Genomic DNA, 57671 nt, shown 5'->3' with positions numbered 1-57671 from the left:
CGGCCTCCGCCAGCTCGTCGAACATCGCCTGACGGATGGTCATGGTGACGGACTCCCGCAGGAGGGCGGCGCCGGTGCGGGGGCGACCGAGATCGCTGTCGCTGCTCGTGTCCATGATCGAAGATTAACACGGAACGGAACGGTTGCGTTCCGTCATGGCCAGGTGTACGTTCCGGCCAACGAGACGGAACGGCTCCGTTCCGTTCTAGGGAGAGGGGGGTCCGTGGTGAAGTTCCTTTTCGACGACAAGGCGTTCTCCTTCCAGGCCCTGCGGACGGCGGGTCATGCCGCATACGGGGGCGCCGATCTCGGCGAGGTGCTGGTCACATGCCAGAACATCGCGGAGGGGGACGAGGCGGCCTGGTGCCGTGAGTGGGCGGCCACCGCGGAACGGCTGCACCGGATCGGCGTCGAAGCCCTCAATGCCGGCCACCGGGTGAGTGCGCGGGAAGCCCTGCTGCGTGCCTCGAACTACTACCGGACCGCCGACTTCTTCCGCGTGGCGGACCGGGACAACGATCCCGAGTCGGCTCGCCTCGCCCGTCAGTCACGCACGACCTTCGCCCGGGCCGCCGAGCTGCTCGACATCCCGGCGCAGCGCCAGGAGATCCCGTACGAGGGCACCACCCTGCCGGGGTATCTGTTCCTCTCCGGGCCTTCGGGCGAGCCCCGTCCGACCCTGATCCACCACGGCGGGTACGACTCCACGCTGGAGGAGCTCTACTTCATGGTCGGCGCGGGCGCACTGCGCCGGGGGTACAACGTGCTCGCCTTCGAAGGGCCCGGCCAGCAGTCGGTACGGCGCGAACAGGGACTGATCTTCCGGCCCGACTGGGAGAAGGTGGTCACGCCGGTGGTGGACCACGCGCTGACCCTGCCCGAGGTGGATCCCGCGCAGCTGGTGCTCTTCGGCACGAGCCTGGGCGGACTTCTCGCCGCCCGGGCCGCCGCCTTCGAACAGCGCTTCACCGCCTGCGTTCTGCACAACGGGATCTACGACTTCTACGAACTCCTCGTGAAGGCCTTGCCACCGTTCCTCGGCGAATGGATCGCGGACGGCCGCGACGACGTGGCCGGGCCCCCTCTCCAGCTCACCATGGCCCAGAACACCCAGACCCGGTGGTTCCTGCAGCACGGCATGTGGGTCTTCGGCGCCAAGTCGCCGGCCGAAGCCCTGCGCGCCTGCGCCCCGTACCAACTCGACGGTGTCGCCGAGCGCATCGCCTGCCCGACGCTCGTGCTCGACGCCGAGAACGACCTCGTCTTCCAGGGCGAAGCCGAACGAGTCCACGGCGCACTGCGCTCGCAGAAGGAGCTCATACGCTTCTCCGCGGCCGAGGGCGCCGGGGAGCACTGCCAGGAAGGCGCGGCCCTGCGCTTCCATCAACAGGTCTTCGACTGGCTGGACGAGCGGCTGGGCGCCGGATGACACTCGACGCCGATGCCCGCCCCGACGCCGCGGCCGTCGCCACCCGTCGGCGCGCCCGTACCGTCCTGGTCGTCCTGGCGCTCTTCATCGTGATCAACGCGGCGGACAAGGCAGTCCTCGGCCTCACCGCGGATCCGGTCAGGGACGATCTCGGCCTCACCGCCACCGAGTTCGGGGCCGTCGCCAGTAGCTTCTACCTGCTGTTCAGCCTCTCGGCCGTCGCGGTCGGCTTCCTCGGCGACCGGATCCGCACCCGGCCGCTGCTTGCCGCGCTCGCGCTGGTCTGGGCCGCGGCGCAGCTGCCGATTCTGCTACCCGCGGCGGGCTTCGGAGCGCTCATCGCCACCCGAGTGGTGCTCGGCGCGGGCGAGGGGCCGGGATATCCGCTGGCCAACTACACGGCGTTCACCTGGTTTCCGGAGAAAGAGCGATCGCTGCCCTCCGCCGTGGTCGTCGCCGGGGGCGCGGGCGGCACCGTGGTGGCAGCCCCGCTCGTCATCCTGGTCAGCAACACCCTGGGGTGGCGCGCCGCGTTCGGTCTGCTCGGCGGGATCGGGATCGTGTGGGTGATCGTCTGGCTGCGGCTCGGCGGAAGCGGGCCCTACGCCGCTCGCCTCGACGGCCCCGCCCCGGTCGAGGATGCCCCTGCCGACCATGCCCCGTTCGGGGCCGCGCCGCGCGCGCCCGCCGGTGAGACGCCGTTCCGGCGCATCGTCACCAGCGGGACCTGGCTCGGGGCCACGTTCTCCGCCTTCACCGTGATGTGGACCCTGGCCCTCGGCTTCGCCTGGCTGCCGCTGTTCCTGGAGGAACAGGCGGGGTTCAGCGATGCGGAGATCAGCGGGATCGTCGGGTTGCCCGCCCTGTCGATGGCTGTGCTCGTCCTCGCGGCCGGGGCCTTCGCCCAGCGGCTGCTGCGCCGAGGCAGCACCGCCCGCGTCGCCCAGGGCCTGGTGGGCGCGGTGCTGCCGCTGCTCGCCGGGGCCTGTCTGCTGCTGACCACCCGGGTGGGGCCTGCCGTGCTCCTGCTGCCGCTGCTGGTAGTGGCGTTCTCCGCCGGCAACGGGCAGACGCCGCTGACCAACTCGGCCATCGCGGACATCTGTCCGCCCGGACGACGCAGCGCCGCCCTGGGCCTGTCCTACGCACTGGCCGCCCTTTCGAGTCTGCTCGCGCCGTACGTCACCGGCCGGATCATCGATGCGGCGCCGACCGAGGCGCTCGGCTACGGGCGGGCATTCGACGTCGCGGCCCTGCTGCTGATCGCCGGCGGTGTGGTGTCGATGCTGCTCATCCGGCCCGACCGGGACGCCCTCTTGATACGTGCAACAGCGAAGGAGTGAGATCTGATGCTGCCCGACATCGCCGTCGTCCAGGGAGCTCGTACGCCCGTGGGGCGGTACAAGGGCGCGCTGCGTTCCGTCCCCGCCCACCAGCTCGGCGCCCTGGTGATCCAGGAAGCGCTCCTTCGCGCGCGCGTCGAGCTGCACGCCGTTGACGAAGTGGTCATGGGCTGTGTGGGACAGGTGGGGCCGGACGCGTTCAACGCCCGGCGTGCCGCGCTCGCGGCCGGGCTGCCGGTCCAGGTCCGTGCCTACAACGTCAACCGGCTGTGCGGATCCGGCCTTCAGGCCGTCTGGTCGGCCGCGCAGACGCTCGCCCTCGGTGAGGCCGAGACCATGGTGGCCGGCGGCAACGAGTCGATGACCCGCCAGCCGCTGCTCGACTACAGCGAGCGGGCGGCCGACGAACTCCTCGGGCAGCCCCGGATCGATGGCACTATCTCGCTCGTCACCGACCCGTTCGGGCACGGACCGATGGGCCTGACCGGGGAATGCGTGGCCGGGCGGTTCGCCATCTCCCGGCACCGCCAGGACCGATGGGCCGCCGAAAGTCAGCGCCGGGCCGCCGTGGCTCTCGCGGAGGGGCGGTTCGCCGGCCAGATCGTGCCCATCATCACTCCGGACGGCGCGGTCGAGCAGGACGAACACCCGCGCCCCGGCACGACGGCAGTGACCCTCGCGGCGCTCGCTCCCGCGTTCGTCGAGGACGGCACGGTCACCGCGGGGAACTCGGCCGGGCTCAACGACGGTGCCGCCGCCGTGGTCCTGATGCGCGGTGCCGATCTCGCCCCCGGCGCAGTCCCCTTGTGCTGGCTGCGCGACACGGTCGTCACGGCCCTGGAACCGGAGATCATGGGATTCGCGCCTGCCGGAGCCATCGGAAAGCTGCTGCAGCGCGCCGGTCTCACCCTCGACGACATCTCGGTGATCGAGCTCAACGAGGCTTTCGCCGCCCAGGTCCTCGCCGTGATGGACGACCTCAAACTCGACCCCGACCGGGTGAACCCGAACGGCGGGGCGATCGCGCTCGGTCATCCGATCGGCGCCACGGGCACCATCCTGCTGCTCAAGGCAGCGCATGAACTGCGCCGAAACGGCGGGCAGTTCGGGGTGATCGCCCTGTGCATAGGCGGCGGTCAGGGCATCGCCGCACTGATCGAGAACCCGGCAGGTGCCTGATGGGCGAGTATGTCTGGTCCCCGAGCCGTGAGTTGACCGAACACAGCAACGTCGCCACGTTCTGCCGCGCCCACGGCATCGACGGCTATCGCGAACTGCACGCCCGTTCTGTCGCCGATCCGGAGTGGTACTGGTCGCGGGCCGCCCGTGACATCGGCATCGTCTGGCACACCCGCCCCCAGCGCACCTGCGACGACCGCGGCGGCATCGCCACCACGCGCTGGTTCCCGGGCGGGCGCACCAACCTCGTCGACTCCTGCCTCGAACGCCATGTGCGGCAAGGGCGGGCCGACGCCGTCGCACTGCGCTGGGAGCGCGAGGACGGGACCGGGGGCCGGCTCGGCTACGGCGAGGTGGCGCAGCTCAGCGCCCGGATCGCCGCCGGACTGCGCGGCCTCGGGGTGGGGGAAGGGGACCGGGTGGCAGGCTTTCTGCCACCCGGTCCCGAAGCCTTTGTGCTGCTCTTCGCCTGCGCCCGGATCGGAGCCGTACTGGTGCCGATGTTCTCCGGCTTCGGCTCCGAGGCGCTTGCCGTACGGCTCGCCGACGCAGAGGCGCGGGTGCTGGTCACGGCTGCCGCCACGACACGGCGCGGCACCCGGTACGACATGGCGGCCGTCGCCCGTACCGCGGCGGAGAAGGTACCGGCCGTACGCCATCTCGTCGTCACAGGAGAGTTGGCCGACGATTCGATCGAAGGGATGTCTTCGGCGCGTCCGGCGACCACGACCTGGAACCGGCTGGCCGCCTCGGAGCCCGCCGAGATGCTCTCGCTCCCCGGCAGCGCCCCCTTCCTCCTCATGCACACGTCCGGCACCACGGGACGGCCCAAGGGCGCGATCCACACCCACGGCGGCTTTCCGTTACAGGTGGGCTCGGAGGTCCGCTACAACCTCGACGTCCGGCCGGACGATGTGGCCTTCTGGGTCACCGACCCCGGCTGGATCATGTTTCCGCTCGTCGCCATCGGCTGCACCCTGGCGGGCGCATCCGTCCTGACGTACGAAGGCGCGATCGACCATCCCGACCCCGCCCGGCTGTGGCGGCTGCTCGACGACCAGCGGGTCACGGTCTTCGGCAGTTCGCCCAGTCTGTCGCGGACGATGATGGCGCGCGGCGTGGTCCCGGCAGCCACCTCCCGGCTGAGGATCCTGGGCTCCACGGGGGAGCCCTGGACCGAGGACGCGTGGCACTGGTACTTCGCCGAACTCGGCGGCAGGCGCTGCCCCGTGATCAACATCAGCGGAGGCACGGAGGTCGGCGGCTCACTGCTCGGCTCCTCGCCCACGGTGCCCCAGTCGCCCTGCAGCTTCGCCGGCCCCTGCCTGGGCATCGATGCCGCCGTCGTGGACGCGGACGGAGAGGAGGTCGCCGGGGGAGAGCTGGGGGAGCTCGTGGTCCGGCACTCCTGGCCGGGGATGACCCGCGGGTTGTGGCGGGCGCCGGAGCGTTTCGCCCGTACGTACTTCAGCCGCCGGCCGGGCCGGTGGTCCCACGGTGATCTCGCCTCCCGCGTCGGCGACGAGTGGTTCCTGCACGGCCGGTTGGACGACATCATCAAGGTGGCGGGCAAGCGGCTCGGGCCTGCCGAGGTCGAAGAGGCCGTCCTCGGGGACCCGGCAGTGGCCGAGGCCGCGGCCGTCGGGGTCCCGCACCACATCAAGGGGGAAGTCGTCTGGTGCTTCGTGGTGCCCGCGCACGGGGCGCTGGATGCGGCTGACGCCGAACGGATCCGCGAGCGCGTGGCCGACGCGCTCGGGCACGCCTTCCGGCCCGGCCGCGTGGTCGCGCTGCCCGAACTGCCCAGGACCCGCACCGGAAAGGTGATGCGGCGGCTGATCCGCGACTGCGTCACCGGCCTCCCGCCCGGAGATCTGTCCACTCTCGTGAACCCCGGGAGCCTCGAAGCACTCCGCGCTGCCGTCCCCGGCGTGGAAGACCACTGACCTCGCCACCGACACAGCGGGCGCACCCCCGACACCAGCCAGCGACAAGGGAGTTCCATGCCGACGATCGACATTCTCCTGCCCGGCTTCGCCATCGACACCGATCAGGGCTATCCCGCCTTCTGCGGAGTGTTCCTGGTCCGGGGAAGCGACGCCGCGGGACAGGTCCGCAACATCCTCGTCGACGCCGCGCACGTCGGGCGGCGTCCCCACCTCTGGGACGCGCTCGCCGCCCGGCAGCTCACGGCAGCGGACATCGACACCGTGGTGCTCACACACGCCCACTGGGACCACGTACAGAACATCGATCTGTTCCCGCACGCGACCCTGCTGATCCACGCCGACGAACGCCGGTACGCACACACGCCGCACACCAACGACTGGGCAACCCCCGCATGGACCGGACTGCTGCTCGAACAGCTCCCCGTCCGCGAGATCGCGGACGGGGAGGAGATCATCCCCGGCGTCACCGCCATCGGTCTGCCGGGGCATTCACCCGGGAGCATCGGGGTGCTCGTGGACACCGACGCAGGACGCAGTGCCATCACCGGCGACGCGCTGCACTTCGCCTATGTCGCCCAGACCCGCCACAACCCCCTGGTCTTCTGGGACGCCGAGCTGGCAACGCGCAGCATCGAACGGGTCGTCGATCTGGCCGATGTCATCTATCCCGGCCACGACCGCCCCTTCCGGCTCACCTCCGGTAATGAGATCGACTACCTCGAACCGTTCGCGCTGACCCTGACGGGGCTGCGGCCCGACACCGACGGCCTCGCCTTCGCCGACGGTTCGGCACGCCCGCTGTGGGTCATGCCCGGCATCCGGGACCAGCGCACGATGTACGAGAAGAACGCCGAGGAGATCACCCGCCGGATCACGCGGGTTCCGCGCGTTGTCGGCCCGGCTCGTTGATCAGTTCCGCCAGGGAGCGGTTGAGTACGTCGAAGAACGGCGCGGGCTGTTCGCGCGGGAAGAAATGGCCGCCCGGCACCGTGGACATCCGAAAGCGCCGGGCGTACCGCTCCCAGGACCGCACGGACCCCGGGTCAACCAGCGGATCGTCCTGACCCGCGAAGGCATGGATGTCGAGCGGCAGCCGCGCCCCCTCGTCGTCCGGATCCGGCAGCCCCGCCCGCCGGTGGCTGGCGCAGATGCGCAAGTCGTCCCGGATGATGGGCAGCAGGGCTCCCAGCCAGTCGTCCCGGCCGAGGAACAGCGGGTTCAGCCCTCCGACGTCCACCAGGAAACGGGCGAGGTCCGCGTCCGCGTACCGGTCGGCCGGCGGCAGCGGGGGAGTCAGATGCGGGGCGCCGTAGGCGCCGACGTACAGCGTCCGTGGTGCCCGGCCGCCGCCCCGCATCCGGGCCGCCACCACTGCGAAGGCCACCAGGGCGCCCATGCTGTGGCCGTAGACGGCGTACGGCTGGTCGAGCCACGGGGAGAGTTCGCGTTCAAGGGACTCGGCCAGCCGCCCGGCATCGCGGAAACGGCGTTCGCGGAAGCGGGACTCGCGACCGGGCAACTGCACTGGTACTACGTCCACTTCGGGTGGCACCCGGTCGCGCCACGAGGCGAAGAACGAGGCGCCCCCGCCCGCGTGGTGGAAGCAGAACAGCCGCAGCGGGACGCCCTCACGGGGTGCCCGGACGAGGCAGCTCGGCATCGCGGTGACCGTTGTCATGTGCGGGCCACCACGTCGTACATCTGCCGGAAGGTGGTGGACTCCAGCAGTTCTGCCACCGGGATGCGCCGGCCGGTGACGCTCTCCAGGACAGTGACCAGGCGCAGCAGATGCACCGAGTCCCACTCGAGTACATCGTCCAACGGAAGGTCGAGATCCTCGGGCGTGACGTGGAAGCCGAGTTCCTCCCCCAGGAGCGTGCAGAACTGAACGGGGTCGGCGATAGCGGTGGTCATGTGTGATCTCCTACGAGGGCGGTGTGCAGCCGCAGATGGGCGGGGGCGGGGGCGACGTCGCGCAGGTCGTGCCGGAAGAACGCGCCCTCGGGGTCCTGCGGGTCGGGACCGGCGGGGACGAAGCCGTGATCGGTGTAGAAGGAGGCGAAGGCGGCGTTCCTGGGCGTGGGCAGATAGCGGCCGGCCGCGCTGCGGGCGCCGGTGGAACGGGCGTGTGCGAGCACCGCGCTCAGGCACGCGCTCTCGATGCCCCGCGAGAAGACCCGACAGCTCAGCACGTAGTTGTCGATGCGCAGTTCCTCGCCCTCGCGGCGCAGAAACACCGCCCCGACCAGGCCGTGGTCGCCGAACCGGTCGCGGGCGGACACCACGAGCACGTCGGCGCCCGGCTGTTCGGCCAACGCGTGCACCTGCGGCACCTGCAGGCGCTCGGTGGCGAGGTGGAACTGATTGGTGCGCAGGGTGAGTTGGGAGACGCGCGGTATCTCCGCCGGGGAAACCGGCCGTACGGTGACCTCGATGCCGAGGCCGTCCAGATAGTCCTGGTAGGAGCCGACGTCCTCGCGGAACTCCTGCCGCCGGGTTTCCGTACGGTAGCGGCCCGCCCGCTCCCGGTCCTCCTCGGTGAGCCGGTGCAGATTGAACCAGCCGTCGGCGAGCAGCGCGGTCGGGTGCAGGGCGGGCTCCTCGTCGACGCGGATCACCGCGACCTCCGGCAGCTGCTCCCTGACCAGGCCGCATTCGAAGAGGCTGTCGTCGACGAAGACGAAACTGTCCAGGCCGAGGCCCAGCCGCTCGGCGATGTCGCGCAGATTGTCGTGCTTGGCCGACCAGTTGGCGTTCACGCAGACGAACTCGTCCTCGCGCAGCCGCATCGCGGGGTGGTCGCGCAGCGCCTCGCGCACCGCACCCGCGTCGTTCTTGCTGCTGACGGCGAGCAGCACGCCCTGCGAGCCGAGCTGGGCAAGCACTCGCTGGAACTCCAGGAACGCCTCCCCGCGGAACCCGCCGCCGAGCTCGATGCCGTCCGGGCCCTCCTCGCCGAGCACTCCGCCCCACAGCGTGCCGTCCAGATCCAGCACCAGGCACTTGCGGGTTCTGCCCAGGCGGCCCAGGACGAGATGGCCGACCTCGCGTGCGTAGTCGGCGAGCAGGCCCTCGGCCAGCCTGGCCTTGGCGTACAGGCCGGTGCGCGGCTCGTACGCAGGTGTGCCCAGGCTCACCAGGGGGTCGAGGTCGATGACGGCCAGCCCGGGATGCTCGTGGGCGAGGGCGAGCAACCCGCTGTTGAAATCGCGCCACACGGCGCCGAGCCGGGCCCGCGAGCGCAGGTCGACCAGCTGGTGCGCATGGCGGTGCAGCAACGGCACGGTGTTGAGTACCAAGGGCCCCCGGCCGCTGTCCTGGTGGGTGCGTACGGCCTCGGAAAGGAGCGCCAGTCTGCGTCGGGCCGCGGCCTCGACGTCATCGACCGTCCAGGGAACGGACACCTCCTCGAAGACCGTGTGCGGGTCGAGGATGCACAGCGTGAGCGCGGGCTGCCCGGCACTGTCGGCGGGTGCCGCGGGACTCAGCAGGTCGTGCAGATACGAGCCGTAGGGCGATACCACCGGGTCCAGCACCAGTCCGTGCCGGGCGAGTTCGGCGGTGAGCGGGGCGACGAGCGGGGAGACGGTGGACTGGCCGGTGACGGCGACGGTGACGACCGGCAGATCGGGGCCGTGCCGGCGGATCGCGTCGAGGTCGAGGCGGGCCAGCAGCTGGCCCGCCGCCGGCAGATCGCTCTGCGGCATACGGGCGAGCAGGGTGCGGACGGATCCGTACTCCGCCTCCAGCCTGCCCCTGGCGTACAGGCCGCGCAACGTGCGCAGCGCCGCGGGATCCTGCCAGGCACCGCTGCCGCCCGCGGTGGCGACAGCGGTGGTCGTGGCGGCATCGGTGTGTTGCGTCGTGGTCATGTGCGCTCCAAGGCGATGCCGGACTTGATCCACTTGCTCGATTCGACGGCGACCGTGACGGCGCGCCCTGGCCCCTGCCATTGCTCGGTGAGCTCGGCGAGCTGGAGGAACGGGAGGGCGTTGCCGTTGTTGCCGACGGTGCGCACGACGTTGATGCGCCGGGCGCCGGGGGCAGGCATCCCCTCGGAGATCCGGTCGCTCATCCGGCCGGACAGCTGGGGCGGCAGCAGATAGTCCACCTGGTCGGGCGTCCAGCCCAGGTCGGCGAGGAGCTCCCAGAACATCTGCGAGGCCAGGGCGGGCACCGCCGCTTCGATGGCCTTGTAGTCCTCGGAGACCACCGTCCGGTCCGTGTGCCGGTCGGCGAGGCCGAACCAGTCGATGACCTGTCCCGGCTTCTTGCCGAGTCCCACCAGCCGGTTGAGCACCTGGCGGATCTCGATGCGCTGGCCGAAGGACTCGGTACTGAGCACGGCGGCACCGGCGCCGTCGCCGAAGAGGACATAGTTGACGAGTTCGGCGGAGCTGCGGGAGCCGGGGTCGAAGTCGGTCTCCAGGTGTTTGGCACACACATCGCCGCCGATCACCAGCACCGTCGCACAGCGTCCGGCAAGCAGCAGAGTGCGGGCCACGTCGAGTGCCTGAATGGCCCCCGCGCAGCCGGACTGGAGCTGATAGGTGGGGACGTTGTCGATGCCGAGACGGTCCGCCACGAGGTTCACGGTGGCGGGCATCAGCTGGTCCGGGGTGGCGGTGCCCATGACGATGCAGTCGATGTCGCCGGGGTCCAGCCCGGCCTGCGCAAGGGCCCGGTCCGCGGCGGTCGTGGCGATGTCGGTGAGGCTGTGCCGCACGTGACCGGTCGCCAGATCGACGGCGAAGTACCTGCTGATGTTGCCGATGAGCATCTCGGCCCACTGCTCGTCGATGCCGACGAGCTTGGCCAGTGTCGCGTTGTCGACGGGTTCTCCCGGCAGACAGGTGCCGACCGAAGCGAGGTGCGCCGTGGGTACGGTCATGAGCGCGTTCCTTCCGGTACGGACGGTGTCAGGAGACGGTCGCGCAGATAGCCGGTGAGGTCGCCCACTGTCTCCAGGCTCGCGAGCAGCTCCTCGATCGGGAGAGTGCCGACCTGCGGGAGTTCGTTCTCGATGCGGGTCTTGAGCTCCATCACCTGGATCGAGTCGAAGCCGAGGTCCTCGTGCAGGCGGGAACGGCTGTGTACCTGGGACGGTTCGTGCCCGCCGACCCGGCAGACCAGACGGTGCGTCACCTCAGCCACGAGGTGCGGGGGGTCACCGGGGCGGGCCGGCGGGCACGATTCTCCGCGATCCGCCGTGGGCGGTACCGCGGCTGCCGCGTCCAATGAGAGGGGTGTGGACACGGGCAGTTCGGGGGCGTCGGCGGTGCGCCAGGCGCGGAAGGTGTTGTCGAAGACGTACGGCGGCAGTCGGCGCGGCACCCGGGCTGTCTCCTGGTAGAGCGCGTCCCAGTCGGGGGTGAGTCCGGCGCACCACAGCTCCCCGATGAGCTGGTGCATCGGGTGCTGCGGCGCGCGGTGTCCGCGGTGAGCGGCGTGGCAGCTCACCGGGTGACCGGTGGCCGGCTTCAGCCGGGCGAGCAGCGGGGTGAGGGCGGCGCGCGGACCGATTTCCACGATGTGGGTGGCTCCGGCGGTGAACAACCCGGCTGCCGCGTCGGCGAACCGTACCGGCGCGGTGATCTGCTGCGCCCAGTAGTCCGCGTCCATGACCTCGTCGTCGGCCAGCCGGCGCCCGTGCACGGTCGAGAAGAAGGGCACGGTGGGCCGGTGCACCGGCACATCGGCCTCGTGGCGGAAGTCCTCCACGACGGGCTGCATGAGCGGCGAGTGGAAGGCGTGCGAGACGGTCAGCGGACGCGAGGCGATGCTCCGCTCGGCCAATGTGGCCCGCAGCGCCTCCAGTTCGGTGAGATCGCCGGCGACGACCGTGCTGTCGAGCCCGTTGACCGCGGCAACGCACAGCTGTGCACGCTCAGCCAGCAGCGGCTGCACCTCGGCTGGGCCGAGAGATACGGCGAGCATGCCGCCGCCGTCGGGGAGCGCATCCATCAGGGCACCCCGGCGCGCGACCAGCCTGGCGGCGTCCGAGGCGTCGAGCGCACCGGCCGTGCATGCGGCCGCGAACTCGCCGATGCTGTGGCCGATGACGAACGAGGGTTTGATCCCGGCCTCGACGAGGGTGCCCGCCATCGCGTACTCCACGGCGAACAGAGCCGGCTGAGCCAGACCCGTACGGTCGATGCCCGGGTCGCCGTCCAGCACCGCGTCGCGCACCGAAAGACCGAGGTGGGCGGCGAGCATCTTGTCGATCTCGTCGAACAGCCGTGCGTAGACGGGGGAGGAGGCATACCAGGAAGCGGCCATACGGGGGTGCTGCGCGCCCTGGCCCGTGAAGGCGAACGCCACCGCGGGTGCCCCCCGCCGGGCGCTGCCGGCCGGCCCGCCGTCATCGGCGCGCTCCGCCGCCTCGCGCAGCCCGGCCACCAGCTCGGGCAGGCCCGCGGCGGCGACGGCCACGCGGTGCGGCAGCCGGGACTTGACCCGGTTGCTGGTCCAGCACAGTTGGGCCAGCCGGTCCTCGGGCACGCGCGCCAGGGCTTCGGCCTGGGCCAGCAGGTTGGGGCGCAGCTGTCGTGCGGAGCGGGCGGACACGGTGAACACCCCCGGTGCCCCGCCACCCGAGGGGTGTGCCGAACGAGGCGCGGAGGACAGGACCGCGTGCGCGTTGGTGCCGCCCATGCCGAAGCTGCTGACAGCGGCGTGCACAGTGCCCGACGGAAGCCGCAGCGGGGACTTGAGCAGCGACAGCCGTCGCTCGGCCAGTTGGAGCTTGGGGTTCTCGTTCTCGGCGAATCGGCTGGGCGGCACCGTCCGGTGCTGCAGGGCGAGCACCGACTTGACGACCCCGGCGATCCCGGCCGCTCCCTCCGCATGGCCGAAGTTGCTCTTGACCGAGCCCAGGGCGATGCTCCCGCCGCTGCGGCCGGTGGTCAGGTGACCGAGCGCCTGCGCCTCCATCATGTCGCCGAGGAGGGTGCCGGTGCCGTGCGCCTCGATGAAGTGGATGTCGTCCGCGGTGACCGCGGCCGACTGCCAGACCCTCTCGATGAGTTGCTGCTGGGCCCACCGGTTGGGGGCGGTGATCCCATTGCTGCGGCCGTCCTGGTTGACCCCGCTGCCGCGCAGCACGGCGTACACGGGTTGGCGGTCGGCCAGGGCGTCACTGAGGCGGCGCAGTACGAGGACCGCGACGCCCTCGGCCCGTCCGATGCCGTCGGCCGCGGCGCTGAAGGGTTTGCACCGTCCGTCGGGCGCCGAGAGGCCCGCCTGGGAGTAGAAGATGTTGATGACGGGCGTCATGATCAGGTTGGTGCCCGCCGCCAGCGCGTAGTCGCAGTCGCCCGCGCGCAGCGCGCCGGCCGCGAGATGGACGGCGACGAGTGAGGACGAGCAGGCCGTGTCCACCGCCAGGCTGGGGCCTTTGAGGTCGAGGTGGTACGAGACCCGGTTGGCGCCCATGAAGTAGCCGTTGCCGGAGCCGTAGCGGGCGGTGATCCTGTCGTAGTCCGACAGCTGCAGATACGCCCATTCATTGGCCATGACTCCGACGAACACTCCGGTGTTGGTGCCGGCCAGCTCCTCGGGCGGGACCGTCGCGTCCTCGATGGCGCGCCAGGAGCACTGCAGCAGCAGCCGCTGCTGCGGGTCCATGGCAGCCGCCTCCCGCGGGGCGATGCCGAAGAACTGGGGGTCGAAGGAGTCCGGATCGTCGAGGAAGCCGCCGCGCACGGTATTGCTGCGGCCGGGCGGCCGGGCCTCGGACGTACTGGTGGGAGCTGTCGGGGGCGCCGCGTAGTAACGGTCCGCGTCCCAGCGCTGTTCCGGGATGCGAAGGGTGCCGTCGCGGCCCTCCATGAGGAGTTCCCAGAACTCCTTGGCGTCGCGGGCCCCGGGGAAGCGGCAGTCGAGGCCGACGACCGCGACCGGTTCGCGCTCGGTCATGACGCCGCTCCGGCTTCGCCGTTGAGGCGTTCGGCGAGGTGCGTACTGATCGCCCGGACCGTGGGGAAGTCGTAGGCGATCGTCGCGGAGACCGACAGCTGATGGCGTGCCTCTATCTCACCGCAGATGCCGATGGCCGCGACCGAGTCGATGCCGTAGTCGGCGAGCGGCGTGTCCGGATCGATCTCTTCGGCGGGCCGGTGCAGATGGAAGGCCACGCGATCGGTGAGCCACTGCTCGAGCTCCGAAGCAGTCAGGTCCGGCAGTACGAGGTCCAGATTCTCGGCGCGGGTTTCGGGGGCGATGGGCATGGCGTACCTCTCCCTTGGGACGTTCGGATCTCAGCGGCCGGGGGCGGCAAGCGAGGCGGACTCCGGGCTGTCGTCGGCGCCGCCGTCGATCAGGGCCGCGACCGGTTGTTCCAGGCGTTGGTGCAGGGCGGGCAGAGCGCCGTCGAGGAAGAGCTGCCGCATCAGGGTGCGCTGTGTCTTGCCGCTGGTCGTCTTGCGGATCACACCGGGGCGCACCAGGACCACGTTCGCGGCGGGCAGCTGGAACTGGCGGCTCACCAACTCCCGTACCGACACGGCGAGTCCCGGCAGATCCGGCTCGTCGTAGGCGTGCGGGCGGATTTCCTGCACCACGACCACGTGGTCGCGTTCGGCCTCGCTGCCGGCGACGGTGAACACGGCGCCACCGCCCTTGCGGAAGGCGGGTCCCGAGTCCTGGACGGCATGCTCGATGTCCTGCGGGTAGAGGTTGCGGCCGTGGTGGATGAGCATCTCCTTGATCCGCCCGGTGACATACAACTCCCCGCCGAGCAGGGCGCCGAGGTCGCCGGTGCGGAAGTACCCGGTGCGCCCGTCCGCTGTTGACGCCTGGAAGGACTCGGCGGTCTCCTCGGGTCGGTTCCAGTAGCCGGCGGCCACCGACGTGCCGCGCAGCCATATCTCGCCGACCCGGGCTTCCGGCAGGACCTCCAGGGTCATCGGGTCCACGAGGAGTACTTCGGTGCCCACGGGGCGGCCGCAGCCGATGAGCGTCCTGGTCGCCCGACCGGCCCGTGCGGGCTGCAGCTCGTCCTGCTCCAGGCAGTGGGCGTCCACGGTCAGTTCGACATGCTGCCTGGCGGTGTCGCCTCCGGAGACCAGCAGTGTGTTCTCGGCCAGGCCGTAGCAGGGGAGCATGGCCTCGGGGCGCAGCCCGTTGGCCGCGAAGCGGGCGGTGAAGGCCCGGATCGTGTCGGCGCGAACCGGCTCCGCTCCGTTGAGGGCGACTCGCAGGCTGGACAGATCGAGCCCGGCGGACTGTTCCTCGGTCGTCCGGCGAGTGCACAGCTCGTAGCCGAAGTTGGGCGAAGCGGTGCCTTCGACCCGGTAGTCGTGAATCATGCGCAGCCAGCGGTGCGGCTGTTTGATGAAGGAGATGGGTGACATCTGGACGCTCGTGCCACCCATCCACAGGGGATGCAGGGTCATCCCGATCAGGCCCATGTCGTGGTAGAGCGGCAGCCAGCTGCCGGCGACGACGCCCTGCTGGGTGTCCATCGCCCGCCGGATGGCTTCCTGATTGGCAACCAGATTGGCGTGCGTGACCATGACTCCCTTGGGCGTGCTGGTGGAGCCCGAGCTGTACTGAAGGAAGGCCACCTCCTGGTCGCGGACCTGCGGCGGGAACCAGGCGTCGGGATCCCCGTCGAAGTCACCACCGGCCGCGAGACATGCCACCTCCTGTTCTCCGGCGCCGGCCAGCCATGCGGAGAGAGCCTCACGGTGCTCGGGAAGCGTCAGCACCGCACCCGCCGAGGCATCGCGCAGGATGCCGCTCACGCGCGCGAGCCGCTCGCCCGGCTCATCGGGCAGTGGCGCGGGGATCGCCGTGCGCCCTGCGTAGAAGCAGCCGAGGAACGCGGTGACGAAGTCCAGTGTGGGCGGGTAGAGCAGCAGTACCGGGCTTGTGTCGCCCTTCTTTGACGCCTCGCGCAGACGGGTGGCCACGAGGCGGGCGCGGCGGTCCAGTTCCGCATAGGTGAGCCGCTCGGGCCGCATGATCCGGTCGTCTTCGTGCAGGTACACGAACGCGAGGCGCTCGGGGTACTGCTCCACGCCGGCGCGTACGGCGTCCGTCAAGGTCCTGCGCATCTCATCCCCTGTCGATCGCTGTCGGTTGCTCCGCGGTACGGGATACGAGTCCGCACGGCACCAAGTGCCATCCGTTGCGCCCATCTTTGGAGAGCGGTGAAAAGGAGGCGTAAAGCCGTGCTTGATGCGCACGTCGCAGGTCCGGCGTTTCCCGTACGGCGTCGCTCAAAGGCGCTAGAACAGTGGGTGCGCACTTGAGTGCGCCACGTGTTGGCACGCGGTGCCGCTCTGGTGTGACGCGGTGTAGGCGCAACCCATGGAAGATGAGGGGAGGGTGGCGATGGTGGAACCAGGCGCGGTGTCCATCTCTGCCGGCCCACTCCTGCCCGATTCGGGGGACTGGCCTGCCGTCCGCGAGAGCGTGCGGCGCCATGGATACGTGGTGTGTCACGGCCGACTGGCCGACTGGGCGTCCGTCCCGTGCGCGCCCTCGCCCGAACTACTGGGCGCGGACTGGCCGAGGTATCGGGCGACGCGTGAACCCGTCTCGCGGGCGCGGCTGTTCGGCTCCCGGCTGCTGTTGCGCCACGCCGTCGCCGCCGCGGGTGGCACCGACCCGGCGAACGTGAGGCTGGAGCGTGGCGCACGCGGTCGCCCCGGCGTACGCGAGCCGGCCGGCTTCGACGGGGGCATCAGCCACACAGCCGGTCTGCTGCTGGTGGGAGTCGCCAGAGGGCGCCGGATCGGCGTGGATGTGGAGGAGCGCGACCGGTCGCTGCTCACTCCCGGACTTCCGGAGAAGGTCTGCCACCCGCAGGAGCTCGCCGCGCTGCGCTTGCTCCCGTACGCCGATCGCAATCGCATGCTCGTACGTCTGTGGACGCTCAAGGAGGCGTATGCGAAGGCTCTGGGCATCGGGCTGGGACTGGACTTCTCGGGTGTGTCCTTCCAGCCGCGGTCGGTGGGCCGGGGCACCACCCTCTGGCGCTGTCCGGCCGCACCGGGCTGGCACTTCCAAAGCGGCACCGTCGGGGGGCACTTCGTTGTCGCGTGCGCGGTGGGGCCGAAGTCCGGACCCTGATGGCGAGATACGAGCCAAGGTTGTTTCGATTCAAGGTTGTTTCGATACACCATTGACTCGGTTGTGAACCGGGCCTAGCGTCGAAGTGCACGGCATCAGACGGCAGTTCACGCAGCACCCTCTTCTTCCGAGGAGCGGAATCCGTGACGACGCAACCCCAACTCCGTACCGTCGAGCCGCCCATCGCCTTCGACACCCGCCGCTGGTGGGTACTGGGCGTGCTGCTCGTCAGCCTCCTGCTCGTGGTCCTCGACACCTCCATACTGAGCGTGGCGCTGAAGACGCTCGCTCAGTCCGAACCCGTCGGCCTGGGCGCCTCGCAGAGCGCGCTGCAGTGGTCGGTCGACTCCTACACGCTCGTCTTCGCCGCGCTGCTGTTCACCACCGGTGTGCTCGCCGACCGCTGGGGACGCAAGCGAACGCTGCTCGCCGGGCTCGTCGTCTTCGGTGGCTGCTCGCTGTGGTCCGCCTACGCGGGCAGTGCCGACGAGCTGATCGTCGCCCGCGCCGGTCTCGGGGTCGGCGGCGCGCTGGTGATGCCCGCGACTCTGGCGGTCATCATGGACGTCTTCCCGCCCGCCGAGCACGCCAAGGCCATTGGTATTTGGGCCGGTGCGGCCGGCCTCGCTGTCGCCGTCGGACCCATCGCCGGCGGTGCGCTGCTCGAACACTTCTGGTGGGGCTCCGTCTTCCTGATCAACATCCCGATCGTGGTGGTGGGAACCGTCGCCGCCGTCGCCGTCGTACCGGAGTCCAAAGACCCACGGCGCGGCGGCTTCGACCCGGTCGGCGTCGCCCTGTCCGTCGTCGGCCTGACCCTGCTGGTGTTCGGAGTCATCAAGGGCGGTGAATCGGACGACTGGACGGAAGCCCAGGTGTGGGGACCCTTGCTGGGCGGGCTCACTGTGCTCGCCGCCTTCGTCGCGTGGGAGCGGCGAAGCCGCCGTCCCGCCCTGGACATCGCCCTCTTCCGCATCCCCCGCTTCTCGGCGGCCGTGACCGTCATCGGCCTGGTGTTCTTCGCGCTGCTCGGTGGGACCTTCTTTCTCGTCTTCTATCTGCAGAGCGTGCGCGGATGGACACCGCTGGAGGCCGGATACTGCCTGCTTCCCCTGGCCGTGGCCCAGTTGGCCTTCTCCCCGCCGGCCACTCTCGCGGCCAAACGGATCGGGGTCCGCCCGGTGTGCGTGACCGGCACGCTGCTGACCACGCTCGCGTTTCTCGCCGTGGGCACCGTCGATGAGCACACCGAGGTATGGGTCCTCGAAGCCATCCTGTTCGTCCTGGGCGTCGGCATCGCATGTGTGATGCCACCGGCCACGACCGCCGTCATGTCCGCCCTGCCGCGGGAGAGGGCGGGCACCGGCTCCGCCGTCAACACCACGTTCCGCCAGGTCGGCGGCGCTCTCGGCGTCGCCGTACTGGGCTCGGTCCTGTCCACTGCCTATCGCTCCAACGTGACCGACCAGCTGGCGGCCCTGCCCCGCGGAGTCCGCGACAAGGCCGAGGACTCGGTCGAGAGCACGCTCGCCGTCGCTGCCTCGCTCGGCCCGCGCGGCTCCGGAATGGCTGCCGCGGCCGTCGACTCCTACGTGTCCGCCATGCATGTTGCCGCTCTTGTCGCTGCCGGGGTCACGTTTCTCGGCGCCCTCGTCAGCCTGCTGCTCCTGCCTGCCCGTACGAGCGAAGCCCGTCCGGGCAGGGAGGCAGTGGCAAGAACCAATCACACCACGGAGGTATGAATGCCACCACACGTTGAGCCGGAGGCCGAGGGCAGTTTGCCCGACGGCCTTCGGCCCATGTCCGTATCCGGGGCCGGGTCGTCGTCCCGCTCCGGGGGCCGGGCCGGGACGACGGCCGCTCGGGGGCGCACCGCCCGGGGCGGCCGCCAGCGCGATCCCGCTGCGGACCGGGCGATCCTGGAAAGCACCCTCGGCCTGCTCGGCGACGGGTGCAGCTTCAGCGCCCTGTCCATGGACCTGGTGGCGCAACGGGCCGGGGTCGCCCGCGCCACCATCTACCGCCGCTGGCGCAACAAGGAGGAACTGGTACTTGCTGCCCTGGGCAGTCTCGACCTTCCCGTTCCCCCGCTGGACGAACTCCCGCTGCGGGACAAGCTGGTGACCCTTGTCGACCAGATCCGGCACCGTGGTCAGGACACCAACCTGCACCGCCTGCTCGCCGGACTGCTCGGCGAGGCAGCGCGCCGCCCGCAACTGGTGGAACAGTTCGAGGACTCGGTGGTCGCCGCCCGGCGGGACGCGCTGCGCCAGGCGCTGCTCGCAGGTATCGCCGACGGAGAGCTGCGTCCCGGCCTGGATGTGGACGAGGCCATCGAGCTGCTCACCGGACCGATGCTCTCCCGGCTGATCCTGAGGCAGCGGCCACTGGAGTCGGCCGCGTTCGCCGAGTCGATCGTCGACACCTTCCTCAACGGCACGAGGACGCACCCCGAACCGCGGTAGGCGTCCCGTGCGGCACCGGCCACCGCATCCGCAGCCGCACCAGCCACCGCACCCGCACGTGCACCTGCACCCGCTCAACGTACCGCCCTGTACCACCCCCTCACTCTCAGGAGCCGCAGCCATGAAATTCCTCTTCGACGATCCAGCCTTCGACTACGAGGCGCTGCGCGCCGCCGGATACGCCGACTTCGGCGGCGCACAGCTCGGCGAGGTCATCGCCGTCGCCTCGCGCATCCCGAACGGCGACACCGATGCCTGGCGGCGCGAGTGGACCGCCCTGGCCGAGCGCGTACACCGGATGGGCACGGTGGCACTCGGCGAGAAGCGAACCGTCGACGCCCGTGCCGCGCTGCTGCGCGCGCACAACTACTACCGGACCGCCGAGTTCTTCCTGCGCGACGACCCGGCACACGACCCCGAGGCCGGCCGACTGATACGGCTCTCCCAGGACACCTTCGGGCAGGCCGCCGAACTGATGGAACGCCCGCCGCAGCCCGTCAGGATCCCGTACGAGAACGGCTCCCTTCCGGGCTACTTCTACCGCGCGGACGACTCCGCCGGGCCGCGACCCACCCTCATCCACCACGGCGGGATCGACTCCACACTCGAAGAGGGCTACTTCTTCGTCGCGGCCGCCGCTCTGGCACGGGGCTACAACTGCCTCTGTTTCGAGGGCCCCGGTCAGGGCTCGGTGCTGCGCGAGCAAGGCCTCACCTTCAGGCCCGACTGGGAGAACGTGGTCACGCCGGCGGTGGACTTCGCCCTGGCGCAGCCGGGGGTGGACCCTGAACGCCTCGTGCTGGTCGGTACCAGCCTCGGCGGTCTGCTGGCCGTGCGAGCCGCGGCATTCGAGCACCGGCTGGCCGGATGTGTGGCGCACGATGCCGTGTGGCAGCTCGGTGATGTGGTGGCACTGCCGCCGTTCGTGCTGGAGTGGGTCGAGCAGGGATGCGACGAGTTCGCCAATCCCGTCATGTACGGGATCGCCGTGCAGCAGACCTTCACTCGCTGGCTGTTGCGGCAGGCGCTGTGGACGTTCGGCGTACAAACCCCCGCCGAACTGCTGCGCCGCATGCCCGCTTTCAACCTCTCCGAGGTCGTGGGACATGTGCGCTGTCCCGTGCTCGTGCTCGACGCCGAGGAGGACATGTTCTTCGCCGGTCTTGAACACGCGAAGAAGGTGTACACGGGGCTGAACAGCGCCAAGTCGCTGCACGTCTTCACCGCCGACGAGGGCGGGGGCGCGCACTGCCACTCGGGCGCCATGACCCTGTACCACGAGCGGTTGTTCTCCTGGCTGGCCGAGACACTCGCCCCTGAGCGGGTGTCCGTCGTCTGATGTGACGCACAGGCCCGACGAGAGGCGGCCCGCGAGGGGGGATTCCCCGAGCCGGCCGCCTCTTACCGCTCTGCCGCCAACATTTCAACAATTCAATTCCGGCTGAGTCAATGGCTGGAATAAGACATTCGGACTCCGCTGCGGCTGTTATCTTCCATTTAATGACCACGTAACTACCGCAGGGCTATGGTGTTTATAGAAATAGCGTGCTCCGTCAGGCATCCGAGATTATACGGGGGATTTCGAACTAGTTGAATGCGTCGCGCGCATTCAGGGGGTTTCTGTGTCCCTGCACTTCGCACAATCCGGCCAACCGCTGCGCTATCAGGTGCTCGGCCGGCTGAGGGTGACCCGCGGCGATGTCGACCTGACGCCTGCGCCACCGAAGATCGCCAAACTGCTTGCACTGCTGACCGTTCGAGCGGGGGAGGCCGTACCGGGAGACAAACTGGTCGCCGAGTTGTGGGAGCAGCGCCCGCCGCGCTCCGCGACCGCGAGCCTGCGCGTATATGTTTCGCAATTGCGAAAACTCCTCGGTGAACCCGGAAGCGGGCCGCCGCCGATCATGACGGTATCGCCCGGCTACATTCTGGATGTGGGGAGGGCTCAGCTCGACGTACGGCTGTTCGACGAGCTCTACGAGAACGGCAGAGTCCGGTACTTCGCCGCCGACTACCTCGGCGCCTCGGAGCATCTTGGACAGGCCCTCGCTCTCTGGCGGGGGCCTGTTCTCGACGGCATTGCGGGTTCTCTGGAGATCAACTCGTTCGCGGCCGTCGAGGAGGAAAAACGGCTCAACTGCATCGAGCTGAATATCGAGTCGGCCCTGGCGCTCGGCCGCCACTACGCCGCGATCGAGGAACTCAAGGGCCTGGTGGTCCAGCATCCGCTGCGGGAGCCCTTCTACCGGCAGCTGATGGCCGCCCTGTACCGGGTGGGCCGCCAGGGCGACGCACTGGGCGTGTACCGCAGGGCGCGCAAGATCATCAGGGATGAGCTGGGGATCGAACCGGGCCCACCGCTGCGCCTCGCCCAGGAGGCCATCCTCCGCGCCGATCCGGCCGGGCTCGTGGCCGGAGGCATGACGCCTTCCCTCCGCTGAGGGCCGGGGCACGCTGATGTGTGCCTCGGCCCCTCCGCCTCCTTGCAGGCTGTCCTCGCGGCCCTCACCGGTGCCGCCGAAGACCTCCTCCAGTCCTTCGGCGTCGGGCTCCCTCGGCGGGGGGACCCCCATCCTCCGGCTTGCATCTGCACGCACCAGACCCTCCCCCTACGCCCTGGGGGCGTGGGGGGACCCCCACTCACTGATCCGGCCTGATCGACCGGGAAAGGACCTAGACTCGGCGGATGGCGAAGTATTTCGACGTGCACCCCGAGAATCCTCAGCGGCGCACCATCAGCAATGTGGCTGACAGTATCCGGTCCGGTGCGCTCGTCGCCTACCCGACGGACTCCTGTTACGCACTGGGATGCCGGTTGGGCAGTCGTGACGGCATCGGCCGGATCCGGTCCATTCGGAACCTCGACGATCGTCACCACTTCACCCTTGTGTGCCAGAACTTCGCGCAGCTGGGTCAGTTCGTGCACGTCGACAATGACGTGTTCCGCGCGATCAAGGCAGCGACGCCCGGCAGTTACACCTTCATCCTCCCCGCGACGAAGGAGGTGCCGCGCCAGCTGCTGCACCCGAAGAAGAAGACCGTCGGAGTCCGGATTCCCGACCATGCCGTCGCTCAGGCCCTGCTCGCCGAACTCGGTGAGCCGCTTCTCTCCAGCACCCTGCTCCTGCCCGACGAGGACGAGCCGATGACACAGGGCTGGGAGATCAAGGAACGGCTCGACCACGTGGTGGACGCCGTGGTCGACTCGGGCGACTGCGGCACCGAGCCGACCACGGTCATCGACTTCTCCGGCGGCGAACTCGAGATCGTACGCCGAGGGGCGGGCGACACCGCGCGGTTCGAGTAGTCGCGCCGACGGCATCACCACGAGCCCGGCCCTGCGTGAGCCGACGCGGTAACGGGCACGGGTGCCCATCCGGTTACGGGCACGGGTGCTCCTTGCCCTTGGGCCCCCACGTCGTGCGTTCATCGCCGCGCGCGATCGTGCCGCAGAGCAGCTCGGTCGCCGGCTCCTCGCTGCTGCCCCGCAGCACCGCAAGCAGTTTGTCCTCTGTCAGCCGTCCTCCGCCCGCCGCGCCGTGCGCGTCGATACGGCCGGTGGCGCCGTCGAAGCCCCCGCCGCCCAGGCCCTGGTAGAGCACGCCTTGCAGCAGTCCGCGGTCGAGGCGGTCGTCATGTCCGCCGGTGGTGCGCCAGGCCTGGTCGATGCCCTCGGCGAGATAGCGCAACGCGTCCCAGGCGAGAGCGACATGGCCGTCCTCGCGCATGTCCTTCGTCCTGGCGCTGTGGTCGCCGCCGTACGCGCGGTCGTACGCGGCGAGGAAAGCCGCGGCCTCCGGGCTCCGTGCCGCCAGCGTGGGGGCGTAGCCGTGCGAAACGTAGAAGAGGGTGAGGCCCTTGAAGTCGTCCCAGGGGCGTCGCTCTTCCGTCAGCGTGTTGGTGACGTCGTCACCGCCGAGCACGCTGATCTTCGGGCAGTCCCCGGAGATACGGGCGATCTCGGCCAGGAACAGCTGGAACTGGCTGGCCCGCGCCGACCACACCACCGCCGTCCGCGGCTCCTCACTCACCGCACGGCAGACCTCGCGGGCCAGGTCCTCCACGGTGGGCACGGGCCGCCCGCCGAGCGCACCCGGCACCGGTCCCGGTTCCGGTGCGTCGGTGGGGGTGTAGAGGAGTACGTCGGTGCGCCCCGGCCCGTACGACGCACGGAAGGACGCGCCAAGACTGTTGCTGTAGGCGTCGGTGGCGTCGGCAACGAGACTCACCCGGCGCGCCTTCTGCCCGCCCGTGGTCATCCCGGCGTTCGAAGCGAAGGCCGCCATCAGCTCGGCGGCCCGCGCATCGGTGGGGGCGGTCTGGTAGTAGTGCTCGCCCTGGCGAAGGAGTTCATCGGCGGTGCCCGAGGTGCCGACCATCGGGATGCCGGCCTTGTCGAGGGTGCGTATCGCGTTGTACGTATTGCGGCGGCTCTGCCCGAAACCGACGACGCCCGCGATGGACGGATCGCTCGCGGCGAGCTCCACGATCCGGTCGGCGACCGCGGGTGCGTCCTTGAAGCGGTCACCCGCGTTGGCGGCGAGCACCCGCAGCGGGACGCGCTCGCCGGAACGCAGCGCCTGGGCGTTGATGTGCTGCTGTGCCAGCGCGATGCCGCGCAGCTCCGCCAAGGTGCCGCCGCGCACCGGGTCTTCGGCGTCCTTGCCGCCGGTGAGCGGGCCGAAGTAGACGACGGTGCGGCGACCGGGGCGCGGGTCGTTGCCCGGCCGGCCCGCGAGCTCCTTGTCGACCTCCTCGTTCTGCCGCTCGATCTGCTGGAGCACGGCCCGTACGGCCTGCTCACTGGGCTCCTTACCGAAGCCGGCCGCGCCTTCGGCAACGCCGACACAATGCCCGTCCGTACCGAGGAAGGTGGAGCCCTGGCAGGGATCGTCCCTGTCGCGGCTCCCGAGGTCCGGTACGAGGACGAGGCCCGCGGCGAGTGCCAGCGCAAGCGTTCCGACGCCGAGCACTCCGGCCACCTCGGCGCCGGGACCCCAGCGCGGCGACGGCGTCACCAGCGTGGGCCAGCGGCCGAGCCAGTACACCGCCGCCTGGTCGTCCTCGGGTCCCTCGGCCACCGGCACGACGATGCCGGTCGGCTGCCCCGGCGTCATCCCGCGCCGCTCGATATTGATCAGCTCGGCGCCGGCGTGGGCGAGGCCCGATGCGTCGATGTCGGGGATGCGCGAGGCGAGCGAGCGTACGCCGCCCGCGACCGCGAACACGGAGGTGCAGCGCAAGTCCTCCATGGCGGAGCGGAGTTCACGAAGGAAGCGCTGTACGCGCGAGTCGGCGGGCCCCGCCTCGTCGAAGAGCAGCACGAACCGGGAGGCGCGGCGTCGCCGCCAGGGGTTGAAGAGACGGGTCCGGCACGCCTGGTCCAGGTCGGCGAGCAGGGCGTGCATGAGCACTCGGTCCATACGCTCCGGCTCGTTGGCGGGTTCGCCGTGTACGAGATCGAGCGCGGAGCGGAAGAAGTCGGTGGGCGGGCTGCCGTGCTGACGGCGCACCCACTCCGCGTACCAGCTGCGGCTGCGGGCACGCCCGAGCATGCGGCGGTTGGCGCGCCAGCCGTAGAAGGCACGCGGCAGCCGCTGGAAGAGCGGGCCCGCGACGAAGTTCCACAGCAGCTCGAGCAGCGTGCCGCCGTTGGCCTGGTCGCGGCCGCCGAGCCACCACAGGGTCTGGGCGGTGCGGGACCAGTTGCGGTACTGCGCATAGCAGTGGTTGCGCAACTCGGCGTGGCGGCGCTCCATGAGCCCCTCGACGGCGGGCGCGGTGACGACGGAGCGCAGCAACCGGTAGCTGTGCAGCCGTAGTTCACCGGTGCCGGGCGGCATGGTCTCGGCGAGCTGAAGGGTCAGATGCTCGAAGAGTTCGAGCGGTGGCGGCTCGGCCCCGTCCGGGATCTGCGGGATGTACGCGTGCGGGGCGAGGACCTCGCTGCGGCCGCGCATCCGCGAGCGGAGCCCCGTGACGATCCGGCGTCCCGCATTGCCGCCGTCCGGCTCACTGAGCAGGACGACGGGCACCCTGCTGCGGCTGCGCCGGGGCTGTACCACCAGTTTGTCGAAAGCGTCGATGAAGCGCTCGACGCCCGGATAGGCCGGAATACGGCTCTGTGGATCCCCTGCGGTCATGAGCAGGCCCCCTTGTTCCCCCTGAGAAGTAAGGGCTATTCCCCTTAACTGCCATACCCAAGCGTGGAGTTGGATCACATGGCAAGCACGGTTCTGCCGCGGCGGTGATGGTCGGCACAGGGCTCGGTGCTCCGGGTGCCCTCTCGCCGGTCAGTTCGCCAAGCCGCGCATGTGATGTCAACGAGGCCGACGCCACGCTCCGTCACCACCGAATGTGAGACAGGGCCGTCAAGTTGACATACCCCCAGGGGCGGCTCTTGCTGCCTCGGCCGACAGTCGCAGGCCGCGCGCCGCCCGGGAACGCCCGGCCGGCATCGAGCCTTGTTGTGGAACGAGTTGGCAATCCGTGGTGCCGGATCACGGGTACGCAATGAGCTGCGGGACCACCGGTGAAATCGCATCCGAATCAGGGCTGCACAGACGCCTGCGGGGACGAGCCGTGTCGCCGCCCCTTCGGGCACCAGGACCTCTCGTGCGGCCGCCCTTTCGGCCGTTCCGGGGGCCTTTGTAACGCCTCGACAATTGCGGTGACAGTCGGGCAGGTAAACGGCACACCGAACACCCCGTTGCCCTTGACCTTCAGGAGTCCTTGTGCAGTTGTCTCCCTCCACCCTCTCCTCTCGGACAGTGCTTGTCACAGGGGGGAATCGGGGGATCGGCCTCGCGATTTCCAGGCAGTTCCTCGAGCACGGGTATCGCGTCGCTGTGACACATCGCGGAAGTGGTGGACCAGCAGGAGCATTCGGAGTCACCTGCGATGTCACGAACCCAAAGGATGTGGATCGCGCCTTCACTGCCGTCGAGGAAGCCATCGGGCCGGTTGAGATCCTTGTTTCGAATGCCGGGGTGACGAGCGACTCGCTTCTGATGCGGATGCGCGAAGACCAGTTTCACGGAGTCGTCGATACCAACCTGTACGGCGCCTGGCGCTGTGCCCGACGGGCGACGCCTCGGATGCTGCGTGCGCGGTGGGGCCGAATGATCTTCATCTCGTCCGTATCCGCCACGTCGGGCACAGCTGGCCAGGCGAATTACGCGGCGAGCAAGTCAGCTCTCATTGGTCTTGCCCGGTCCATTACACGCGAGCTCGGTCCGCGGAACATCACGGCCAATGTCGTCTCGCCCGGGTGGATCGACACCGACATGACAGCAGCGCTGTCGCCGTCCCACCGGGCCGAAGTGATCAAGGAAATTCCCCTCGGCCGGGCCGGCACCGCTACAGATGTGGCCGGTGTGGTCACCTGGCTGGCCGCCGAGGCCGGAGCATACGTGTCCGGAGCGGTGATACCCGTCGACGGCGGCCTTGGGATGGGGTACTGAGGTGCCTGAACCGGCGGCGGGCGGCTTGCACTTCGGCAGTTCAACCCCCAAAAGACGTCTGATCGTAGGGATAACAGGAGCGACGGGAGTAGAGATCGGCGTCAGGCTCCTTGCGGTGCTCCAAGAACGGCCGGACGTGGAGACACACCTGGTGATGACCAAGTGGGCGAGAGCCACTCTCCAAATTGAGAGTGACTATTCTCCGCGGGACGTCATCGGCATGGCTGACTATCACTACGCACAAGCGGATCAGGCGGCTCCCATATCGAGCGGGTCCTTTTCGGTGGACGGTATGGCTATCGTTCCGTGCAGCATGAAGACCTTGGCAGGGATACGCGTCGGCTATGGAAGTGACCTTATCGGCCGTGCCGCCGATGTCACGCTGAAGGAGCGCCGCCAACTGGTGCTGGTGCCACGGGAGACGCCACTCTCTCCTGTTCACCTGGAGAACATGCTGGAGCTGTCCCGGTTGGGTGTGACGATACTGCCGCCCATGCCGGCTTTTTACAATCGGCCGAAGGGCATTTCGGACGTCATTGATCATACAGTTATGCGGATTCTTGACCAATTCGGCATCGATGCCGGAATCGGGTCGCGGTGGAGCGGAGTCCCGCATGCCGACGGGAACGGTTCTGAGGCACTGCATGGCGTCATCCGTTAGTAACGGCTACAAGACTTTGGGAGACAACTGGGATGCAGCGCCCGAACGATTTACGTGAATACATCGCAGCTCTGCGAGACCGTGGCGATGTGGTGGATGTGAGGCGGCAGGTGGATCCGCACCTGGAACTGGGTGCCATCATTCGTCGAAGTTATGAGACCCGTGCTCCCGCGCCGCTCTTCACTTCCTTGAAGGGGGTAACCTCGGGACGTCGTGTCCTTGGTGCTCCCGCCGCGCTCAGTTCGGATCCGAAGCGCCCTCTCTCCCGTGTCGCCCTCAGCCTGGGGCTTGCCATGGACACTCCCGGCGAGCAGCTCGTGGCACATATCGCCGAGTCCAGGATGCGTCCAGCGACTCCCCCGGTGGAAGTCGGGACGGGACCTTGCAAGGAGAACGTTCTTCTCGGCAAGGAGGCATCGCTGGAGGGCTTCCCCACTCCCTTGCTGCACGACGGGGATGGCGGCAGATACATCAACACCTGGGGAGCGATCGTCGCCCGCACACCCGATGGCGACTTCACCAATTGGTCGATCGCACGGATCATGATGGTCGACGGCACGCGCATGACGGGACTGGTCTCCCCAGGGCAGCATGTGCACAAGGTGTGGCAGCAGTGGGCGGCCCGCGGCGAGCCGATGCCTTACGCACTGGTTCAGGGTGGGCACCCGGCCCTCCCTTTCGTCACGGGGATGCCGCTACCGGACGGAGTGGAAGAAGCAGGTTTCCTCGGCACTCTGACCGGCGAGCCCGTCGAGGTCGTCCGGTGCGAGACGGTGGACCTGATGGTGCCCGCGAACGCCGAGATCGTGATCGAGGGGCATCTGTCGCCCACCCTGGACGCAGACGAAGGGCCGATGGGGGAGTTCACCGGCTATATACCCGAGCGCGGCGGCCGGCAGCCCAGCTACACGATCGAGGCCATCACCCATCGGCATGACCCGATTTGGCCGCATGTCGTCGAGGGGCAGCCCGTCGATGAGTTCCACACTGCTTTCGGGATCCCCTTTGCCGCCGAGCTCCTTGCGCATCTGCGCGCAGCGGGACTGCCGGTGACGACGGTGTGGTCCTCCCTCGAAAGCGCGAACCACTGGACCGCCATCACCGTGCCGCACACCTGGCGGGAGATACTGCCTGGCGCGACATCGAGTGACCTGGTCGAGCACATCGCCGACGCGCTGCGTTCGTGCCGCGCCTCCGTCTGGCTCAATCGGACGTTCATCCTCGACGACGATATCGACCCCACCGATGCCGGCCAGCTCACCTGGGCGCTCGCGACCCGATGGCACCCCACCGAGGGACACCATGTCCGCACCGGACTGATCGTTCCCCTGCTGGCGTGCTACACGGAGGCGGAACGCACCAAGGCCAGCGGTCCAAAGGCCTTCTACGACTGCCTCCTGCCGCCGCCTGGCGCAGGTCGACTGCCTCGGAGCTCCTTCGAGCACTGCTATCCCCAGGACCTGCAGCGAAGGGTCATCGACCGATGGGCTACCTGAGCACGCCCTCGTCCGTAACCGGTGGCGCGAACACCCTCCGAAAGGACCGCTGAGAAATGAGCTTCGCGACTCCTGCATCCCGGCGGGCTCACGCACAACACACCGAGACGTCCACATGGGTGGATGAGCTGCTGCTTGCAGGACCGGATGAGGAGCCGGTCCTGCAGCTCGGACAGGTTGTGGACCGTGCTGCGTTGCGCTCCACGGTCCAGTGCTTCCAACAGCGTCTGGAGAATGCCGGATTGGAGCGCGGCGGCTCGGTGGTCCTGCGACTCCCTCCGTCGCTGTCCTACATCGGCCACCTGCTTGCTGCCTGGCGCTTGGGCGCCCAGGTGACGGTTCTCGACCACCGGCTGACCGGGCGTGAGACAGACGCCGCAATGAATCAGATCAGGCCGCAGGTCTCGGTAACGCCCGACGAAACAGTCAAGGCGCTGCTTCGGGGCTATGTGGATGTCACGGCCCGCTACGACCCGTTGGCGGGCGTCCCGGCCCAGAGCAACCACGCACTCATCCAGCTGAGTTCCGGATCGACCGGAAACGCCAAGATCATCGGTCGGACGGTCGCCGGTCTCATCGAGGAAATCGACCGCTATCGCAGCATCGAGGGGATGCCGGGCCGAGGCGAACGAATAGTTCAACTCAGCTCCATCGCCCATGCCTTCGGGATGGTCGGCGGACTGCTCCACAGCCTGCGCACGGGCGTCCTGCTCACCCTGCCGGAGCGCGTCAGTGCCGCCTCCATTGTTGAGGCTGTGGCTTGCAGACCGGAACCGGCCACCATGCTCGGGGTGCCGTTCCACTTCGAATTGCTCACCGCCCGGGGCGAATCGCCGCGCCTTCCGCAGCTTGCCCGCGCTGTCACCGGCGGCGAAAGGATCCGCCCCGAGATCGCACAGCGCTTCACCGAGCTCTACGGGATCGGGCTCGGAGAGTGCTACGGAACAACCGAGACCGGCTTTGTCGCTCTGGACGTGCTCGGCCGGAATCGTCCGGCCGTCGGCCCGCCGGCTCCCGGTGTCCGGGTGCGGATCGAGCGGGGTGAACTCCTCATCGGCACGCCGTCGAACCCCTACCTCAGTGCCGGGCACACGGGTTCCTGGTCGCAGGGGTGGCTGCACACCCGCGACGCTGCCACCCGTGATGCGTCCACCGGTGTTGTGACGATCGTCGGCCGTCTGGACTCCCAGATCTCCATCGGTGGTTTGAAGGTCGACCTGACGGAGGTGGAGCGGACGCTCGCCGCACTGCCTGGGGTACGCGAGGCGGTGGCACTGTTCGACAGACGCATCGTCGCCTACTTGGTTGTGGAGCCCGGCACCAGTCCGGACCACGTCCATCGGGAGATGCGATCCCGGCTTGCCGCCTTCAAACGCCCCCGTGCACTGCACCTGCTGGCGGAGCTCCCGCGCACATCGAGCGGCAAGCTGGTGCGCGACCCGCACACGCTGCAGACCGCCGTGACACGTTCCAGAGGGCCCAGCGAGACGAGCTGAGAAGGCCTCAGGGATACGGGCAGCGACATCAGCCCGGGCAAGTGACCGAACGCCCGTGATCACCAAACATCCGGGATACCTTCCCGGACCTATCCGAACCAGGAGAACACCGCACCATGGCCACGTTCACACTGCAGTTCGTCGTCGATGTCCTCAGCGAACTCAACTACGACATCGACGAGGTCCATGACGACACCCTGCTGGGCCCGGACGGACTGGACCTCGATTCGCTCAGCCTCGCAGAGATCCTGATGCGGACCGAAGAGGCCTTCGGCATCCACGTCGACGACGACGAAATCGAGGAGCTGGCGGGCATGACGGCCGGCGCCTTCGTTGCGGCTCTGGCCACGCACGGAGGACGGCAGACGGCATGACGACACCCGCGCCGGTGCCCTCAGGCGCACCGCCCACCGCCCCGTCACCCCCGGAACGGACGGCAATGATGCACGGGACCCGAATCAGCCCAGGCACCCCTCGACACCCAGTCCTGGTGACGGGCCTGGCCGTACTCTCAGGCTTCGGGCGCGGCACCGAGCCGCTGCTGCAGCGGGCCTTTGTCGGTGCGACGGCCTTCCGGAGCGTGCGACGCTTCGGAACGAGAAATGATCAACACGGGGTTGCCGCCGTGTATGAGGACGCAGGGTCGCTGCTCGACGAGCTTGCCACGGTGACTGACCAGGCCTGTTCCATGGCCGGCCTGGTGCTTCCGCAACGCGGCACCACACCGCTGTTCCTCGCTGTTCAGCAGGACCACGAGGAATTCCGCAAGGACACCGTCGACCCCGGCACAGGCGGGGCTCGCGGATCGGCACTGGCCCTTGCCGAGCGTTGCGGGCTGAGCGCCAAGCGCGTCTACACCAATGCCTGCACGGCCTCGAGCACGGCCGTGGCAGAGGCCGCCTCCGCCATTGCCTCTGGGTATACCGACCGCGCGGTGGTCGCGAGCGGCTACCTCGTCGACCCGGACGGCTACGGCCTCTTCGCCGCCGGGGCAATGAGCGATGACGGACACATCCGGCCTTTCAGCGCCCATCGCCGAGGCCTGCTTCTGGGAGACGCCGTCGGGGCGATCGTCCTGGAATCCGAGGCCGCAGCACGGCGATCCGGCAGCCGGCCGCTGGCCCGCCTCGCGGGTTGGGCCCGGACCGGAGACGCCTACCACATGTGCCGCCCTCATCCCGAAGGCGCAGGAATGGCCCGCGTCATCACCAGTGCGCTCACCCGGGCGGGCATTACGGCTGAGGCAGTCGACTACGTGAACGCACACGGCACCGGCACCATGCACAACGATGCCGCCGAAAGCGCCGCGCTTCACCGCGCCCTGGGCGCCCATGCCCCCCGGGTGGCGGTCAGCTCCACCAAGTCCGTCCACGGCCATGCCCTGGAGGCGGCCGGAATGCTCGAACTGGTCATGACCGTGCTGGCCCTGCGGTCAGGACGGCTGCCCGTCAATGCCGGCTTCCTGGAGGCCGACGACAAGTGCACACTCAATCTCGTGCTCGGCGGGCCACGGACAACCCCCGTCCCTCGCTACGCCATAAGCCTCAATGCTGCCTTCGGCGGCGCCAACACCGCGCTGGTGGTGGGGCAGCCATGAGGTTACTGCCTTCGGCATCGGCGGCCGGTCACATCACTGCAGCCGGTCTGAGACTCCTCGGTCAAGGACACGCGCCCGCCGCACCGGGCGAGCCACTTGCACCCCTGCGCGGATTCACCGGCTCGACATTCAGCCCGGCGGCTGCCGCTGCCGCGGAAGCGTGTATGCATGATCAACCGGCAGACGCCGCAGACGCCTTCTGTACGGCCGTCATCCTGGTGAGCGTCCTCGGGGATATTCCCACCGCACGGACCTTCGCCTCGGCCGTGGACAGCGGACAGCGGGTGCCGCCCAGAATCTTCGGCATCTCCACCCCGAACTCCGTCATAGGGCACATTGCCCCTCGCTGGGGACTGAACGGGCCGGTGATCTCGGTCAGCCCGGTGGGCCCACCGCTCGACGAGGGAATCGAGCTGGCCACCCACCTTGCCCAGGACGGTGACGCCAACCGCTTCCTGATCATTCTCAACGACCCGCTGGACGTCCGCGCCGAGCAGTACGAGGCGACCGCGCTCCTGCTCACCGTAAACACACACTCCGACGCTGCATCTGGGGAGACACAATGAGCGGCACCCGCAGCATCCGTGGCGTCCTCGCTGCAGACACCCATCTGGGCGCCGGCAATGTCATCGAACGGCTCTTGGACCATGGGGTCGGGCGCGACGAGCCCGCCCTGACCTTCGACACACGGATCGACTCGCACCCTGCCTGGCAGACCCTGTCACTGGGCGAGCTGGACCGGTGCGTCGCGCGCCGCGCGGCCTGGCTGCGCGCTCGCGGCATCGGCAGGAGGGACGTGGTCGCCGTCTGCTCGGCACACGCACCCGACTATGTCCTGACGTTCTTTGCGGCCAACCGCCTCGGAGCCATCCCCGCCTTTGTCAACAACCGCCTTGACGAGGCCACCAGCGTCGCCTACCTGCGCCACCTCAAGCCGACTGCCATTCTTGCCGACCGGGCTCACCGGACGGTTTGGTCACAGCACAGCCTGGGCGCATCCCCTCTGTACGCCGTCGAGGACCTGGCCGACGAGCACCCGGAGACCGAGATCCCACCACATCGGCCCCGAGCCGATGACCCTGTTGTGCTCACGCATTCCTCCGGCACCACCGGGATGCCCAAGGCCGTCATCTCCACGCATGCGAGCCTGTTCGCCGGATTGCGGCACTGGCTGAGGCGGCCGCGCGCACAAGGCAGCGAACGTATGCTCAGCGTCCTGCCGATGCACAATTCCATGCTGGCCGCGGTGCTTTCGGCGCTGTGCAACCGATCGCGGTACCTCCAGTTGTCGTCCCAGAGCGGCGAGGGTGCCCTCGAGGCCATCGAGCGATGGCGGCCATCCGGGGTCTACGGGTTCCCCGGCACCTGGGTGGAGATCCTGGCCCTGCAACCCTCGCCCGACCAACTCCGCTCGGTACACGCCTGGTGGAACACCGGAGACAGCGCGCACGAGGCTCACATCCGCCGCCTCATCAGCTTCGGCCAGCATCAGGAGGCAACGGCCCACGGGCGTCGGACCGTTGACGGGTCGATATTCATCGACGGCTTCGGATCCTCGGAAATGGGGCACTCACAGTTCTCCGTCATCCACCGCCCGGGAACCGACCACTACAAGCGCTGCATCGGCCTTCCCCACTCATTCGCCGACGTCAGGGTTCTGGGGGCCGACGGATCCCCCGTGCCTGACGGCTGCGTCGGCCAGCTGGCCGTGCGGTCACCCACTCTGTTCGCCGGCTACTGGAATGATTCGGCCAGGAGCTACCTGTCGCGCCACGACGGGTTCTACCTCACGGGAGACCTTGGCTACCGGGACGGCGGCGGCTACTACTACCACGTCGACCGGACGGCTGATGCCGTGCAGGCGGCCACCGGCACGCCGATCTACACGACGCTCATCGAAGAGCAGATCCTTGCCCAATGCCCCGACCTTCTCGACTGCACGGTGGTCGCCTCCGACTTCGAGGGTGAGCCGCAGACCGAGATTCTGCTGACGCTCCGCCCCGAGGCTCAGTGTGACCCCGAATTGGACTACGAGACGCACATACTCGGGATGCTGGACGCAGCCGTAGCCCGGACCGTCAAAACCATCCGCATCGCCGGCCGGCGGATTCCCGTAGGGGCGACCGGAAAGGTGCGCAAGTTCCAACTCCGGGCGTGAGGTCGGGCCGCGCCTTCGACCCCTCGGGCGAGATAGATCATGAGCGCCGGCAAGCCGTGCGCGTGTGCTGATGCGCTCTTTGCGTGAAGTCCCAAGATTGGCGAGAGACAGAGATGACAGCTTCCCCTGAACCACCCTTCGTGCAGTTCTGGTGGCTCCATGACGCACGCTGGTACCAGGGTGTGCTCAAGAGGTTCGGCCCTGACGCCGCCAATGAAATCAACGAAGAAGCCGCGAAGTTCGTGGCCCGACGCGTCGCAAGGTGGTGCGCTGGACGCTATGAGATCAGTCTCGGAGGGCAGTCACTTGAGGAATTCCTGAAGGAATTCTCCCGGATACCGGCCGTCATGTTCCCTGACGACGGTCATATGCAGGTCGAGCACACCGTGCTCAATCCGATGGCCTGGGAGACCGTTGTCTCGGACGTCTTTCCCAAACGCATGCTCCGCGCGGCGGGAACGCAGGACGGGTACCGCTGCCCGTGCATGGGGATACGTTCCGGCTTTTTTGAGGCTGTCGGGCTGAAATGCCGCGACGAGCGGCTGGAGTGTGAGCTCGAAGGCGGCCAGGCGTGCCGATTCCGCACGACCTTGACGTCCCGTGAGGATACGCCCGGCGTTGAGAACGCACCTGCGGACGGAGCCGCACAATGAGCGAAGCGCGGCACTTCCCAGCGTCGGCTGTCGGCGCGCTCGATGTCCCAGAAACCACGTCCGTGGCTTCGGGCAACGGCCTGCCCGAACCGACTCGGGTCGACCTGTGGTGTGATCCCGTGTGCCCGTGGGCCTGGGCGACGGCCCGCTGGCTCGGAGAGGTCGACTGCCACCGACCACTGGACCTGCGGTTGAGGGTCATGAGCCTGGCCGTCCTGAACGAGCGGAAGGACGACGTCAGCCTGCGGTACCGGCTGCTTGCCCGGCACGGATCGGTGCCTGCCCGCCTGTGCATTGCCGCCGAACAGCAACACGGGCCGGCGGCGCTGGCTCGTCTGTATCCGGCGCTGGCGCGCCGGTTCCACCAGAAACCCGTCCAGCGCGGAGTCACCGCCCTGCGGGACGCGCTGGACGAGGCACAGCTGCCCGGTGAACTGATGCACAGGGCGGGATCGGACGCTTTCGACCAGGCACTTCTGGCCAGTCATCAAGCCGCGAGGGCCGCATACGGTGCCGATGTCGGGACGCCGCTGCTGCGGCTGCGCGATGCGCAGGACCGCACTGTCACCCTCTTCGGCCCGGTGCTGGAGCATGTGCCCCAGGGCTTGGATGCGGTCCGTGCGTGGGATGCCCTGACCACGCTGACGCAGGTCGACGGCTTTCGTGAGCTCAAGCGCCATCGCGGGAGTGAACCCGTACTCGACTGAGATCGCTGTTCCGCGGGCCAACAGACGCCATGGCACACCGGCGACGGCCCCTCATTCACCTTCAGCCTCGGCCGCTCTCTGTCCCTGTGCCTCACGAAAGGCCACAACGACCATGCTCACCGCCCCGTTTGACACCAGTGCCCCCGCCCAGCAACAGCCCGCCTGGCCAAACCCCCACCAGGTGAAGGAGGTACGCAACACACTGCGCCGCAAGCCCCCGCTGGTGACCGGCGCAGAGGTGACGACGCTGCGCTCCCACCTGGCGACGGCCCAGGCGAGGCATGCCCTCGTACTGCAGGGCGGGGACTGCGCGGAGCTGTTCGCCGAGTCAGGCAGCGAAGCGGTGCAGCGCAAGCTGGACCTCCTGTATCGCCTGGCGGATCGCTGCCGCTCCGCCACGGCGCTGCCTGTTGTGACCATCGGCCGACTGGCCGGCCAGTACGCCAAGCCGCGGTCCAGTCCGGTGGAGGAAATCCCCGGGGGCGGACTGGTGCCCAGCTACCGGGGCGATGCCGTCAACGGCCGGCAACCCGATCCACACTCGCGTCGCCCCGACCCACAGCGTCTGTTGACCGCATACGACTGCGCGCGGGCAACCTTGGAACAGGTCAGATCATCATGGCAGCACAGGCCCACGGCGGAACGCGTCTACGCATCGCACGAGTTCCTGCTCCTGGACTACGAACTTCCCCTGGTCCAGCGCCAGCACGGCCTCCGCTACGCGGGCTCTGCCCACTTCGGGTGGGTTGGGGAGCGGACTCGGCACCCGGCGGGAGCGCACGTGTCCCTTGCCCGAAGTATCGGCAACCCCGTGGGAATCAAGATCGGCCCGTCCGCCACACCGGATGACGTGACCCGGCTGGTCGCCACGGTCGGTGCAGCGGAAGAGCCCGGAAAGATCACACTGATTGTCCGCATGGGGGCAACGACTCTCCTCGAGACGCTTCCCGGCATCGTGGCCGCGGTCGCTCGGCAGGGCATTCCGGTGACCTGGCTCTGCGATCCGATGCACGAAAACACAGTGGTCACACCGCTCGGCCAGAAGACCAGGTCCCTGGTGGCGATGAAGGCAGAGATCGACGGATTTGTTTCCGTGCTGCACCGAGCGCGCGAATGGCCGGCGGGACTCCACATCGAGATGACCCCGAACCGGGTGGCCGAATGCGTTCAGGATCTGGGCGACATCGCTGCGTCCGCACCGCTCGGCCCGTACACCAGCGCCTGCGATCCACGCCTCGATGCAGCGCAGGCAGAAGAGATCGTCGAGCACTTCGTCAAGCTGCTGTAGCGGCGACCCGAAGGCAGCGGGAGGCCACCGGCCGACCACGTCCCTTCACCCCGCAAGGCCGCGGATGTCCCGAACACCGTGGCCCCGCGCACGGCTGCGCGGGCGTGTGCCTCATTGGAGTAGAGATGAACGAGCGTCACGACAGCATAGCCATCGTGGGGATGGGGCCTCGCGGCCTGAGTGTCTTCCTGCGCCTGTGCGCCAACCTGGCCCGGCGTCCCGGACGACCACCCGTCACCGTGCATCTGGTCGACCCCTACCCGCCGGGCCCGGGCCGGGTATGGCGCACGGATCAGTCTGAGTGGCTGCTGATGAACACGGTGGCTTCCCAAGTCACCGTGTATCCAGATGAATCCGTTGAGATGGCAGGGCCCCTCGTCACCGGGCCCAGTCTGTGGGAGTGGGTGCAGGCTGCCGTGGCACCGGGGGCTGTCCCGCTGGATGAGAGTTTCCTGCAGGAGGCGCGTGGGCTGGACGCCGATGCGTACCCCAGTCGGCGGCTCTACGGCGCATACCTGGGCTGGGCCTTCCGGGAGGCGGTGTCATCGGCGCCGCGCTCCCTGAACGTTGTCGTCCATTCAACCCGTGCCCTGCGGCTCGACGGTGATGGCGGAAAGACCGCTTCGGACTCGCAGGAGCAGCAACTGACTTTGGAGGACGGGACCGTACTGGGCGGCCTGAGGATGGTCGTCCTCACCCAGGGGCACACCCCGGTGTCTCTGAGCGCCGCGGAGCGTGCACGGGCCGAGTTCGCCAAGCGCACCCGTCTTACCTATCTTTCCCCGGGCAACCCGGCCGACGCCGACCTGTCCTGTATCGCCGCCGGGGACGAGGTCATCCTCTCAGGTCTTGGCCTGTGCTTCTTCGATTACATGGCGTTGCTGACCACGGGCCGCGGCGGCCGCTTCCAGCGGCGTGACGGCCAGTTGACCTATGCGCCGTCCGGACACGAGCCCCGGATGATCTGCGGATCGCGCCGCGGCATCCCCTACGTGGCCCGCGGGCGCAATGAGAAGGGCCCGTGCGGTCGACATGAGCCACAGGTGCTCACGGCTGCGCTCGCCGAGCGGCTCCGCGGCGCAGACGGAACGTCCCGGCGACTCGACTTCAGACGCGAGTTATGGCCCCTCATCGCCAAGGAGGTGGAGACCGTCTACTACACGCGCCTGGTCGCGCGGCGCGCGTCTGAAGCGGTGGCGGAGCAGTTCTGCCGCCGCTACCTGCCGACGCCCTGGCACAGCAGGGAGGAGGAGACCGTGCGGGCCGCGTTCGACATTGCCCCTGATGAGACCTGGGAGTGGGAGAAGACGGCGTTTCCGCACCGCGACCACATCTTCACCGACGCCGCCGACTTCCGCGGCTGGCTGCTGGACCATCTTGCTGCCGATATTGCGCAGGCCCGAGGCGGAAACCTCGGCGATCCGACCAAGGCCGCGCTGGACGTGCTGCGCGATCTGCGTAACGAGGTCCGGCTGGCCATCGACCACGGAGGGTTGTCCACCCGCTCGCACGCCGAGGACCTCGACGGGTGGTTCACCTCACTGAATGCCTTTCTGTCCATCGGACCGCCCGTCCAGCGGATCGAAGAGATGGCGGCCCTGATCCGCGCCGGCGTCCTGGAGCCGGTCGGCCCCGCCGCCGCCATTGACTGCTGTGAGACGCAAGGCACGTTCACGATCCACTCGCCGGCCGTGCCTGGTTCCTTGCGCGGGGCCAAGGCCTTGATCGAGGCGCGACTGCCCAAGCCGGACGTCCGGCGCACCGCTGATCCGCTCCTCGGACATCTCCTGCAGACGCAGCAGGGCACCTCGTATCGGATCCATGACGCGGACGGCAGCACATACGACACCGGCGGGCTGCAAGTGGCATGCAGGCCCTACCAGTTGGTGACCCCCCGCGGGCACAGACATCCCGGTGTGCTCGCCTTCGGTGTCCCCACCGAAGGCGTCCACTGGGGCACCGCCGCCGGGGCGCGGCCAGGCGTGAACTCGGTGTCCCTGGCGGACGCGGATGCCGTTGCGCGCGCGGTGCTCTCCTGCCTGGGGCACAACCGGCGCACCCCGGCCGAACACGGTGGCATGGGCCGCCAACCTGCCCGAGGTGCCCCTCGGGTTCAGCGGCGGAACACCGCCCTCCACTGAACCGGATCCCCGCGCCGAACCAGGCGACATGTGACAGGAGTGCACGATGTCCTCAGCCCTCCCGCCAACGAGCGACGACCGTTGCTACAGCAGAGCCGCAGCAGCAAGATACAGCGCCGAGGACAGCGGTCTGTTGACGCCCGTACGGGCGTCAACACCGATCGAGGCGGCGGTCTCGGACCTCGCCTGGCTGCAGGCGATGCTGGATGCCGAGGCGGCCCTGGCCCGTGCCCAGGCCCGCTTGGGCACGGTACCGGAGTCGGCCGCCGCCGCCATCACGGCGGCGGCCCGTGCGGACGCCCTGGACCTGCATGACCTGGCCCGGCGCGCCCGCGCGGCGGCCAATCCGGTGGTCCCACTGGTGAAAGACCTGGCGGCCGCCGTGCATGCGGCGTGCCCAGCGGCGACCCAGTACGTTCACCTGGGCTCCACGAGCCAAGACATCCTGGACACCGCCGCCATGCTGGTCTCGGCCCGCGGCATCGCGTTGATCCTGCGAGAACTGGACCAGGCAGCAGACAGCGTGGCGGTGCTTGCAGCCCTTCATCGCGACGACCTCATGGCCGGCCGGACCCTCACCCAGCACGCAACACCCATCACCTTCGGTCTGAAGACCGCCGGCTGGCTCCTGGGTCTCTTGGATGCCCGCCAGCGGTTGGACGATGTCATGCGCGCCAGTCTGCCCGTCCAGCTGGGCGGCGCGGCCGGAACCATGGCCGGCTACCTCGAGTGCGCCCTCGACGGCGCCGATGCTGCGAGACCGCCCGCGCACTACGGGCGGGATCTGACCGAGACCTTCGCCCGGGAGCTCGGCCTGTCGGCGCCCCTGCTGCCTTGGCACACCCGCCGTACCCCGATGGCCGACCTCGCCCACGCCCTCAGTGTGACCGCCGGATCCCTCGGCAAGATCGCCACGGATGTGCTCAGCCTTGCCCGTACTGAGACCGCAGAGATCAACGAGCCAGGCGATCCTGGGCACGGAGCCTCCTCGGCCATGCCGCAGAAACGCAACCCGGTCCTGGCCACCCTCATCCGGACGGCTGCTCTGCAGGTACCACCGCTGGCCACGATCTTGCTGCAGAGCATGGCGGCGGAAGACGAGCGCCCAGCCGGTGCCTGGCACGCGGAGTGGATGCCTCTGCGGGAAAGCCTCCGCCTTGTCGGCGGCGCGGCTCACACCGCTACGGATCTGTGCGCACGCATGGTTGTCGACCCGGCCCGGATGCGCAGCAATCTGGAGACGACCGGCGCGCTGATGACCACCGAGCGTCTCGTCCACGCCCTGCGCGCATGCTTCCCGGACGGCTCGGCCGCGTCGGCCGTCGCCCAGGCCTGTCACACCGCCCTGACCGATCACCGCCCCCTGGTCGATGCCCTCTTGGACGTCCCCCAGATCCGGGAAAGGTTCTCCGCCGACGACATCGATGACCTGCTCGACCCTTCTCGCTACCTGGGAGCCTCCGCCGATCTCGTGGATCGCGCCCTCGATCACTACGCCGAACAACGGGGCGGCAGCAGCTGACGCTGCGGCCGGCGAGACATCCGTGCACGTCGCGGCCGGTGCCCCGGCCTTCGCGCCGGGCGTCAGTTCCACCGCAACAGCCCGTACCCGTACAGCACTTTCACCTACAGGAGACGCATCGACATGAACGCCATCACTCCCCGCCTCTGCGGCAACGACGCCCTGTTGGCCGCAGCCCGGGCCGTCATCGCCGGCGGAGGCAGCAGCAACATGCGCAATCTCGGGATCCAAGATCCTCTCGTCGTTGACCGCGCCATGGGCGCCCGCCTGTGGGACGTAGAGGGCAACGAACTCATCGACGTCAACATGGGCTACGGCCCTCACCTGTTCGGCTACGCTGACGCCGAGGTGGTGGGCGCCGTCAGCGAGCGCCTGCGCCTTGGGGCCATGACCGGGATCATCCACCGGCTCGATCCTCAAGCGGGCGAACTGATCTCCGCCTTGATGCCCTCCGTGGAACAGGTCCGTTTCGCCAACTCGGGCACCGAAGCCATTACGTCCGCGATCCGCCTGGCCCGCTTCCACACTGACCGCACGCTCGTCGTGACCTTCGAGGGCCACTACCACGGCTGGAGCGACACGTTGCTGCGCGGCGCGATCACCGCTGGCAGCACCGGGCAGCACGGCCGAACCGAACTGCACGCTGCCCCTGGAACAAACCCCGAGGCGCTGTGGCACACCGTGCAGCTGCCCTGGAACGACACCGATGCCCTCACCCGCTTCTTTGCCGACCGGGGTGCCGAGGTCGCCGCAGTGATCTGCGAACCCATCTGCGCAAATGCGGGTGTAGTGCACCCGTTACCCGGTTTCCTCGCGCAGCTGGCCCAGTTGGCCGCAGACAACGGCGCGCTGGTTGTGTTCGACGAGGTCATCACCGGCTTCCGGGTGTCGCGCGGCGGCGCTCAGGAACTCCTGGGCATCCGGCCCGACATCAGCATCATCTCGAAGGTGCTCGGCGGTGGCTTCCCCGTCGCCGCCTTCGGCGCAAGCCGGGAGATCATGAATCCGCTGGCACGCAACGAGGCCTTCCACGGCGGCGTCTACAGCGGCAACCATGCCGCTGTACAAGCCGTGGTCAGCATGCTCGGCAAGATCCAGCGCAGCCCCTCGGTCTACACAGACCTCGAGGAATCCTGCTCCCACCTGGAGAAGAAGCTGCGCGACAGCTTTGCAGAAGCCGGCCGGCACGTGCGGATAGCTCGCGCAGGCTCGGTGATGTCCGTTGCCGTCCTGAGCGGACCGCAAACGGGGCTCGAGGCGTACGACGCGGCGATGGACGCCATCGATTTCGCCGCACACCGACGTTTCCAGGGGCATTGTCAGCGCGGTGGACTGTACTTCCATCCCAATCCTCTGGAGCCGTGGTTCCTCAGCAGCGCACACAGCCGTGAGGACATGGATCGGATTGTGGATGTGGTCGCACTCGGTCTGCGGGCCTTGGCGGAGTAGACCGCCCCACGAAACCGGCAGCCATGGCCCCTTGTTCAGTGGCGGACCAGGAAACGCCACCGGCGAGAGCGCCCAGCATCATCACGGTGGCGCAGCCTGTGGGTGAGCAGCCGGGCGCGGGCACGCCCGCCCCGGCCTCGCCGACAGGCCGCGGCAGAGGACTCGGACGGTCGGAGACCCGCCAGTGGAGCAGTTGACAGCCGACGTCGCAGCCCGTCGCGGCGAAGGCCCCTGCGGGCAGATGCGGCAGAGCGGCACATCCCCATCGCAGCACGCAATCGTGGCCGTCTCATCGGCACGCGGGCAGGAACGGGAGGCCGCCCGTGCGCTGCTCCTGCAGTCGGCCTCCGGCATGCTCGGTGTCAACGGCATCGGGAATCTCGAGATCGGCCACCGCCCCGGCGGCCAGCCCTATCTCATCGGAGCTTTGACGGACACTCACATCAGCGTGAGCCATGGGCGCGGCGTGGTCGCGGTCGCGTTGAGCCCGGCCGGGCCCATCGGCATCGACATCGAGACGGTGCGACCGCTGCCGGCCCCGGCCTTGAGCCGCAGATACTTCCCCACGACCGAGGCCGAATGGCTCGAAGGCTTGCCCGCCCTCGACCAGGCGGCGGCGTTCTTGTGGCTGTGGAGCGCAAAGGAAGCGATCGGGAAGGCTCGCGGCGTAGGCCTGCGCCATGGTGGTGCCCGGCAGCGGATACCTCTGCCGGCCGTATGGCCCCCTGCGGCTACCAGCCTGCGGCTGAGAGAAGTGCCCGGCAGCCCTGGGATGTGGCTGAGCGAGCCGGTGCTGTGGCGGGGATGCGTCGTGGCACTTGCGGCTGTCGGGCACGTGCTGAAGCCGTTCAACCTGGAGGGGGTTCCGCGCAGCCCTGGCGGGGAAGCAGCCGTGCCGTCTCCCCTCGAGGGGCACGGAACATCCCGACCGCATCCTCGAGAGCCGTCCGCAACACCCGTACGTCGGTGATCAGTCGACCACCGGTGGGGCAGATCCGCCAGTGCAGGCCCGGCCCCCGGACACGGTGCGGGGGCGGCACAACCAGATGCTGCGTCATGCCGAGGGGACGGGTCTCCGGGACGTCCCACCCGGCTGTCGAACCCTGGCGAACGAACCAGTAGACGGCGGGCTCGCGCGGGTCCTCGATCACGGCACCGCTGCGGTGCCCCAGGATCTCCAGCACATGTATGCCGATGCTGCGCGGCACGCGGACGGCGTCCCAGTCGAAGCCGGCGGCCTGCAACTGGCAGTCCGCGGTGGTTGGCAGAGCGGCCGGTCGGGCCGGCTCAGAGTTCATGGGGCATCGGCTCCTCGCCGTACCACGGCCGGTGCCGCAGCAGGGCCGGGTCGGACGGGCCACTGCGGGGCGCGCCGCCCGCCGCCCAGAGCAGCACCGCGACGACCACTGGCGCTATGGCGCGTGGTCCGCTCCTCATCTGTGGTCGTCGTCGCACGTTCACCTCCTTCACGGTCGCCCGGCTACAGCTACCGGGCGTCCAGTCAGATGATCAGCGTTCGAGCCATCCCTCCGCAGCCCCAATCAGGGCGGTTCTTGGGGCAGTCGGGCCGCACGAAAGTGTTCCCGCTCGCCGGCCCGCGGGGGCGCCCGCGCTGACCTGTGACCGATCCGAGCCGCTCGTCGCCGGTCACGCAACCCCGCCCAGATAGGCCTGGACGACGCGGGGGTCGGCGGACAGGTCGGCCGCTGTGCCCTCCAGTACCGTCTCCCCGTTCTCGATCACATATCCCCGATGTGCGATCTTCAGCGCAGCCGTGGCGTTCTGTTCGACGAGGAGCACCGCTGTGCCGCCGAGGTTGACGTCCCTGATCACCTCCATCACCGCGGCGACCATGAGCGGGGCCAGGCCCATCGACGGTTCGTCCAGCATCAGCAGATCGGGGCGGGCGACAAGGGCCCGGCCGATGGCGAGCATCTGCTGCTCCCCACCGGACAGCGTCCCGCCGTGCTGGGCCCGCCGTTCGGCCAGCCGGGGCAGCAGTTCGTAGACCTCCTCGACCCGCCGCGCGAGTTCGGCGCCGTCGCGCACCAAATAGCCGCCGAGCAGCAGGTTTTCATGCACGGTCAGGGTGCTGAAGATCCGCCGTCCCTCGGGGACGTGCACCACTCCTCGCGCGACGATCTTCGACGGAGCGGTCCTCGTGATGTCGTCACCCGCGTGCACGATCCGGCCCGCGGCGGGTCGGACCAGCCCCGAAACCGCCGACAGAGTGGTGGTCTTGCCCGCGCCGTTGTTGCCGAGCAGCGCGACGGTCTCCCCTGCGGCCACGCTGAGGTCGAGCCCCCGCAGTGCCTGCACTCCTCCGTATCGGACGTCGAGGCCGTAGATCTCAAGCATGGTGTGCCCCCTTCCCGTCGAATCCGGCGCGAGCGGCATGGACTTCGTCGTCGTCGGCCGCCCGGCCGAGGTAGGCCTCGATGACGGCCGGGTCCTGCCGTACCTCCTCCGGCGAACCGTCGGCGATCTCCTTTCCGAAGTTCAGCACGACCACCCGCCCTGACACCTCCATGACCAGGCCCATGTCGTGCTCGATGAGCGCGATCGCCATGCCTAGCTCCCGGATCCGGCGGATGAGGGCGAGCAACTCGGCCTTCTCGCCGTGGTTGAGCCCGGCGGCAGGCTCGTCGAGCAGCAGCAGCTTCGGCCGTCTGGCCAGGGCGCGGGCGATCTCCACCCGGCGCTGCTCGCCGTACGGAAGGTGACGTACAAGACCGGCCCGGTCGCCGCGGAGCCCGACGAAGTCCAGCCATGTGTGGGCCTCGTCGGTGCTCTCGCGCTCGCTGCGTCGATAACGGGGGGTGTGCAGCACCGCGTCGAGGGTGCTCTGCCGCAGCCACAGATGGGTGCCCGCCCGTACGTTGTCCAGCACCGACAGTTCGCCGAACAGCCGCAGGTTCTGGAAGGTGCGGGCGAGGCCGCGGGCGGCGACCGCAGACGGGCGCAGGCCCGTCACGTCCTCTCCCGCCAGCCGGACAACGCCCCCGGTCGGCTGGTAGAACCCGCTCACGCAGTTGAACGCGGAGGTCTTTCCGGCACCGTTGGGGCCGATGATCGAGACGATCTCGCCCTCACCGACGGAGAAGGTGAGGCCGTCGACGGCACGGACTCCGCCGAAAGCCAGCCGCAGATCCTTTACTTCGAGAATCACTCTTCCTCCTTTGCCGGCGCGCCGGGTGCGCCGGGCGTGCTCCGCGCCGCCGTGTGGTCGGGCTCGCGCGAACGGTGCGGCCAAAGGCCCTGCGGGCGAAGCAGCATCACGACGATGAGCAGTACGCCGAAAACGAAGTAGCGGTAGTCGGCCAGGCCTCGCAGCAGCTCGGGCAGCAGACTGATGACCACGGCGCCGACCACGACGCCGGGCGTGGAGCCCATACCGCCGAGCACGACCGCCATCAGGACAAGGGCGGACTGCAGGAAGGTGAAGCTGGCCGGGGAGATCGCCGAGAGCTGGCCGGCGAACAGCACGCCCGCGAGTCCGCCCCAGACCGCACCCGCGACATAGGCCGCCAACTTGACCCGGTAGGTATGGATTCCGCTGGCCTCGGCAGCGTCCTCGTCCTCCCTGACGAATCGCCAGGCGCGGCCGATACGGGAGCGGCCGAGCCGCGCGGCGAACAGCACCGCGACCGAGACGATCAGTACGGCGGTGTAGTAGAAGACGACCGGGTCGGAGAGCGTGTCACCGAGCAGCCCGGGGATGCCGTAGATCCCTGAGGGACCACCGGTGATGTCCAGATTGCTCGCGACGATCCGGATGATCTCCCCGAAGCCGAGGGTCACGATGGCCAGATAGTCGCTGCGCAGCCGCAGCGTGGGACCTCCGATCACCACTCCGGCCACCACCGTCACCACGATGACGACCGGCACGGTGGCCAGGAGCGGGACCTTCAACTCCGTGGCGATTACCCCGCCGGTGTATGCGCCGACCGCGAGGAAGGCGGCGAAGCCGAGGTCGAGCAGACCGCAGTAGCCGACGACGATGTTCAGACCGACGGCGAGCATCACGAAGATGACCGCGCTGGTCATGACGTTCATCGCGTACGGAGTGGCGATGACGAACGGGGCGAGCAGGGCGGTCAGCAGCCCGGCCCAGCCCAGCCTTCGGCTTTCCAGCAGCCGCGTGACGGGCGAGGGACCACGGCCCTTGACGGGCTTCACCGGTGGGTTCTGGACGGCCGTCATCACACTCGCTCCGTTACACGCTCGCCGAGCAGGCCGGTCGGCCGCACGGTCAGGAAGAGGATGAGGAAGCCGAAGGCGAACACATCGCGCCACTGGCCTCCGAGCCAGTCGGTGCCGAAGGACTCCAGCAGCCCCAGGACGAGGCCGCCCAGCATGGTGCCCTTCATATTGCCGATGCCGCCGATGACGGCCGCGGTGAACGCCTTGAGCCCGATGATGAAGCCCATCAGGAAGTCGATCTTTCCGTAGTACGCGCCGGACATGACTCCGGCGGCGCCGGCCAAGGCCGAACCGATGAAGAAGGTACGGGAGATGACCGCGTCGACGTTGACGCCCATCAGCAGGCACGCTTTCGGGTCGAGCGCGATGGCGCGCATCGCACGGCCCTGGCGGCTGCGCATGACAAGGGTGTTCAGCGCCACCATCAGCCCGGCGGCGATCGCCATGAGTACGAGCTGCTGAATGGTGATCTTGGCACCGAACACCTCCACGGCGGTGCCGTCGAGACGTACCGGATAGACCCTCGGGTTGGGGCCGGCGACGATGCGGACGCCGTACTCCAGCGCGAACGACGCGCCCACCGCGGTGATGAGCAGCGAGAGACGCGGCGCCCCGCGCAGCGGCCGGTAAGCCACCCGCTCCAGTGCGACGCCGCCCAGGCCGGTCGCCAGCATCGTCAGCACGAGCACGACGAACAGTGCGAGCAGCGAACTTGAGGGGACGAAGCCGCCCAGCGCGCCGAGCATCGCGAACCCGGAGAACGCTCCGAGCATGTAAAGGTCACCATGGGCGAAGTTGAGCAGCTTGATGATCCCGTAGACCATGCTGTAGCCCAGGGCCACCAAGGCGTAGAACGAGCCGACGAACAGCCCGTTCCAGATCAGCTGTGCCATGCGAAATCCTCCGGGCTACTTGAGGGAATCCCGCAGGACGAACTGCCCGTCCTTGACGGCGAGGATCACGAAGCCACCGTTGCTCAGCGTGTGGTCGGCGGTGAACTTCAGCGGGCCGGAGAAGATCTTGAAGCCGTCCATCGCTTCGAGCGACGCGGTGACCTTGTCGCCGTCGGTGCTGCCGGCCTTCCTGATGGCCTCGGCGGCGACCCGAACGGCGTCGTAGGACTGGGTGGAGTACGGGCCGGGTTCGGCGCCGAACTTCGTCTTGTAGGAGGCGATCCAGCTCTCGGCGCCCGGAGTGGTCTGGGGGGTCTGGGTCATGGTCGCGAAGGCGCCCTCGCCGTGTTCGGCGCCCGCGATCTTGACGAGCTTCGGGTCGACCGAGCCGTCGCCGACGAGGAACTTGCCCTTGTACCCGGCCTGGCGGAACTGCCGGATCAGCAGACCGCCCTCCTGGTAGTAGCCGGTCCAGTAGATGTAGTCGGGGGCCGACTTGAGCACGCTGGTGATATTGGGGCTGTAGTCGCTCTCACCCGGGTTGACCGCTTCCTCGACGGCCTTGGCGGGAGCGCCCGTGGTGCCCAGCTTGGCCCAGGTGAGGTCGGCGATGTCCTTGGAGTAGCTGGTGTTGTCGTCCATGACGGCGACCTTCTTGGCCCCGTCCTTGCTCAGCCAGGCGACCGCGGCGGCAGCCTGCTGGCTGCCTGTGCCGTTGATGAGGAAGACATGCTTGAGGTGCTGGCTGACGAGCTGGTTGGAGTTGGCCGCCGGAATGACCATGGGGATGTTCCGCTTGTCGAAGATCGGCAGCGTGGGCAGGGTGGCGCCCGAACAGTAGCCGCCGACCGAGACGGCCGCGTGCGCCGCGACCAGCTTGTTGGCCGCCGCGACCGCGGTCTTCGGGTCGCAGGCGTCGTCCTCCACCTGCAGCTGCAGCTTTCGGCCGAGGACGCCGCCCTTGGCGTTGATCTCGTCGACCGCGAGCTGCGCACCGTTCTTCATGTACGGGCCGGTGTCCGCACTGCTGCCGGACATCGGTATGGCCATGCCGAGCACGATGGGGCCCTTGTCGTCACCCTCGGCGCCGCCGCCGACCAGTCCGTTGCAGCCCGTGGTGGACAGCGCGGCCACCGTAAGGAGCGAGGTCAGCGCCACGATGCGGGACGTGGTGCGGGCGGTGGAGGGCAGAGCGGGGATGGTGGGTCTCTTCACGGGGGGACGCTCCTCTGCGAGGTATTGCGGACGGTCGGTGTGAGGGCCTGGGGGATCGGATACGGGTCTGAGGACCAGCGGGGATCGGTCGGCGGGCGACACGGTGAGTGGCAGTCGGCTCAGAACGTGGCTCTTCTCTCTGCCGGGTCAGAAGCCGCATGGCGTGCTATGTGGCGTGTGACATTTCACATCGCGCCAGAGTGATCGGTCAATGGCTGGAACCCGACCGTTATCCCGACCGTTATCCCGGACGTTGTCCCGGCCGGTCTCTCGCAAGCCTCTGCCGACCCGCCGGTCAGCGTGTTGGGGAGGGCGCCGTCATCGCTCGGCGCCGGGCGCCGAGGGCAGCGCCCTCGAACCGGGCGGCTCCGGTCCGGAGTGCCTCGGGGCGTGAAGGGGCGGGAGTTCCAGCACCCTGCAGCCGAAGCCAGTGATCCGTCCGACGATTGCGGAGGCCTCGAGATCGTGTACGGACAGGACGAACGGTCCGGGTATCAACAGCACGTCGAAGCTGCCGCAAGCCACCAGGTCCATAAGCCTTTCCAGGCCCGGCAGCGGCCCTCGGGAGCGCAAGCCGTTGTCCAGATGGATCGAGGGCTCAGGTAGTCCGAGTTGTCGGGCATACCTGCGAAGTGCGATCCGATGCGTTTCCATTCCCCAGACATCGAAGGGAAAGCACCGAAGGTATCCTGCGATCCTGACTGTGCCGGGCTCAATAATGTCAAGGCCCATGAATTTCTCCTCCGCCATCGGATTCTCCGGTCATAAGGGGATTTCCCCGGATGTATGTGGCTGGTGATTCCAGGAGACCGAGGGCGTGCGGCCGAGTCCATGGCCGGACGAGCACAGTCCGGTCACCGATGGCAGCCCGTACCGGGGATGGCTGGGTAGGGACATCGCCCGTGGAATGGAACGCTAGGTAGTCACTGGGTAGTTGCTAGGTAGTACAGAGCCCACGTGTGCCTATCGCACCTGCCGAAGCCAGGGGTAGGGGCCCGGCGGCGCGCATGAGGTACCTCGCGGCTCATGGGTTGTTGGTGGCCAGGGCGTCTCGGACCGCGTGGCGACTGGTGACGCCGAGTTTCTTGAGGACGCTGGCCACATGGTGTTCCGCGGTGCGGGGAGAGAGGAAGAGGGCCTGGGCGATGTCGCGGTTGGTGGCGCCGGTGGCGAGGAGGCCGGCAACTTCCTGCTCGCGGGGGGAGAGCTGCTCGCCGTAGCCGCGGCGTCCGACCGGAGGGCGAGCTTCGCCGAGGTCGCGCAGAGTGCGCTGGCAGCGGGCGGCGTCGAAGGTGGCCCCCAGGTGCCGGTAGATCTCGTCGATCTCCGTCAGGTCCTGCGCGGCACGGTGCGGCGTGGTGGGGATCAGGGTGCGGGCGGCGCGTTCGGCGGCCTGGGCCGTGAGGTAGGGGCGGCCGATGCCCTGGAAGGTGGCGCGAGCACGGTCGAAGTGATCGCGAGCCCGGGCCGGGTCGTCGTCGCGCAGCAACAGTCCGAGGCAGAGGTGAAGATGGGCGATGGCGGCGGGCCCGTCCTGGCCTTCGATTGCGCGCTCGAACTCCCTGGTCAGCTGCGTGGCCGACTCGGGCCGCGCGGTGGCGAGGGCGGCCTCGACGGCGACCGGAACCACGGCTGAGGCTCTGAGCCAGGGCCCGTTGTGTCGCAGGCTGTTTGTTGCCGGGGCGCTGATCGCCCACGCTGTCTCGGGCTCACCCTGGGCAAGCCTGACCCGGCCGATACCGGCGGCGGCATCAGCGGTCCAGACCACGTAGTCACTCGCGTCTCTCGCGGTGGTGTACCTCTTCAGAGCCTGGCTCCACTGTCCGCGGGCTTCGGCGAGCGCCCCCAGAACCAGCGATCCCTCAACCTCCAGCATCAGGATGTCCTGGACTTGGGCGAACAAGGATGCGTAGGCGGCCTCCAGATCGCCCCAGGTGCCCTCGAGCCAGGCGAGTTCCTGGCGCAGAATGCGGCAGATGGCGTCAAGGTGCGGGGCACCGGTGCGGTGGGCGAGCTCCTGGCTCTGTTCGAGCAGGGCGCCGACCCGATCGTCGTGGCCGAGATCCAGCGCGGCGTCGGCCGCGTTGTACAGCGCCCTGGCGGTCTGCCTCAGAACGGCGAGGTCTCTGCCTTCCCGGGGCAGGCGATCGACCAGCTCCCAGACCGCCGGATGCCCGATCTGGGCCAGCACCGCGATCTTGTTGGCGTGCACTGTGGCCCGCGCCGCCTCATCGGGACTGGCCTGCACAGCGCGCTCGGCGCGCTCGATCCAGGCCAGTGCTTCTGCAGCGGGCCGCCCTCTGAACGTCGCCCACAGGGCGAGATGACTCATCGCGTGCGCGGCGGTCTCGGGCCGCTGGTCGCTCAGCTCCTCGATGGCGCTCTCCAGTTCCCGGATGCCTTCCGGGTCGCCCGCCTGACTGGTGAGGATGAGGCCGAGTCCGACGCGGATCTCACCGCGGGTTGTGGCCGGCAGCTGAGGGTCGGACAGGATTCGTTGCAGGACCGCCACCGACGCCGTGTACTCGACGCTGAAGGTGGCGGTGCGGCTGAGGGCCAGCGCTATGCGAGTACGTACATCCTCATCCAGCCCCGGTTCGGCCAGGATGGTGTGCAGAAGAGCGGCGGCGGTGCCCTGGTCACCCAGCGCGAGCGCCTGAGCGGCGGCCGCCTCGGCCTGTGCGAGCCAGCCCTCCCGGTCGCCCAGGGCGCGGAAGTGATGGGCGATCTGCACCAGCGGGGGGCTGTCCAATGTGCGCAGGGCCGCGATCGCCCGCTCATGCAGGCGGCGACGCTGCGGACCCGGGATGCTCTGGTAGACGGCCTGCTGGGCAAGAGCGTGGCGGAACCCGTACTGCATCGGCTGGTTCTCGCGCAGCACCGCAGCGCCCAGCACCTCCATCAGGGCTGCCATGCCCTGTTCAGGGTCGAGATCGGCGACCTGGGTCAGTACGGGTTCCGCGGTGGGCACGGCCAGCACCGCGGCGGCCTCCACCACCGCTACCGCCTGCGCCGACAGGCCTTGCACCCGTGTGGTGACCGCCTCCCGCAGTCCTCGAGGCACCACCGCTTGGCCGAGCCTGGTCACCGGATCGACCACCTCAACGCTCAGGTGTCCCCGATGTCCCTGTTCACTCAAGGTGATCAGGTCCTCCTCGACCACCAAGGGCAGGCCCGCACTGCGCTCGAACAGGATGCGGCCCAGTGCGTGAGTGGCGCGCGGGCCCAGGGCGGCAGCGGTCAGGTCATGGATGTCGGATTTGGTCAGCGGAGCCAGGTGGATCTCCGCGCCGCTGGTGCCCGGCGGGCGGCGATAGGCCGCGCCCAGGACGGGTGCGCGCGGCGGCAGCTCTTCCTGCCGGTAGGTGAGCACCAGGCCCAGGTGCGGTGGCAGGTCGCGGGCCAGGAGCAGCAGCAGCTCGCGGGTGGCTTCGTCCACCCAGTGCAGATCCTCTATGACCAGGATTGCAGTGCCGCAGGCCTCCAGGACCGCGCGCACCGCCCGTACCAGCTGGTAGCGCTCAGCCCCGGTCTCCTGCACGTCGGCGGGGGCGGTAGGCAAGTGGTCGGTCAGTTCCGGCAGCAGCGGCGCCAGGACGCCGGCCAGCGGGGACATCTCGGAGGCCGGCGGAAGGAAGGGCCCGGCCTGGCGCAGGGCGTCGATGACCGGCCCATAGGGAAAGGGTTCGCGCAGCGGGTGGCAGGACCCGTACAGGACTCGCCCGCCCTGGCCGGCCAAGTCCCCGGTCACCTCGCTGACCAGACGGGACTTGCCGACCCCGGCCTCTCCCTCGATCAGCACCACTGCGGGTGGATGCTGCAGGGCGCCCCGCAGCAGACCGGACTCCTGTCGACGGCCCACAAAGGCGAAACCTCCGCCGCCCGCGGCGCGCGGGCCGGGATCGAGATTCACCATCATGACGCACCCAGCCGTTCTGGGCGGCCACGGGCCGGGCGGCTGCCCGTACATCCCGCGTCACACCCGCAACCTCGTACACACCACGCTAATCCCGCTCCTCGCGAAGCGAGACTGGGACGGCCGTCAGATGACCGCGGCCTGGTTGATCAAGAAGACTTTCGGTTTCGGCCCGGGCGCAGGGTCCTCGCGCTTGCATCGGGCGTCTGCGTGAATTACATGTGACATTTCACATAAGACTGGGGGTGTCACTCCCCTGTTCGGGAGCTCCCGCGGGTTCATAACATCCGCGCCATGGATCTCGAGGTACGGCATTTGCGAGTGATCTGCTCGATAGCGGAGGCAGGGAGTCTCACCCGCGCCGCCGCGTCGCTGCGCATGACCCAGCCGGGGCTCAGCGCCCAGCTGCGGCGCATCGAGATCATGCTGGGCGGGGCGATCTTCGACCGTGGAAAAGCCGGTGTCGTCCCCACAACGTTCGGCGAGCTGGTGCTCACGCGAGCACGTGCCATCCTGCCGGGCATCGACGACCTGCTGGCCGACACCGCCCGCGTCGCACGCTGCCGAACGACAACCGACCGCGTCCGCCTCGGATCGGTGGGCGCCCCGTTGCTTGCCGATCTCATCGTGGCGGTAAGGGAGTTGACGCCCCGATCGGAGGTGACGGTCCGATGCCAGTACTCCCCGTCGCCACTGCTCGACGACCTCGCCGCGGGACGACTGGAGGCGGCGGTCCTCGGTGACAACCCTGGCCAGGAGCTCTCGCCACGCGATGGAGTCGTACTGCGCCCACTGGCCGCCGAGCCCGTCTTCGCCCTGCTCCCGTCCGCCCACCCGCTGGCAGAGCAGGAAGAGGTGAGCTTGAACCAGCTCATCGAAGAGGACTGGGCCGTGCCCCACCCGGACACCGACCGCACCCGGGAATACTGGGCGTCCGTCTTCGCCCTGGCGGACCGCCAACCGAAAACGCCCTACGAGGCGGAGGGCCGGCAACTGATCGAGCTCGTACGGGCGGGCCTGGCCGTCAGCCTCTGCCAGGCCACGTTCATCGCGGTGCCCGGCGTCGCGGTCCGCCCGCTCGCCGGGAATCCGATCTGGTACCGCCATGTGCTTGCCTGGCGTCGCGACGGCCCGCTCGCCGCACACGGCGACGAGATCTTCCGCAGGGTCGGCAAAGGCTATCTGGCCACCTGCGCCGCCACTGAGGCGTACGCACGGTGGCGCGAACGCCATCCGCGCTCGGTGCGGCTGCTGGACTGAACCGGGTGCTGCTGCGGCGGATGGTGACCGAAGACAGCATGGTCGCCCTCCACCGCAGCAGCACGCCCCTACTGCTTGGTGATCGATATGTCGTCGTGGAGAGCGCTGCTGCTCTCGACGTCGATGCGGACTCCGGTGGCGGGATCGGTGAAGGACTGTCCGGGTTGGAACGCGGCCATGTCCAGCGGCGCGCAGCCCGACGGCGGTGTGGCCTCGGGGTTGCCGTTGACGACCTGGATCGGGCCGTCGCCCGTCTGGGTGGACGAGTCGACCTTGTAGATGAGCACGCCGGTGGAACAGGCCTTGGCATCGCCGCCGACAGCCTTGCGGGACTCGGCGACGTACGCGGTGGTCTCGCCCGTGCGGATCACCGCGATCTTGGTTCCGCCGGGCTTCTCGACGGCCTTCAGATGGACGGCGTGGCTGCCGGGCGCGGACAGGCAGTCGACCTGTTCGTCGCGGATCCAGCCGAACTTCCAGCGCTCCCAGCCGACATGCTCCGGGGCGGGCCCGGCGATGTTGCCCATGAGGTCCCAGCCGCGCACGTAGCGGTGGAAGTCGGTTCCGGTGAAGGCATACAGGTCGGGCAGCCCGAAGATGTGGCTGGTCTCGTGGTTGGCGACCTTGAAGCCCCAGCGCCACATGTCCTGTCCGAACGTCACCCCCCACTTGAGGCGCTTGCCGTCGGCGACGATGCCGGAGGTGGCGGGGTCGTACAGGTAGGTCGGGGAGAACTTGACCGCCTTCGCGGCCTTGGTCGGGACGATGTAGACCATGTCGTACTGGGAGAAGTCGGCGTGCGGATCCGCGGCCTGGACGGCCTGACGCACGTACAACTCGTGCTGTTCGAAGGTGATCCCGCGGTCGAAGCCGTAGGTGGTGGATTCCTGCGGCATCCGCAGCCAGCGGTTCACCGGGGTGATGTCGAGCTTGACCCGCCCGTAGGAGGCCTTGTGCATCCAGTCGGCAGCCGGGGCGAGTTCGTCGTAGTAGCCGGTGGTGGAATCGGTGGCCGGGGCGTCGGGGAAGTCGACGAACAGCATCAGGACGTGCTTGGTGCCGATGGGCTGCTGGAACTGGTTGTAGTCGGTGTTGTGGCCCTCGTCGGTCCAGCCGGTCCTGCCGGGGAGGGCGCAGTCGGCGGCGGGGGTGGTGGTCGGGACCTCGGAGACCGCACTCGCCACTGGCGTGGCTGCCGCCAGAGGGATGAGCACGGTCAGGGCGACGGCGAGCCGCCGGACCTTGGGTGTGGGTCTGCGCATTTCCTCAGTTCCTTCCTTGCGGTGGCGTCCGGACGTCGGGCGCGCCCGGTGCCCTTGCCATGTGACATTTCACAGAGTGGGGACAAGGTTGAACGGGACCAGTCCTTACGGACAGCTCCCGTATCCCCATAACTTCGCGTTATGCGGATACGGGAGCCAGAGGCATCCCGTGCTATGCGGTCACCACTTGTAGGTCCAGACGGTGTCGTTGTACGCGTCGGAGCTGTTCACGTAGATCCGGATGCGGGCGGTGTCGTCCTGGAACGACTCGCCGGGTTTCCAGGTCTGCATGTCCAGCGTGGAGCAGTTCCCGGTGGGTGCGGCGGCGTTGGGGTTCGTCACGATGCGGATCGGCCCGTTGCCGGTGGTGGTGGAGGTGTTGACCTTGTAAATGACCACGCCGGTGGCGCAGGCGTTGGAGTCGTTGTTGGCGGCCTTGCGGGACTCGGCGACGTAGGCGGTGGTGGCGCTGGTCTTGATCACTGCCAGCTTGTAGCCCGTGCCCCCGTACTCCACTCCGTTGAGGGTGGCGGAGTACGTGTCATTCGTGGACAGACAGGAGACCTGGCTGTCGGTGATCCAGCCGAACTTCCAGGCGTGCCAGCCGAAGAACTGCGGGGCCGGGCCGCTGACTTTGCCCATGATGTCCCAACCGCCGACGTACTGGTGCAGATCGCCGCTGAAGGCGTAGAGGTCGGGCAGGCCGAAGGTGTGGCCGGTCTCATGGACGGCGACCTTGGAGCCCCAGGTCCACAGGTCCTGACCGAAGGTCACCGCCCAGTGGATGGCCACCCAGCTGTTCGTCGGCCCATTCCAGACCCAGGTCACGTTGTTGGGGTCCTGGATGAAGGTGGGGGAGTGACTGATCGCGGCAGCCGTGCTGGTCGGCACGATGTAGAACGTGTCGTAATTGGCGAGGTTGACGCCCGCACTGGCAGCGCCGGTGAGTGCGTCCTTGACATAGGTCTGGTGCGTGGCCCAGGAGAAATCGCGCTGCCAGTTGTAGGCGGTGGAGTTCTTCGGCATGTGCACCCAGTTGCCGTACGGGGCCTGCAGGTCCAGCCAGGTCTTGCCGTTGGAGGCGTTCCACAGCCAGTTGGCGGCGCCGGAAATCTGGTTGTAGTAGGGGGTGAGAGGCGTGGTGGTCCCGAGGGCGTCGGGGAAGTCCACGTAGATCACGCCTACGCGCTTGGTGCCGTTCGGGTTCTGGAACCGGGTGTAGTCGGTTTGCTGGCCCTCGTCGGTGTAGCCGGTCGTCCCCTGGAGCGCACACGTGGAGGTGCTCCCGTTGAAGGCATGGGCGGGGCCGGCGGGGACGGTGACCAGGGCAAGCAGAGCGAGCAGGGCGGACAGGACGATCAGGGGCGCCGCGGGGAGTAGGCGTCGCGTCCAGGTCGAAGAGCGCAAGGTTATGCCTCCGGGGGGAGTGGTCCGGGCTCGGGCCCGGCAGCTGCGACCTCCGGCAGCCGACGTGGCGGCTACCGATGACAGGTGGGCGGGTCGCGGACTGGGCTCGCCGTCTCTTCGCAGCTGTTGCAATGTGGCGGAGGGCAGGTCGGCAGCTCGTTCAGGGGAGCTCTCACCTGCCCGGGGATCGCGCCGGCATCGGAGGTTCGCCCTCCGGATCATCTGGGCGATCGTGGAGCGTACCTGCCCGTCCAGGCCGGGTGCCGCCTGGAATTGCGGCTGAGCAGGATCCGCTTGACTGTCGGTTCGGGGACATGGTGCGGCCCGGTCAGCGCGTCAGGCAGCTCTCGCCTGTTCATCACATAGCGTTATGAACCCGGAAGGCCGCCGCCTCTGGGCCCCTTGCCATCGCGGGGACGTGGCCTCGCCGATGCGGTCAGGTATCACCGTGAGTGCATGCCGACAGTGATCACCGTACGTGCATGCCCGGCCACTGCTCGAGAGCCCCACATGACCACCGGAACGCGCTACCCATCGTTCCCTCCACTTAATGGGTGCGCATACGCGTTGATCTCTTAGTGGGCGCCGGCGTTCTGTGGAGACAGATGTCCAGGACATCCAGGACGCGAAAGGGCGGCAGCATCATGACGATCAATGAAGTGGACGGTCCGCTGACCGGCCGCCTGGCCTACGTCCTGACCCACCTCACCCGCCTGGTTCCCAGGCCGTTCCGAGGTGACAGTAGATCTCGGTGGTTCGATCGCCACCCGGCCTCCGTGGCCGCCGCTCGGAGCTTCACTCGCGACATCCTCGTCGAACAGCCCCTTGAGGAATCGGAAACCGCCGAGCTGCTCGTCAGCGAACTGGTTACCAACGCGGTGCGCTACGGAGCCGGCCCGATCCTGCTCAGTGTGACTGTCCGCGGCACGTCGCTTCGGTGCGAAGTCACCGATTCGCATCCGGCTGCCCCCTGCCTCAAGGCGGCCGGCGCCGACGATGAATCCGGTCGAGGCATGCAGTTGATCCATGAACTGTCCCACCGCTGTGGCGTCCGTCCGACTCGCCGGGGAAAGACGGTCTGGTTCGAACTGCAGGCTGCGGGCCTGACCGAAGCCGTGGTTCCGTCTTCCGTCCCCGCCCTCGGCCGCTTCGCCCACGCGTCGGTCCCGCCGCCGCAGTGCCAGTCGGCCAGCGCATAACTCCGCGTTATGGGCTTTCGAGATCTCCCCGACGGCACACCAGAGGCCAGATGCTGAGCGGGCCATGCCGCTCCGACACCGTGCCTCCTTGCCGGCACCCCGGACGCTCGTACCTCGTGATGGGAGTAGCCGATGAGGAGGCCCTTGACTGACGTTCGGAACGCTGCCGAGGCACCCCGATCCTCGGACCCGAACGACTCCGCATGCCATTGCGGGCAGTCGTTGGTCTGCTGCGACGGTT

At 68.8% G+C, this 57671-nt stretch carries 47 protein-coding genes and 1 pseudogene (1 of these 48 cut by a window edge); 28 read left to right on the top strand and 20 right to left on the bottom strand.

Features of this window, described 5'->3' with window-relative positions; genetic code table 11:
- A protein-coding gene (locus tag OG729_RS04095; protein WP_360865396.1) for a TetR/AcrR family transcriptional regulator crosses the window boundary here: on the bottom strand, positions 1–115 show its beginning. Its footprint begins 503 nt before the window's first position; 115 of the gene's 618 nt are visible here — the first part of the coding sequence; the start codon lies at positions 113–115; the stop codon falls past the left edge of the window.
- 108 nt (positions 116–223) lie between these two features.
- Between OG729_RS04095 and OG729_RS04090 the strand changes: the two genes are divergently transcribed.
- From OG729_RS04090 to OG729_RS04070, 5 genes are read left to right on the top strand one after another with little or no spacing between them, the layout of a single operon-like run.
- Complete coding sequence (locus tag OG729_RS04090; protein ID WP_405804334.1) at positions 224–1429, top strand: alpha/beta fold hydrolase; 1206 nt, start codon at positions 224–226, stop codon at positions 1427–1429.
- Entirely contained in the window at positions 1426–2772 is a 1347-nt protein-coding gene (locus OG729_RS04085) for an MFS transporter (RefSeq protein ID WP_405804333.1), read from the top strand. The genes OG729_RS04090 and OG729_RS04085 overlap by 4 nt, the downstream gene beginning before the upstream one ends.
- Positions 2773–2778: 6 nt before the next feature.
- Positions 2779–3951, top strand: coding sequence for a thiolase family protein (locus OG729_RS04080; protein ID WP_405804332.1), 1173 nt, complete (start codon positions 2779–2781; stop codon positions 3949–3951).
- Positions 3951–5897 carry an AMP-binding protein gene (locus OG729_RS04075; protein ID WP_405804330.1) on the top strand — a complete coding sequence of 649 codons (1947 nt, stop codon included), beginning with the start codon at positions 3951–3953 and terminating at the stop codon, positions 5895–5897. Before OG729_RS04080 ends, OG729_RS04075 begins: the two co-directional genes overlap by 1 nt.
- A 57-nt stretch (positions 5898–5954) precedes the next feature.
- On the top strand, positions 5955–6809 hold the full coding sequence (locus OG729_RS04070) for an MBL fold metallo-hydrolase (protein WP_405804328.1): 855 nt from the start codon (positions 5955–5957) through the stop codon (positions 6807–6809).
- On the opposite strand, the gene OG729_RS04065 is transcribed toward OG729_RS04070, so the two are convergent.
- Genes OG729_RS04065 through OG729_RS04035 form a run of 7 tightly spaced genes read right to left on the bottom strand, consistent with a single transcriptional unit; the run spans position 6772 to position 15958 of the window.
- Complete coding sequence (locus OG729_RS04065) at positions 6772–7578, bottom strand: thioesterase II family protein (protein ID WP_405804327.1); 807 nt, start codon at positions 7576–7578, stop codon at positions 6772–6774. The genes OG729_RS04070 and OG729_RS04065 overlap by 38 nt on opposite strands.
- Entirely contained in the window at positions 7575–7814 is a 240-nt protein-coding gene (locus OG729_RS04060; protein WP_360865375.1) for a phosphopantetheine-binding protein, read from the bottom strand. Before OG729_RS04060 ends, OG729_RS04065 begins: the two co-directional genes overlap by 4 nt.
- Entirely contained in the window at positions 7811–9772 is a 1962-nt protein-coding gene (locus tag OG729_RS04055) for an HAD-IIIC family phosphatase (RefSeq protein WP_405804326.1), read from the bottom strand. The genes OG729_RS04060 and OG729_RS04055 overlap by 4 nt, the downstream gene beginning before the upstream one ends.
- Positions 9769–10791: a 3-oxoacyl-ACP synthase III family protein gene (locus tag OG729_RS04050; protein ID WP_405804324.1), complete on the bottom strand. Its 1023-nt coding sequence runs from the start codon at positions 10789–10791 to the stop codon at positions 9769–9771. The genes OG729_RS04055 and OG729_RS04050 overlap by 4 nt, the downstream gene beginning before the upstream one ends.
- Positions 10788–13817 (bottom strand): type I polyketide synthase, encoded by a 3030-nt coding sequence (locus OG729_RS04045; protein ID WP_405804322.1) that lies wholly within the window; start codon positions 13815–13817, stop codon positions 10788–10790. Before OG729_RS04045 ends, OG729_RS04050 begins: the two co-directional genes overlap by 4 nt.
- A complete protein-coding gene (locus OG729_RS04040; protein WP_360865364.1) occupies positions 13814–14128 on the bottom strand; it encodes an acyl carrier protein in 315 nt (104 codons plus the stop codon). The genes OG729_RS04045 and OG729_RS04040 overlap by 4 nt, the downstream gene beginning before the upstream one ends.
- 30 nt (positions 14129–14158) lie before the next feature.
- Entirely contained in the window at positions 14159–15958 is a 1800-nt protein-coding gene (locus OG729_RS04035) for a fatty acyl-AMP ligase (RefSeq protein WP_405804320.1), read from the bottom strand.
- A 298-nt stretch (positions 15959–16256) separates the two neighbouring features.
- Here OG729_RS04035 and OG729_RS04030 point away from each other — a divergent pair, with 298 nt between their 5' ends.
- The 6 genes from OG729_RS04030 to OG729_RS04005 all read left to right on the top strand — a co-directional run bounded on the left by OG729_RS04030 (position 16257) and on the right by OG729_RS04005 (position 22751).
- Positions 16257–16979 (top strand): 4'-phosphopantetheinyl transferase superfamily protein, encoded by a 723-nt coding sequence (locus OG729_RS04030; RefSeq protein WP_360865359.1) that lies wholly within the window; start codon positions 16257–16259, stop codon positions 16977–16979.
- A gap of 143 nt (positions 16980–17122) precedes the next feature.
- Complete coding sequence (locus OG729_RS04025) at positions 17123–18721, top strand: MFS transporter (protein WP_405804319.1); 1599 nt, start codon at positions 17123–17125, stop codon at positions 18719–18721.
- 57 nt (positions 18722–18778) lie between these two features.
- Complete coding sequence (locus OG729_RS04020) at positions 18779–19444, top strand: TetR/AcrR family transcriptional regulator (RefSeq protein WP_360865354.1); 666 nt, start codon at positions 18779–18781, stop codon at positions 19442–19444.
- A 121-nt stretch (positions 19445–19565) separates the two neighbouring features.
- Positions 19566–20783 (top strand): alpha/beta hydrolase family protein, encoded by a 1218-nt coding sequence (locus OG729_RS04015; RefSeq protein WP_405804317.1) that lies wholly within the window; start codon positions 19566–19568, stop codon positions 20781–20783.
- Positions 20784–21066: 283 nt separating this feature from the next.
- Entirely contained in the window at positions 21067–21885 is an 819-nt protein-coding gene (locus OG729_RS04010; RefSeq protein ID WP_360865349.1) for an AfsR/SARP family transcriptional regulator, read from the top strand.
- Between the two features lie 245 nt (positions 21886–22130).
- Positions 22131–22751, top strand: a complete 621-nt coding sequence (locus tag OG729_RS04005) for an L-threonylcarbamoyladenylate synthase (RefSeq protein ID WP_360865346.1) — start codon at positions 22131–22133, stop codon at positions 22749–22751.
- A 73-nt stretch (positions 22752–22824) separates the two neighbouring features.
- Here OG729_RS04005 and OG729_RS04000 read toward each other — a convergent pair whose 3' ends face one another.
- A complete protein-coding gene (locus OG729_RS04000; RefSeq protein WP_405804316.1) occupies positions 22825–25587 on the bottom strand; it encodes an ABC transporter substrate-binding protein in 2763 nt (920 codons plus the stop codon).
- A gap of 597 nt (positions 25588–26184) precedes the next feature.
- Between OG729_RS04000 and fabG the strand changes: the two genes are divergently transcribed.
- The 14 genes from fabG to OG729_RS03930 all read left to right on the top strand — a co-directional run bounded on the left by fabG (position 26185) and on the right by OG729_RS03930 (position 42075).
- Complete coding sequence (gene fabG, locus OG729_RS03995; RefSeq protein ID WP_405811040.1) at positions 26185–26907, top strand: 3-oxoacyl-ACP reductase FabG; 723 nt, start codon at positions 26185–26187, stop codon at positions 26905–26907.
- Between the two features lie 25 nt (positions 26908–26932).
- Positions 26933–27568 (top strand): UbiX family flavin prenyltransferase, encoded by a 636-nt coding sequence (locus OG729_RS03990; RefSeq protein ID WP_405811039.1) that lies wholly within the window; start codon positions 26933–26935, stop codon positions 27566–27568.
- Between the two features lie 32 nt (positions 27569–27600).
- On the top strand, positions 27601–29064 hold the full coding sequence (locus OG729_RS03985) for a UbiD family decarboxylase (RefSeq protein WP_405804315.1): 1464 nt from the start codon (positions 27601–27603) through the stop codon (positions 29062–29064).
- 56 nt (positions 29065–29120) lie between these two features.
- Positions 29121–30560, top strand: coding sequence for a fatty acid--CoA ligase family protein (locus tag OG729_RS03980; protein WP_360865334.1), 1440 nt, complete (start codon positions 29121–29123; stop codon positions 30558–30560).
- Between the two features lie 116 nt (positions 30561–30676).
- Positions 30677–30934, top strand: coding sequence for an acyl carrier protein (locus OG729_RS03975; RefSeq protein WP_360865331.1), 258 nt, complete (start codon positions 30677–30679; stop codon positions 30932–30934).
- A gap of 251 nt (positions 30935–31185) precedes the next feature.
- Positions 31186–32157: a beta-ketoacyl synthase N-terminal-like domain-containing protein gene (locus OG729_RS03970; RefSeq protein ID WP_360865328.1), complete on the top strand. Its 972-nt coding sequence runs from the start codon at positions 31186–31188 to the stop codon at positions 32155–32157.
- Between the two features lie 164 nt (positions 32158–32321).
- Positions 32322–32723, top strand: coding sequence for a hypothetical protein (locus OG729_RS03965; RefSeq protein WP_360865326.1), 402 nt, complete (start codon positions 32322–32324; stop codon positions 32721–32723).
- Positions 32720–34315: an AMP-binding protein gene (locus OG729_RS03960; protein WP_405804312.1), complete on the top strand. Its 1596-nt coding sequence runs from the start codon at positions 32720–32722 to the stop codon at positions 34313–34315. The genes OG729_RS03965 and OG729_RS03960 overlap by 4 nt, the downstream gene beginning before the upstream one ends.
- Positions 34316–34428: 113 nt before the next feature.
- Complete coding sequence (locus OG729_RS03955; RefSeq protein WP_360865320.1) at positions 34429–34968, top strand: hypothetical protein; 540 nt, start codon at positions 34429–34431, stop codon at positions 34966–34968.
- Entirely contained in the window at positions 34965–35675 is a 711-nt protein-coding gene (locus OG729_RS03950) for a disulfide bond formation protein DsbA (RefSeq protein ID WP_405804310.1), read from the top strand. The genes OG729_RS03955 and OG729_RS03950 overlap by 4 nt, the downstream gene beginning before the upstream one ends.
- Positions 35676–35787: 112 nt before the next feature.
- Entirely contained in the window at positions 35788–36963 is a 1176-nt protein-coding gene (locus OG729_RS03945; RefSeq protein WP_405804309.1) for a 3-deoxy-7-phosphoheptulonate synthase, read from the top strand.
- A gap of 125 nt (positions 36964–37088) precedes the next feature.
- Complete coding sequence (locus OG729_RS03940) at positions 37089–39104, top strand: FAD/NAD(P)-binding protein (RefSeq protein WP_405804307.1); 2016 nt, start codon at positions 37089–37091, stop codon at positions 39102–39104.
- A 46-nt stretch (positions 39105–39150) separates the two neighbouring features.
- The gene (locus tag OG729_RS03935; protein ID WP_405804306.1) at positions 39151–40626 is read left to right on the top strand and encodes a lyase family protein; all 1476 of its coding nucleotides are present in this window, start codon (positions 39151–39153) and stop codon (positions 40624–40626) included.
- Between the two features lie 123 nt (positions 40627–40749).
- Positions 40750–42075 carry an aspartate aminotransferase family protein gene (locus OG729_RS03930; protein WP_405804305.1) on the top strand — a complete coding sequence of 442 codons (1326 nt, stop codon included), beginning with the start codon at positions 40750–40752 and terminating at the stop codon, positions 42073–42075.
- A 438-nt stretch (positions 42076–42513) separates the two neighbouring features.
- Here the strand turns inward: OG729_RS03930 and OG729_RS03925 are convergent, their stop codons facing one another.
- A complete protein-coding gene (locus tag OG729_RS03925; protein WP_405811463.1) occupies positions 42514–42642 on the bottom strand; it encodes a hypothetical protein in 129 nt (42 codons plus the stop codon).
- Between OG729_RS03925 and OG729_RS03920 the strand changes: the two are divergent.
- A pseudogene (locus OG729_RS03920) lies at positions 42596–42697 on the top strand (hypothetical protein); the annotation flags it as partial. The gene OG729_RS03925 and the pseudogene OG729_RS03920 overlap by 47 nt on opposite strands.
- A 226-nt stretch (positions 42698–42923) precedes the next feature.
- Here the strand turns inward: OG729_RS03920 and OG729_RS03915 are convergent.
- The 8 genes from OG729_RS03915 to OG729_RS03880 form a co-directional block, all read right to left on the bottom strand.
- Positions 42924–43373 carry a hypothetical protein gene (locus tag OG729_RS03915; protein WP_360866258.1) on the bottom strand — a complete coding sequence of 150 codons (450 nt, stop codon included), beginning with the start codon at positions 43371–43373 and terminating at the stop codon, positions 42924–42926.
- A complete protein-coding gene (locus tag OG729_RS03910) occupies positions 43363–43530 on the bottom strand; it encodes a hypothetical protein (protein WP_405804304.1) in 168 nt (55 codons plus the stop codon). The genes OG729_RS03915 and OG729_RS03910 overlap by 11 nt, the downstream gene beginning before the upstream one ends.
- A 192-nt stretch (positions 43531–43722) precedes the next feature.
- A complete protein-coding gene (locus tag OG729_RS03905) occupies positions 43723–44433 on the bottom strand; it encodes an ABC transporter ATP-binding protein (protein ID WP_360865299.1) in 711 nt (236 codons plus the stop codon).
- Complete coding sequence (locus OG729_RS03900) at positions 44426–45244, bottom strand: ABC transporter ATP-binding protein (protein WP_360865295.1); 819 nt, start codon at positions 45242–45244, stop codon at positions 44426–44428. The genes OG729_RS03905 and OG729_RS03900 overlap by 8 nt, the downstream gene beginning before the upstream one ends.
- A complete protein-coding gene (locus tag OG729_RS03895) occupies positions 45241–46278 on the bottom strand; it encodes an ABC transporter permease subunit (protein ID WP_360865292.1) in 1038 nt (345 codons plus the stop codon). Before OG729_RS03895 ends, OG729_RS03900 begins: the two co-directional genes overlap by 4 nt.
- A complete protein-coding gene (locus OG729_RS03890) occupies positions 46278–47171 on the bottom strand; it encodes a branched-chain amino acid ABC transporter permease (protein WP_360865289.1) in 894 nt (297 codons plus the stop codon). Before OG729_RS03890 ends, OG729_RS03895 begins: the two co-directional genes overlap by 1 nt.
- Before the next feature lie 15 nt (positions 47172–47186).
- A complete protein-coding gene (locus OG729_RS03885; RefSeq protein ID WP_405804303.1) occupies positions 47187–48386 on the bottom strand; it encodes a branched-chain amino acid ABC transporter substrate-binding protein in 1200 nt (399 codons plus the stop codon).
- 1024 nt (positions 48387–49410) lie between these two features.
- Entirely contained in the window at positions 49411–52305 is a 2895-nt protein-coding gene (locus tag OG729_RS03880; RefSeq protein WP_405804301.1) for an ATP-binding protein, read from the bottom strand.
- A gap of 291 nt (positions 52306–52596) precedes the next feature.
- Here OG729_RS03880 and OG729_RS03875 point away from each other — a divergent pair, with 291 nt between their 5' ends.
- Positions 52597–53562 carry a LysR family transcriptional regulator gene (locus OG729_RS03875; RefSeq protein WP_405804300.1) on the top strand — a complete coding sequence of 322 codons (966 nt, stop codon included), beginning with the start codon at positions 52597–52599 and terminating at the stop codon, positions 53560–53562.
- 68 nt (positions 53563–53630) lie between these two features.
- Here OG729_RS03875 and OG729_RS03870 read toward each other — a convergent pair whose 3' ends face one another.
- Positions 53631–54824, bottom strand: coding sequence for a M6 family metalloprotease domain-containing protein (locus OG729_RS03870; RefSeq protein WP_405804298.1), 1194 nt, complete (start codon positions 54822–54824; stop codon positions 53631–53633).
- A gap of 180 nt (positions 54825–55004) precedes the next feature.
- Positions 55005–56231 (bottom strand): peptidase M6, encoded by a 1227-nt coding sequence (locus OG729_RS03865; protein WP_360865273.1) that lies wholly within the window; start codon positions 56229–56231, stop codon positions 55005–55007.
- Positions 56232–56875: 644 nt separating this feature from the next.
- Between OG729_RS03865 and OG729_RS03860 the strand changes: the two genes are divergently transcribed.
- Complete coding sequence (locus tag OG729_RS03860) at positions 56876–57430, top strand: ATP-binding protein (protein ID WP_405804296.1); 555 nt, start codon at positions 56876–56878, stop codon at positions 57428–57430.
- Positions 57431–57671: the final 241 nt, after the last annotated feature.

The organism is Streptomyces sp. NBC_00210 (assembly GCF_045160975.1).
GTDB lineage: Bacteria > Actinomycetota > Actinomycetes > Streptomycetales > Streptomycetaceae > Streptomyces.
The sequence above is the reverse complement of the archived record's forward strand: the minus strand, read 5'-3'. Positions and strand labels throughout refer to the sequence as shown.

Coding starts and splice junctions, on each gene's coding strand:
- OG729_RS04000 (WP_405804316.1), bottom strand. CDS start 25,587: ATGACCGCAGGGGATCCACAGAGCCGTATTCCGGCCTATCCGGGCGTC.
- OG729_RS04060 (WP_360865375.1), bottom strand. CDS start 7,814: ATGACCACCGCTATCGCCGACCCCGTTCAGTTCTGCACGCTCCTGGGG.
- OG729_RS03915 (WP_360866258.1), bottom strand. CDS start 43,373: ATGAACTCTGAGCCGGCCCGACCGGCCGCTCTGCCAACCACCGCGGAC.
- OG729_RS03905 (WP_360865299.1), bottom strand. CDS start 44,433: ATGCTTGAGATCTACGGCCTCGACGTCCGATACGGAGGAGTGCAGGCA.
- OG729_RS03935 (WP_405804306.1), top strand. CDS start 39,151: ATGTCCTCAGCCCTCCCGCCAACGAGCGACGACCGTTGCTACAGCAGA.
- OG729_RS04045 (WP_405804322.1), bottom strand. CDS start 13,817: ATGACCGAGCGCGAACCGGTCGCGGTCGTCGGCCTCGACTGCCGCTTC.
- OG729_RS03860 (WP_405804296.1), top strand. CDS start 56,876: ATGACGATCAATGAAGTGGACGGTCCGCTGACCGGCCGCCTGGCCTAC.
- OG729_RS04015 (WP_405804317.1), top strand. CDS start 19,566: ATGAAATTCCTCTTCGACGATCCAGCCTTCGACTACGAGGCGCTGCGC.
- OG729_RS04005 (WP_360865346.1), top strand. CDS start 22,131: ATGGCGAAGTATTTCGACGTGCACCCCGAGAATCCTCAGCGGCGCACC.
- OG729_RS04070 (WP_405804328.1), top strand. CDS start 5,955: ATGCCGACGATCGACATTCTCCTGCCCGGCTTCGCCATCGACACCGAT.
- OG729_RS04050 (WP_405804324.1), bottom strand. CDS start 10,791: ATGACCGTACCCACGGCGCACCTCGCTTCGGTCGGCACCTGTCTGCCG.
- OG729_RS04035 (WP_405804320.1), bottom strand. CDS start 15,958: ATGCGCAGGACCTTGACGGACGCCGTACGCGCCGGCGTGGAGCAGTAC.
- OG729_RS04080 (WP_405804332.1), top strand. CDS start 2,779: ATGCTGCCCGACATCGCCGTCGTCCAGGGAGCTCGTACGCCCGTGGGG.
- OG729_RS03895 (WP_360865292.1), bottom strand. CDS start 46,278: ATGACGGCCGTCCAGAACCCACCGGTGAAGCCCGTCAAGGGCCGTGGT.
- OG729_RS03980 (WP_360865334.1), top strand. CDS start 29,121: ATGAGCTTCGCGACTCCTGCATCCCGGCGGGCTCACGCACAACACACC.
- OG729_RS03930 (WP_405804305.1), top strand. CDS start 40,750: ATGAACGCCATCACTCCCCGCCTCTGCGGCAACGACGCCCTGTTGGCC.
- OG729_RS04020 (WP_360865354.1), top strand. CDS start 18,779: ATGTCCGTATCCGGGGCCGGGTCGTCGTCCCGCTCCGGGGGCCGGGCC.
- OG729_RS03955 (WP_360865320.1), top strand. CDS start 34,429: ATGACAGCTTCCCCTGAACCACCCTTCGTGCAGTTCTGGTGGCTCCAT.
- OG729_RS04085 (WP_405804333.1), top strand. CDS start 1,426: ATGACACTCGACGCCGATGCCCGCCCCGACGCCGCGGCCGTCGCCACC.
- OG729_RS03870 (WP_405804298.1), bottom strand. CDS start 54,824: ATGCGCAGACCCACACCCAAGGTCCGGCGGCTCGCCGTCGCCCTGACC.
- OG729_RS03880 (WP_405804301.1), bottom strand. CDS start 52,305: ATGATGGTGAATCTCGATCCCGGCCCGCGCGCCGCGGGCGGCGGAGGT.
- OG729_RS04075 (WP_405804330.1), top strand. CDS start 3,951: ATGGGCGAGTATGTCTGGTCCCCGAGCCGTGAGTTGACCGAACACAGC.
- OG729_RS03975 (WP_360865331.1), top strand. CDS start 30,677: ATGGCCACGTTCACACTGCAGTTCGTCGTCGATGTCCTCAGCGAACTC.
- OG729_RS03960 (WP_405804312.1), top strand. CDS start 32,720: ATGAGCGGCACCCGCAGCATCCGTGGCGTCCTCGCTGCAGACACCCAT.
- OG729_RS04055 (WP_405804326.1), bottom strand. CDS start 9,772: ATGACCACGACGCAACACACCGATGCCGCCACGACCACCGCTGTCGCC.
- OG729_RS03985 (WP_405804315.1), top strand. CDS start 27,601: ATGCAGCGCCCGAACGATTTACGTGAATACATCGCAGCTCTGCGAGAC.
- OG729_RS03890 (WP_360865289.1), bottom strand. CDS start 47,171: ATGGCACAGCTGATCTGGAACGGGCTGTTCGTCGGCTCGTTCTACGCC.
- OG729_RS04065 (WP_405804327.1), bottom strand. CDS start 7,578: ATGACAACGGTCACCGCGATGCCGAGCTGCCTCGTCCGGGCACCCCGT.
- OG729_RS03875 (WP_405804300.1), top strand. CDS start 52,597: ATGGATCTCGAGGTACGGCATTTGCGAGTGATCTGCTCGATAGCGGAG.
- OG729_RS03965 (WP_360865326.1), top strand. CDS start 32,322: ATGCATGATCAACCGGCAGACGCCGCAGACGCCTTCTGTACGGCCGTC.
- OG729_RS03950 (WP_405804310.1), top strand. CDS start 34,965: ATGAGCGAAGCGCGGCACTTCCCAGCGTCGGCTGTCGGCGCGCTCGAT.
- OG729_RS03945 (WP_405804309.1), top strand. CDS start 35,788: ATGCTCACCGCCCCGTTTGACACCAGTGCCCCCGCCCAGCAACAGCCC.
- OG729_RS04040 (WP_360865364.1), bottom strand. CDS start 14,128: ATGCCCATCGCCCCCGAAACCCGCGCCGAGAATCTGGACCTCGTACTG.
- OG729_RS03940 (WP_405804307.1), top strand. CDS start 37,089: ATGAACGAGCGTCACGACAGCATAGCCATCGTGGGGATGGGGCCTCGC.